The sequence below is a fragment of the Acinetobacter sp. ANC 5054 genome (genome assembly GCF_002135295.1).
Taxonomy (GTDB): domain Bacteria; phylum Pseudomonadota; class Gammaproteobacteria; order Pseudomonadales; family Moraxellaceae; genus Acinetobacter.
This window is the reverse complement of sequence record NZ_NEGG01000006.1, coordinates 1-57,671: the sequence shown is the minus strand read 5'-3', so window position 1 is coordinate 57,671 and position 57,671 is coordinate 1. Positions and strand designations below refer to the sequence as shown.

Genomic DNA, 57,671 nt, shown 5'->3' with positions numbered 1-57,671 from the left:
CGCAGCCATTGTTTGCGATTCAACAAAATCCACAGGTCTTAAAGCAACTTAAATTATTTACGCTTTATGACGACTTAAAAACAGAGCACACACTGCTCGTTAATGATTACCGCTATTTTAAAACGCAGGTAAGTCAACTTGATGTGAAAAAAAATCACGTTTTGTTGATTGGGTCGAACTTAGTTGAAACGTATTTAAAATCTGAAGCAGATTATTTAGAAATATTAACGCAGTTTAAACAACAGATGCCAAATTGCATTGTCTACTACGCACCGCATCGTTATTTGAATAAAAATACTTTAAATGCAATCGAGGCATTGGGTTATAAAATTTTAAAATATGAGACGATTTTAGAATTATTTCAGTACGAGCAGGGCTGGTGTTTTGAAGGATATTACTCGATACGTTCAACTGCGATTGATACTTTAGCGCAGCTTTATGCTATTCAAGGCTCATATATTCGGTTGCCAGAAACCTATTTTGTGAATCATCAAAAATGGCAAGAATGTAATGAAATTTGGAATACGGCAAAACAGGTCATTCAGTTGGCCCCGAGATGAGGCCAAACCTTATAAAATTACTCTTTGTTAAGATCCGCATTGCCCTTCAGGACCATATAAATCAGACCGACAAAAATCAGTAATGCACCAGCCAAACTACTCACGCAGAAGAAAACAATGCGGTTATAGGTGGTGAGGTTGAATAATTCGTTTGCCAAAATATAGCGCATGAACAACCACTGAACCACTGCAAAAACAATTAGAACGATTGCACGACGGCGAACTTCAGGACGCATAGCCATAGGGGAGATTCACAGCAAAGTGGAAAGTGATGGCTATTATGCCACTGTTGAAAACGCTTCTCAATTGAATCGAAGTAAGTCAAATAAATTCAACTATTTAGTTTCTATGAATCGAGGATTATTGCTAATTTGATGTGGTCACATTTATCTTTTTAGGCTTTCGATAGACATTAATTCCACCGTAGCAGTTTCTAAAACGCTTATACGACCAGATATATTGTTCAGGGGCTTGATTAATCATATCGCGCATGGCGCTATTCAAACTGTCAACAGAAAGCTGTAAATCCTTAGATGAGATGTCGTCTGAAAGTGGGATACACTGTAGGTCAAAACTGGATAAATCATCATTACGAATACAACTTAAACCAATCACATTACATTGGGTTTTTGCCGCAAGTTTCGATACCAAAGTTACCGTCAACGTATTTTGACCAAAAAATTTAGAATAGATTCCGCCTGAAGCTTTAGGAAGATGATCTGGCAAAATGACCGTTAAACCACCTTGTTTCAGATGTTTAAAGATGGCACGGATGCCAGTTTCATCTGTCGGGACGAGGGTTGCATTAAACTTTTGTCGCGCTTCAAGCATATAACGGTTAATGCCTTTGTTCTTGTTTGGCTTATACATAATCATGGGTTGAGTATAGACATTCAACCAAGCATTCAGTAGCTCCCAACAGCCAAAATGTGGCACCACTACGATGACACCTTTTTTATTGGCTAAAGCCTCAGTGAGTACAGATTCACCTTGAATATTTTTCAATAAATCTAAGCTATAACTGGGTGGCATACCCCAGCATTTAATAAATTCTACGTAGGTGAGAAACTGGCTTTGCATGCTTTTTTTGACAAGGTGTTGCTGTGCAGCGGGTGTTAAATCAGGATAAGCCAGTTGAATATTAATTGTGGTAATACGTTTAATCGAAGAATTAAAAACGTAAAGTACAAATGCGGCAAATAACGCAATAGATTGTAATAACCTTAAGGGAAGAACAGATAGAATTTTGAAAATGAAATACATTATAGCTGCGATTCTCGGTTATTTTATCAGAGGATGTGTTGAAAATTTTGCCAATGGATTTTGCACTTTAAGTGAAAATATAAAGAAAAAGATCAGAATCTATGCAACAAAAAAAATTAGAATAAATCAATATATATGGCAATATCGCTAAGCAAAATTGCGCGTTTAAGCCAAGTTAACTTGTATGCGCTACATCATAGCGTGCTTTGTATCTGAGTGATTAGCATAATTCATCAAAATTGGTTTGAACTATGACTTAAATTTAAAAAATTAGAGTTTAAAGCCATAACACATAAAAAAAAGCCCTGCACTTGCAGGGCTTTTTTATTCCCTCTTTATGTTCCTCCCAAAGGGAGAAAAAGAAGGAAGTAAAAAATTATTTAGCTTCTTCAGCTTTTGGTTTTTCGCGTAAACGAATACCAAGGTCACGCAATTGGTTCGCTTCAACTGGCGCAGGCGCTTGAGTTAAAGGACATTCCGCAGTTTTGGTTTTCGGGAATGCAATCACGTCACGGATTGAAGATGCACCAGTCATCAACATTACGAGACGGTCAAGACCGAATGCCAAACCACCGTGAGGAGGCGCACCGAATTTCAACGCGTTAAGCAAGAAGCTGAATTTCTCTTCTGCTTCTTCTTCGCCAATGCCAAGCGCTTCAAAGATCGCTTTTTGCATTTCTAGGTTGAAGATACGAAGTGAACCGCCACCAACTTCGGTACCGTTCAATACCATATCGTAAGCAACAGACAATGCAGCACCTGGGTTGTTTTTCACTTCTTCAACGCTTGATTTTGGAAGCGTGAATGGGTGGTGAACAGAGGTCCATTTGCCGTCGTCAGTTTCTTCGAACATTGGGAAGTCAACCACCCAAAGAGGCGCCCACTCGCAAGTTGCAAGCTTCATGTCATGACCGACTTTGATACGTAAAGCGCCCATTGCATCGTTTACAACTTTCGCTTTGTCCGCACCGAAGAATACGATGTCGCCATTTTCAGCGCCAACACGTTTCAATAGATCAAGTACGATTGGTTCGATGAATTTAACGATTGGAGATTGAAGACCTTCGATACCTTTTTCAAGTTCGTTGACTTTGATGTAAGCCAAGCCTTTCGCACCGTAGATACCTACGAATTTAGTGTATTCGTCGATTTGGCTACGTGGAAGTGCGCCAGCACCTGGTACGCGAAGCGCAACGATACGGCCTTTAGGATCTTTAGCAGGACCTGCGAATACTTTGAACTCAACGTCTTGCATCATGTCTGCAACGTCAACAAGTTTCAAAGGAATACGCATATCTGGTTTGTCAGATGCATAGTCACGCATTGCATCTGCATAAGTCATACGCGGGAATTTGTCGAATTCAACGTTAAGAAGTTCTTTGAACATCTTAACCGTTAAACGTTCCATTAAATCCATGATGTCATCGTCACTCATGAACGATGTTTCAACGTCGATTTGTGTGAATTCAGGCTGACGGTCAGCACGTAAGTCTTCATCACGGAAACATTTAGCAATTTGGTAGTAACGATCAATACCGCCAACCATCAACAACTGTTTGAATAGCTGTGGAGATTGTGGAAGTGCGTAGAAGCTACCGTTAGAAACACGACTTGGCACTAAATAGTCACGTGCGCCTTCAGGAGTTGCACGAGTCAAGATCGGAGTTTCAACGTCTAAGAAACCATTGTCTTCGAAGTAGTTACGAATCAGGTTAGTCAATTTAGAACGGAAACGTAAACGATCTAACATTTCTGGACGACGAATATCGAGGAAACGATATTTCAAACGTACTTCTTCAGAAATATTGGTATTTTCGTCATTCAATGGGAATGGAGGAGTCTCAGAAGCAGCAAGAACTTCAATTTCTTTGCCTAAAACTTCGATTTGACCACTCACGATATTCGCGTTTTCAGTACCTTCGTAACGACGACGTACACGGCCTGTAATTTTTAATACGAATTCTGAACGTGATTTGTCTGCAGTTGCGAAAGCTTCTGGAGTATCTGGGTCAATAACCACTTGAACAAGACCGTCACGGTCACGCATGTCAAGGAAGATTACACCACCGTGGTCACGGCGACGATGTACCCAACCGCATAATGTAACGGTTTGGTCAATTTGAGCTTCGGTTAAAGAACCGCAGTAATGAGTTCGCATCATAGCGTTAGAAATCCAACTATATGGGTTAAGGTCAGCGAATACGTAAACAGCGTACCGCTTTTATTCGAATGGGAGATTATGCCTCTTTTTGGGAATTTTGTCACAAGGACTTCGGACTAAAACAATAAAAATTACCTACTACTCAGACGGCTCAAGCCACTTATGTCGATGATTTTGAGAAAATATCCGTCATATATTTTAAGAGTAGGAAAAAAATACTACCCACTGTAAATGTCGCTAAAAATGCCCGAAAAAAATAATTAATCGCTTTACCTATATAGGCATATAAATCATGTACGAAGGCATCGGCATAAATGCTGTCCGCAAAATACATATAACTTGCAATGCCTGCCAGCAAGGACAAGACGAATAGCGCATAAACATAGCGTTTAATATTGCGATGGACTAGATCTGAGCCACGATAATGCAAATGATGACGATAGATCATCCAGCCCAGTACAGGCAAAGCTAATGCAGAGAGTCCAATTTGCAATACACGATGCAAAGGATAGCTGTGATCAAACAAACTGATAGGCTGCATTAAAATCTCTTTAAATGCAAAAGTTCGAAAGTCCACATGGGTCAGTCCATCCCAAACAATATGTGTGACCGTGCCGATAATCACAGAGGCAATGATCGCGATCACAAAACCGCAAAAACGATTGACGCTGCCAATATTGAGCGGTTTATTTAAGCCAAAAAATGCCAAGAGCATCGGTCGGTAAAGGCTGTACCACAGCAAACAGAAAATTATGCCTACCAGTAAGTTCGGGAAAATTAAACCGGACCATTGATGCGAACCATCGTAATTGGCATTGGTAAATAAACGGAATAGGTCAGGTACCATTGTCCCAATGGCAAGGGCGGCAATGGGCAAGCGATTTCCAGTCAATTTTGAAATCGGTGGGGCGAGGACAGCATGAGATAAAGTAAAAGGCATTGAAATAAAATAAATTTATCAATAAATACAAAGAAGTGAGTTCGAGTCTAAAGCATAAGACGATATAGAAATGTTTTTTATTGCAAAAATATTGAAATGTTATAATATAACATTATTCAAGATTAGCCAGATTTGAGCCTCTCCAAATGAACTTTCATAAGAATTTAATCACAATTTCAATTTTTGCAGTGATTGCACCCAGTATTTACGCAGATGACCCAGAACAACAGGTACAAACTTTAGATGCAATTAATGTTCAAGTGCATCCTTTAAACCAAAGTGCAGCGGACTTTGCTGTCGCAGACAATATTATGAAGCACAAAGATTTGGCACAAGGTGGTGTGACTATTGGCGATGCACTAGCTGGACAACCTGGAGTATATTCAAATCAGTTTGGTGCAGGTTCAAGTCGCCCTGTAATTCGCGGTCAAGATGGCCCGCGAGTTAAAGTGTTAGAACATGCTTCTGAAACCGCCGATGTTTCAACGCTGTCACCCGATCATGCCGTTACCGTTGATCCTATTTTAGCAAAGCAAGTTGAAGTGATTCGTGGCCCATCAACGTTACTGTATGCAGCAGGGACTGTGGGTGGATTGGTGAATGTCACCGATCAAAAAATTCCAACGCAGATGCCTGAAAATGGTTTAGAGGGACAGGTTGGGCTACGTTATAACTCAGGTAGCGACGAAAAATTAGCGAGTGCAGGTGTTACTGCTGCGTTAGGTAAAAACTTTGCACTGCGTGTTGAGGGCTCAAAGCGTAAAGCCAATGACTATATCGCACCCAACTATTTCCATGATCATGAGGGTGAGTTAGAAAAAGAACGTCGTGTGGGTAATACCTTCGCTGAAGGTCAAAATGTAAGTGTTGGTGCATCATGGATTCACGATCGTGGTTTTGCTGGGCTGTCTTATACCAACCGCCAAGATCAATATGGATTACCCGGTCATAGCCATGAATACGAAAGCTGCCATCCACATGATGATCATTTACATTGTGATGGCGGCGATAATCATGGGCATTCAGATGGTCATGATCATTCAGCACATGACGACCACGATCACGACCATGATGCTGCTGGTCCGTGGGTCGATTTAAAATCTGAACGTTATGATTTCCGTACCGAACTAGCTGAGCCGTTTGCTGGGTTCCAAAAATTACGTGCACATGCCAGTTATACCGATTACAAGCATGATGAAATTGAAGGCAATACCGCAGCAACGACCTTCAAAAGTCAAGGTTATGATGCACGCTTAGAATTGGTGCATAACCCGATTGCCAATTGGGAAGGAGTGATCGGAACACAGTACAATCAACAAAAGCTCAATATTAGTGGTGAAGAGTCATTGATGAATCCAAATAAAACGCAAAAATGGAGTGTTTTTGGTTTAGAGCATAAACAATTTGGCGATTTCCATATCGAGTTGGGTACCCGTGTCGATCAGCAAAAAATTGAGATTGATTCTGAACAAAAAGATTATGACGACTATGGTATTTCCTACTCAGGTGCCGTGAACTGGGAGTTCGCGCCAAACTATAAATTGTCACTCGTGGGGTCACATCAAGAGCGTTTGCCATTGGCGCAAGAGCTATATGCCAACGGAAAGCATTTTGCGACCAATACCTATGAGCGTGGAAATGAAAATCTGGATGTAGAAAAATCCAATAATCTAGAATTGGGCTTCCACTATGAAAAAGATCAGTTGGATTATCACGTTCATGTGTATCACAACTGGTATGACAACTACATTTATGCGGCAACCAAAGATAATTTTAAAAACTTCCGCTTAGTTGATTACACCCAAGACAAAGCCAAGTTTTATGGTGCTGAAGCACAAATGGGTTATGCCATCAATGACATGTATAAACTGAGTGTGTTTGGTGATTATGTCCGTGGCAAAATTGATGGTGAAAATGCACCACGTGTACCGGCAGGGCGTTTAGGCACAAAAGTCGATGTTGACTTTGCGGATGGTTGGTCAGGTCAGGCAGAATATGCACACGTCTTTAAGCAAGACAAAATCACCGCGTATGAACAACCAACTGACGGTTATAACATGGTCAACTTAGGTGTGGCATATAGCGGTCAGTTAAAAGATCGAAATAACTACCGTGTGTATTTCAAAGCCAATAATTTACTGGATGAAGAGGTCTATTCACACAGTTCATTCTTAGCGAATATTCCACAAGTGGGTCGTAATTTTACGGTCGGTCTTGAATTTGGTTTCTAATTGAAATTGCACAGACTTTACTGACTAAGTCTAGGTAAAGTCACAGAAATCCTCTTGAAAAATCAATGAATAGAACCTAGTCTGAGCGCATTAGACTAGGTTTTTTCTTATGCGCATCATTCAACGAATACATCAAAAGCTCAATTGGTCACGCCGTCGCTATGTCAGTGTGGTGATTGGGTTGTTGGCTTTAGGTTATTTAGCTTCGGCAACGTATCACACCTTGAAGCCATTACCAGAAGGGCTTGATTACACGGGGAAATTACGTCATACAGAAGTGAATTTTCTTGCGGATGAAACGTATATTGATGCACAAGGAAAACAGCAACAAGAGCATCGTATTTTTAAAGAAATGCTAAAAATGATTGAGGAAGCTCAATCCACCATTGTAATGGATATGTTCTTATTCAATCAGCAAGTCGGCGATTCTCAACTAGAACATGAGCAGTTTACGCAAGAATTGACAGATGCTTTGATTATGAAGCGCCGTCTATCCCCACAAGTCGAAATTTTTGTGATCACAGATCCGGTCAATTCAGTCTATGGTGGCATTCAGCCCGAACATTATCGTCAACTGCGTCAGGGTGGAATTGAGTTAATGGAAACCAATTTGGTGCCGCTTCGTGCGTCAAACCCTGTATGGTCGGGCTTTTGGTATATTTGCTGTCAGGACATTGGAAATAACCCACAAAAAGGCTGGTTACCCAATCCTTTAGGGACAGAAAAAGTCACGATCCGCAGTTATATGGATCTGTTTAACTTTAAAGCCAATCACCGTAAAACCTTAGTGGTTGATACTGTGGATGGCTGGAAAGGTCTCGTAACCTCAATGAACCCGCACGATGGCAGTTCACGACATTCCAATGTTGCACTGACGGTGAAGGGCAGGACTGCAATTGATCTACTCAAAACAGAACAAGCGGTTGGCATGATGTCGAAAGGCAATATTCCTTTTGTGGTGATTAAGGACGTGGAAGCCGCGAAAACTGAGCCTCAAGTACAAGTGCTGACTGAGAAAGCCATTTATGATGGCGTATTAGACATGATTAGCACGGCACAAAAAGCGGGTACAGAAATTGATATTGCGATGTTCTATTTGTCTGAACGCAAAATTATTAAAGAATTAATTGCTGCACATGAACGTGGTGTAAAAGTCCGTGTGCTGCTTGATCCGAATAAAGATGCTTTTGGACGTACTAAAAATGGAATTCCGAACCGTCCAGTGGCATCCGAATTACACGATGCTGGCATTGATGTGCGCTGGTGTAATACCAACGGTGAGCAGTGCCATAGCAAGATGATTTTAAAACGGACGGCTGATCAAGCGGATATGATTTTAGGTTCGGCAAACTTCACGGCGCGTAATTTAAAAAACTATAATTTAGAAACGGATTTACGTGTAATTGGCTTGAAAGATGCTCAAGTATTTAAAGATGCATCGCAGTATTTTAATACGGCTTGGTCAAATTTGGATACTAAGCAAATGAGTGTCGATTACAGCAAATACGCAGATGAATCGACATTGAAATATGCAATGTATCGCTTTATGGAATGGAGCGGGTTGTCGACTTTTTAGAATTGTTGTCTTAATCTCCCTAAATCCCTCTTTTTCAAAGAGGGACTTTCCTCTCTTTTAAAAAGGGAGGTTAGGGGGGATTTAATCAGTTTTAATTCTTCGGTTCAGGATTTGGTGGAACGATTTCGTCCAAGTCCTTATCCGTCATTTGATCTAATTCTTTAATATCAGTTTTGATTTTCCATTTTTCTGCATCATCGACAGGCTGTGGCAAACGTGCTTCTAGCCAATCACAAATTACGTCTGGCGGAAAGTCGGCATGGTTACACTGAATAACCCAAGACAAGAATTGTTTTGCTTCACCGTTCATATAAGGCGGAGGAGAAACAGGTAAAAATTGAGTCGGTAAGCGTTCATTTTTAGAAATGTAGTTGAGGACATGACCCAATTCTTGAACGGTTTGCCATGCTAAAGGATGATCAACATCAATTTGAAATTTGAACCACCAAGCTGTTTGACCATCGGTACCGTAAGAGTCGATGAGTTGTTCTTGAATACTTGGAACTTTAGAAAAAAATTGATGAAGTCGGTCAAAACTTAATTCAGACACAGCGTTTGATCCACTACGAAATAAAATCAATCTTAGCATATTCCAGTGAAAAACAGGGTGGTGTGAAATAGGGTTAAGCTTGGTCGGGAAATTAACAAATTATTGCATTTGATGGATTTTTATTCATTTTTTCTCCTAAAATGCTCTTTATACTGTGAGTATTGAATGTGGAGGATTGTCGAATGAAAGCGACACTATTTTATGCAATGGCAGGCATAGTACTAATGAGTGCTTCAGCTGGTGCTTTTGCGGAAAATAAATGGTCCAATTATCAAGGTGTCGATACCACTAAACGACCACCAGCGATGAACAGACCTGGCTATCCACAATATGGTCATAACTATCCGCAACATTACCCGAACTACCCACATCGTCCTCCAGTTTATCCTCAATATCCAAACCGACCTTATCCGCAGTACCCACAGGCTGGTATCAGTATTCAGTACAATGCTCCGACGACGATTACTCAAAATTCGCAGAGTTATACATGGGTGAATGGTGATCCTGCCAGCGCAAGCATATCGAGCTCAACCTATACCTTTATCAGCGATTGGCAACGTTTAGGACTTCCAGCACCACCAAGTGGGACCTATTGGATCTTTGAAAATGGGCGATATGTTTTGGTGCCGAATCGTTAAGTTTTATAACCTCTCCCTTGCGTAGCAGTGCTACTCATCTCCTAAAAGGAGAGGGAAAGATTTTTGGATTAAGCCAATTCGTCATCTTGCTGGCGTGGGGTTTTTCCTTCAGACATTGGTTTCTCTGAATGTTTATCGCGTCAGTCTCCCCCTTTAGTAAAGGGGGATTGAGGGGGATTTGTGTTTAATATTTAAGCCAATTCATCATCTTGCGGTCGTGGGGTTTTGCCTTCAGGCAGCGGTTTCTCTGAATGTTTATCGCGAATCACTGATGGATACGTCCAAGAGGCATAACGCACGATCAAAATGGCCACAGCTAAAATTAGAATCGACCCTGTGGTAATGATCAGTCCCATATCCGCTTTATGGTCATGTTGAATGTCTGCAATGAGCAAGCGGGTTAGGGCAGTAATCGCAATATAAATTAAAAACCGTACTGGCATATGATTGGTTTTGAAGTAAATACCAACCATTGCACCCAGTTCAAGATAGATAAATAACAGCAAAATATCGTCAATCGTTGCGAATTGCTTAATGGTGATAATTTCAAAAATCGTGTGACCTGCTGACCATAAGATCATGCAGCCAATCACAAATAGGGCAACATAGTGGAAACCTTCCACTGCAAGATTGCCAAAACGGTCTAGGAGGGCCTCAACTTTTTCTACTTTAGGATCGCGATGTGTCATTTTTCCTCCTGTACATATCTTTTATAAACTCATTAAATAACAAGCAAATTTCATGCACATGACGTGAGAATGACAAAAATATTTTATTTAGCTTTTCACGTATTTGATGTTAAGTTGAGGCAACTGATACTCCTCTAAATGATTAGAAAAACATGTATTTACCTACACATTTTCAGCATGAAAATTTAGCCGATTTAATTGAACTGATCCAGCAATATCCATTGGCAACAGTAGTGATAATTGATTCTGATGGGGCACTAGAGGTGAATCATTTGCCGCTTGAGTATGATGCTCAAGCAGGTGAATTTGGTGTTTTACGTGGTCATATTGCCAAAGCCAACCCAATGTTTGATCTTTTGAATGAGTCTGCTGAGGTCTATGTGATTTTTCAGGCAGCAGATGCTTATATTTCGCCAAATTGGTATGCAGGGAAGCAAGAACATCATCGTGTTGTACCGACTTGGAATTATCGTGTGGTACATGTCAAAGGCACAATTCGTAAAGTTGCAGATGAAAAATATTTAAGAGGAATCCTTGCCCGACTAACCCGTCAGCACGAAGCGACTCAGCCTGTACCATGGAAAATGGGGGATGCGCCTGAAGATTTTGTACAAGAACAACTAGGAAAAATTGCTGCTATCGAAATAAAAATTAGCTCAATGGTGGGAAAGTTTAAGGTAAGTCAAAACCGCAGCGCCACAGATGCTGATAATGTGGAAAAAGCTTTGGAGACTTCGAATGCTGAGATGGCGGAGTCGATAAAAAATTTTTATCCCATTAAATAATAGGCTGAATGACCATGCCCAATACGATTGAAATTGAACGTTTATGCCTTAGAAAGTATCAGCTAGGAGATGAAGTTTCATTATTCGAAACATATTTTTCGAATATAGAGGCAACTCGTTTTCTGCAGCGGTTGCCACATTTAACTATTCAACAGACTAGGAATGTACTAGAAAAGTGGGCAGATCATTATTGGACAATAAATAATCGTGATTTTGCATGGGTGATTAGTGATACAAATACGCAAGTAGCAATGGGCGTGCTGTATTTCATCAGTCAAGAAAATCATGGAGAAATTCATTTTGGGATTGGACGTAAGTTTCAAAAGCAAGGTTATATGGTTGAAGCTTTAATTGGGGTAATTGGGTACTTAAAGCAGAATCACGTCACTAAAGTTGTTTCATCCTTTTGTGCTGAGGAACATCTAGCGTCACAAAGTGTCTTAATTAAAGCAGGATTTAAACAAAATAAAGATAAAACGTATTGGGCTAAATTTCCAATGCTAGGTGATCAGCTCTATCCTTGTTTTACATATCGCATGGAATTGGGTGATTGCGAATAAGTAAGCGCGTTTATAAATTTTTTCTTGGAAAAAGAGCATTACTTAGTCGTTATACAATAAGACCTGTACAGAAATAAGTGAAAAAAAACGCCCGAATAATCGGGCGTTTTTTAAGACTTTAGAAATTAAGCCTGATTGGTAAAATAATCTTCAGAGAAGTTCATGATTACTTCAGAACCTGCTTTTACTTTCGCAATACGTACAGCCAATTCAGGAAGAACGCGTTGAGTGAAGTACATAGTTAATGCAAGTTTGTTTTGGTAGAAGTCGCCATCTTTGTCTTTCGCAGCATTGGCAATGCGCGCAAACATATAAGCGAAGCTTAACAAACCTACAGCATGTAGATAATCAACCGCAGCAGAGTTTGAGAATTCTGTATTTTCACGTGCTGCTTCAAGTACATACTGAGTCACTGATTCAATTTCTGCAGCTGCATCTAAAGTGGCATCTTTGATATAGTTCAAGTCAGAATCCATGTTGTTCGCGAAATCACGAATTTCTTGGATGTATTCTGCAATGAATTCACCATTGCACTTAATGGTTTTACGACCGATTAAGTCTTGAGATTGAACACCGTTCGTACCTTCGTAAATTTGAGCAATACGTAGGTCACGGATGCACTGTTCCATACCCCATTCACGGATAAAGCCGTGGCCGCCGAAACACATTTGCGCATCTAAAGTCGCTTGGAATGCGGTATCGGTTAAGTATGCTTTCGCAATTGGCGTTAATAGCGCAACACGGTTGTTGGCTGCTTTCACTGCTTCTGGGTCTGTAGAGAACTTAGTAATGTCGAGCTGTTGACCTACATATACGGCAAAAGCACGAGATGCTTCGTTGTTTGCACGTACATTTAACAACATACGACGTACATCACCATGAACTAAGATGCTGTCCGCTGGTTTGCTTGGTGATTGAACGCCAGATGCACTACGACCTTGTAAACGGTCAGTCGCATATTGCGCCGCATTTTGATAAGCGAATTCAGATGCGCCTAAACCTTGAATACCCATAGATAGACGTTCGTAGTTCATCATCACGAACATCGCAGCAAGGCCTTCATTTTCTTTACCAACGAGGTAACCTTTAGCACCATCAAAGTTCATGACACAAGTCGCAGACGCTTTAATACCCATCTTGTGTTCGATAGAACCCGGACCTGCGTGATTACGTTCGCCAAGTGAACCGTCTGCATTAACCAAGAATTTCGGTACGATGAACAATGAAATACCACGTGAGCCCGCAGGTGCATCAGGTGTTTTCGCTAATACCAAGTGAATGATGTTTTCAGACAGATCGTGGTCACCGCCAGTAATAAAGATTTTCGTACCTGTGATGTTGTAAGTACCGTCTTCATTGCGTTCAGCTTTGGTTTTGATAATGCCTAAATCTGTACCTGCATGTGGTTCAGTTAAGCACATGGTGCCTGACCATTCGCCAGTGTACATTTTTGGTAGGTAAGTTTCTTTTTGCTCTTGCGATGCATAGCTGTTCAACGCCATGCCAGCGCCTACAGAAAGAAGTGGGTAGAGCATGAATGATGGATTCGTCGCGAATAGCATTTCGTCTGCAAGCACAGTCAGCATTTTTGGCATGCCTTGACCGCCCCATTCTTCATCTGCTGCTAGACCAATCCAACCGCCTTCTGCATATTGCTTAAATGCTTCTTTAAAGCCAGCAGGAGTCGTAACATTGCCATTGCTATAGGTTGCGCCTTCTTCATCACCTGTACGGTTAAGAGGATGAGTCACGTTTTGCGCAAACTTCGCCATTTCTTCAAGAATGGCTTCAGCAGTCGCTGAATCAACGTGTGCAAGATTTTCGTTGTTTTGCCAGAATTGTTCTGCTTTAAACACATCATTTAAGATGAATTTCATATCAGCAAGAGGCGCATTATAAATTGGCATGTTCGTTCACCTGTTTATTTTTTGAATCTGAGGGCTTGGATCAATTTAAATCGACATCGAAGCGTGTGGATGATTGAGCCAAGTACAACTATGGGACTATTTATAAAGAAAAAGGACTGCCAAAGCTATGACCGTCCTTTCTCTATTTCTGTACTCAGGAGTACAATTTTTTGAATATCGTTTTAGATATTCACATTAGAATGCAAAGTGTTCTGCATCCAATGCCATCAATGGATCTAGGCCGCCAGCGATTACGTCAACATGTGAGCGAACGCGCGGTAAAACTTTCTTGAAGTAGAAACGGGCAGTCGTTACTTTTGCGTTGTAGAAATCAACGTCAGTTGTACCAGCAGCCAATGTTTCTTGAGCAACAAGCGCCATGCGAGCCCATAGGTAAGCAAGGGTTACATAACCAGAGAAGTATAGGTAGTCGACAGCTGCAGCGCCCACTTCTTCAGGGTTTTGCATTGCTTTCATACCAATCTGCATTGTCAAATCACCCCACTCTTTATTAAGAGCAGCAAGCGGTTCAACAAATTCTTTCAATGCAGCATTGTCTTTGTTTGCTTCTGTGAATTTGTGGATGATCTTAGTGAAGTCTTTCAACATTGCACCTTGAGTACCCAAAACTTTACGACCTAACAAGTCAATTGCTTGAATTTCAGTTGTACCTTCGTACAAGCAAGAGATACGTGTATCACGTACGATTTGTTCCATGCCGTGTTCAGAAATGAAGCCGTGACCACCGAAGACTTGAACGCCGTGTTTTGCAGACTCAGAACCTGTTTCAGTTAAGAATGCTTTTGCAATTGGAGTCAATAAAGACAAGATATTGTCAGAAGCTTTACGCTCTTCTTCAGTTGCACCTTGCTCAACCACGTCAGCGTGTAGAGACAATAAGTAAACCAATGCACGCGCACCTTCAGCAAATGATTTTTGTGTCATTAGCATGTTGCGAACAGCAGGGTGAACAATAATTGGATCGGCTTCTTTTTCAGGCGCTTTAGGGCCTGAAAGTGAACGCATTGCTAGACGATCTTTTGCGTATGCAAGAGCACCTTGGAACGAACCTTCAGAAGCTGAAAGACCTTGGATCGCTGTACCAATACGTGCAGTGTTCATGAATGTGAACATGCAGTTTAGACCGCGGTTTTCAGGGCCAATCAAGAAGCCTTTTGCGTTGTCAAAGTTGATGACACAAGTCGCGTTACCATGGATACCCATTTTGTGTTCAATCGAACCACAACGTACAGCATTACGTTCACCCACTGAACCGTCTGCATTCACATTGAATTTAGGTACGATGAATAATGAAATACCTTTAGTGCCTTTAGGCGCGCCAGGAAGACGAGCAAGTACGATATGGATGATGTTGTCAGCCATGTCGTGTTCACCAGCAGAGATAAAGATTTTCTCGCCAGAGATTGCGTAGCTACCATCTGCTTGTGGTTCAGCTTTAGAACGGATAATACCTAAGTCAGAACCTGCATGAGATTCTGTTAAGCACATGGTACCTGTCCATTCACCTGAAACAAGTTTAGGCAGGTACGTGTCTTTTTGTTCTTGTGAACCGTGATGTTCTAAAGTACGTACAGCACCGTGAGAAAGACCAGGGTACATACCCCAAGCCCAGTTTGATGTGCCGACCATTTCAGAAATGATGTTGCCTAAAGAAACTGGCAAGCCTTGACCGCCGTATTGTTCTTCAGCAGAAAGCGATGGGAAGCCGAGTTCGATATATTTTTGGTACGCTTCTTTAAAACCAGTTGGCGTAGTAACAACACCATCGTTCCAAGTACAACCTTCGCGGTCGCCCACTTGGTTTAGAGGAGAAAGTTCATTTTCACAGAAGTCAGCAGCAGCTTCTAGATATTGGTCAACCAACTCACGGCTTACGGTTTCTGAAAATGCAGGCAGTTTTGAATAATGCTCTTCTGCGTTTAAAAGTTCATGCAGAACAAATTGCATATCACGTAAGGGCGCTTTGTATTGTGGCATATCGTTTTCCTCAATACTGGTTTTTACCAGCGTTAATAATCCTAAATAAACATTGGAACGTATCTTCAATGACACGTCTTGGAATGGTTCTAATCGTGCAACATCTTGTTATTGGGTACAAGCATTTCAGGGGTATTTCTTGGTGACTGTAAAGTCAAAGAATTATCCCTTGCAAATGCTAAGTGCGTTGAGTGTAAACGGTTTTCACCTATTTTGAATGACACAAATAGTCAAAAAGCGTAAAAAGATATGTCCAACAAAAAAGGCACTCAAATGAGTGCCTTTTCGAACGCAATTGAATTGCGCAGTAACTAAAACTTATTTTACAGGGGCTGCTGTAGGCGCTACAGGGGCTTTCGGTTGGAAGCGCACTTCACATTTACCATTGATTTGTTGTTCGCCAACTTTAAATGCCACTGCTGTACCGTCAGTTTTGCCTTGACATGCTTTGGCAATGGCTTGCTGCTTCGCTTGGCGCTGTGCAAGACGTTGGTCAAACTGTTTGGTTAATTCAGCACGTTGGGCATCGGTCATTGGCTCGCCGCGTTGCATATGGCCTTGCATATCACCACGCATTGGACGATGTTCACCGCGCATTGGTTTGTGTTCACCACGCGCTTCTTTCATCGCTTTACGGTCGGCTTTGAAAGTCATGACACAAGTGCCATCAATCGCTTTATCGCCAGCTTTCACTTGCACAGCAGTACCAACGGTTTTGCTGTCACATGCTTTTTGCATTTCAGTGAATACTTGGCGTTGTTCCGCACGCATTTCTTTAAAATGTTCACGTTGCTCTGGTGACATTTTACGTTCGTGATCGCCATGATGTTGTTTCATCATACGACCATGATCCGCATCTTTCGGTGCAGTCGTAGATTGACAAGCTGTTAATGCGCCCATGCTCAATACACCAGCGCTGATTAAAGCCATTTTCGTCATATTATTCATAGTCTATTACCCCACCAAAGCAGATGATTATTTGATGGTTAAAGATTAAATAATAATGATGAAGAAACAATGGAGAGTTTTTTGGCTGAGTGTTCGTTACAATAATGAATATAGAAGAAAAATGAGAGTTCTCTTTTGAAAATACGCCGTATCCCGATTGCCTTGCGCCTATTTTTTACTGTGCTACTGACGACACTCGTCATTACGACAGTAAGTTTGGGGGTTTTGCATTGGAATATGCAACGTAATTTTACCAAATATGTGGCTGATGTTGAAATGCAAAAGCTCGATCATGTGATTGATAATTTAGCCGAAGTTTATGCTGTATATCATGATTGGGGCAATGCGATTCAAGCGCAAATTTTGCAGATTGAAGGGCAAGCTGCACCAGATGATTATGATCGATTGTCGCGTTGGTGGTTGCGTCGTCAATATGATATTGCATTACAGCAACGTTATTTTGAAGACCATAGCTTAGTCAACTCAAGCACGATGCTACAAAATCCACAGCAAACTACAGCGGAAAAAACGGAAGAATTAAATCTTTTAGAAAAGAATTTACCTTCAGAATTTCAGCCTTTTGAAGGATTGAAGTTTCCGCTGAGTTCCAATCAAAATATATTCCGCCCTAAAGATAAAAATTCAGAAAACCAAGAACAGCAATCTGCTCAGAACCAAGCAGAAAAGGGTAAAAAACAATTTATCTCGATGCCTGACCGTTTGGGTTTAAGTTCTCGCTTATCTTTATATGATGTGCATCGTCAATTTGTCGTGGGTGAACCGACAGATGAACAGATTTCGTATCGTCCGATTATGGTGAATAATCAAATCGTGGGGTACTTGGGGCTCAAACCTGTACTTGAGCAAGATGATGCGATCAGTATTAACTTCTTTAGTAAGCAAAAACGTTATTTATTATTGGTTTATGTGCTTACGTTTATTGCAAGTTTGATTGCTGCATTGTTATTGGCAACTTATTTTAAAAAGCCAATTCAACGCTTATTGATGGGTACGCGCGAATTGACCCAAGGTAATTATCAGCATCAAATTACCGTGAACCGTAATGATGAATTGGGCGATTTATCCAATGAATTAAACCAATTGGCAGTGATTTTAAATCAGCATGAAACCTCACGTCGTCAGTGGGTGGCAGATACATCCCATGAGTTAAAAACGCCATTGGCAGTATTGCAGGCGCAGATTGAAGCGATGCAAGATGGTATTCGCAAACCAACGCCTGAGCATTTTGCTTCGATGTTAAATCAGGTCAGCAGTTTGAAAAAATTGACCAAAGATTTGGCAGATTTAGCCCAAGCCGATGCACAACAGCTGAATTGTTATTTGACCTCGCTCAACCCGTGGGATGTGGTGATGCAAGAAGTTGAAAGCTTTAAGCCAAAGTTTGAGCAAGCAGATTTGAAAATTACCGCAACAGGCGAAGGCACAACATTACAATTAGATATAGACCGTTTTAAACAGATTATGGTCAACTTGTTGGGCAATAGTATTCGTTACACTGAGGCGGGTGGCGAAGTACATGTGCACACCGAACAAGATGATCAGAACTGGACAGTCTATGTTGATGATAGTCCATATGGATTAAGTGATGAGCAGATAGCACGTTTAGGTGAGCGTTTTTACCGTGTGGATGATTCACGGACTCGCGCAACGGGTGGTACAGGATTAGGATTGGCATTATCCGTAAAAATTGCTAGAGCATTGGGCGGAGAATTGAGCTTTGATCATTCTCCATTGGGTGGTTTGCGTTGCAAATTAACCTTCCCAAAACAGATGAAACCATAAAAGGAAGCATGCATGAAACATATCATGTTGGTTGAAGATGAAGTCGAACTTGCACAATTGGTGCGAGATTATCTAGAAGCTGCAGGCTTTGAAGTCAGCATGTTTCATGATGGTCAAGAAGCCTATGACAGTTTCACTCAACGTAAGCCAAGTCTGATGATTTTGGATTTGATGGTGCCACGTATGGATGGCTTAACCATTTGCCGTAAAGTACGTGAACAGTCTGATCTTCCAATTATTATGGTGACAGCACGTACCGAAGAAATTGACCGTGTATTGGGCTTAAATATGGGTGCAGATGATTATGTCTGTAAGCCATTTAGTCCGAAAGAACTGGTTGCACGTGTACAAGCCGTTTTACGTCGTTTAGAGCGTAAAGCTGAGCCTGAAGCCAATGATTTATTCCGTATGGATAAAGCACAGCAGCGAATTTGGTATCAACAAAAAGCATTGAGCTTAACTCCGACCGAATTCCGTTTGCTTGAGCTATTTTTAGAGCATGTCGGGCAAGTCTATTCACGTGCTCAATTGCTGGATCATATCAATCCGGATAGCTTTGAAGTGGCGGACCGTGTGATTGATAGTCATATCAAAAACTTACGCCGTAAAATTTCTGATGCAGCAGAAACGGGCAACCGTCATGAGTGGATTCAAGCGGTGTATGGTGTGGGTTACCGTTTTGAATATCCTGAAGAGTAAGTTATTTTTGATAAAAACAATGAAAGCGGATGAGTGCGAACTTATCCGCTTTTTTATTACTGAAAGTGAGAAATCTCAATGCAGATCAAGATTCGAAAAGAACAATCGGAAGATATTTTAGCGATTGAAAACGTCACCAAGGCGGCTTTTTTAAATGCAGAACATAGCAGTCATACTGAACATTTCATTGTGAATCAACTCAGAAAAGAGCAGCAATTAACGATTTCATTGGTTGCAGAAGAACAGCAGGAAATTGTGGGTCATGTGGCTGTCTCGCCCGTGAGTTTATCTACGGGTGAAACAGGGTGGTATGGTTTAGGTCCAATATCTGTTTTACCAAACAAGCAAGGTTTAGGGATTGGCACAAGACTGATGCAAGCGGCACTCCAAGAATTAAGAACGATGGATGCGGCAGGCTGTGTATTATTGGGTGACCCGAATTATTATGCTCGTTTTGGCTTTCAAGTTTTTCCTGATCTGCACTTAGCCAATGTGCCTAAAGAATATTTTCAAGCCATTAGCTTTAGAAATACGAACCCTCAAGGAGATGTAGAATATTCCAATGCATTTAATGCCACAAAATAGCCTTGGTCAGACTAAAATTTTCAGTCTGCTTTATTTCAAACGAAGTTATTTTTTGAGCGTATTTAATACTTATGCGTTGATTCAAAAAAGATAAAAGATTCGGAAAAAATAAACACGGTGCTAACTGTAAATATACAAGTTAGATAATTCGGTTGGAAGCTATTACAATTCCTTGCGTTATATACGATGAGAGTTTGTTTTGAATAGTGAAACGCCCAAACTGCAACGACGTTTAAAGAACCGTCATATTCAATTAATCGCCATGGGCGGTGCAATTGGCACAGGATTGTTTTTAGGTTCTGCTCAAATCATTGAGTCGGCAGGACCTTCAATCATTTTGGGCTATTTCATTGGCGGTATCATCGCATTTTTAATCATGCGCCAATTGGGGGAAATGATCGTACAGGAGCCTGTAACAGGTTCATTTAGTCATTTTGCTTTTCAATATTGGGGTAAGTTTCCCGGCTTCTTAACGGGTTGGAATTACTGGATTTTATATATTTTGGTCGTGATGACCGAGCTGACAGCCATTGGTAAATATGTCAATTATTGGTGGCCGCATGTCCCTGCGTGGATGTCGGTGCTGGTGTTTTTTGTAGTGATCAGTCTCGCTAATTTAGCCAACGTCAAATTGTATGCCGAATCTGAATTTTGGCTGTCGATGATCAAGGTCTTGGCGATTGTCGCGATGATTGTGTTTGGTGTGTATTTGCTGCTGACCGCAGATGCAAGTTCGACAGCCTCTATCAGTAATTTGTGGGCACATGGTGGTTTCTTTCCCCATGGGTTTGATGGCCTGTTTTATATGTTGGCGTTCATGATGTTTGCGTTTGGGGGCATTGAGTTGATCAGTATGGCAGCGGCAGAAACGGAAAATCCTGATCAAAATATTCCAAAAGCCGTCAATCAAACGGTAATTCGTGTTTTTCTATTTTATATCTGTTCTTTGGCCGTGCTGCTGTCTTTAGTGCCGTGGAATCAGTTGCAATTAGGTGGCTTAGAGCATAGTCCTTTTGTGTTGATTTTTAAGCAGATGGGCATTGATTGGGCAGCGCATTTGCTGAACTTTATTATTTTGACGGCGTCAGTTTCGGTCTGCAACAGCGGGATGTATGCCAACAGTCGTATGCTGTTGGGGCTGGCAGAGCAGGGAAATGCGCCAAAAGTTTTTAAACAGGTCAATAAACACGGTACACCGATTGCGGCGGTTTTATTTTCAGCTTTGTTGATTTTTGGCTGCGTGCTGCTGAATTATTTCTTGCCTGAAAAGGCATTGAGTTACTTGATTTACATCGTGGTGGCGGCTGCGGTACTCAACTGGATTTTGATTAGTCTGATTCATTTGAAATTTAGAAAAGCGATGCAACAGCAGGGCATTCAAACTAAGTTCCCCGCTTTATTTGCGCCATTTACAAACTATCTGGTTTTGGCATTTATGCTGATGATTTTATACATCATGTGGATGCAGGGTTTTATGTTGTCGGTGTTGATGTTGCCAGTGTGGATTGTATTGCTGTTTGTGTTGTTTAAAGTGATGCAGATGTAGAAGGTTTAATGTGCATAAGGTTCAGGGAAGAACCTTTTGACGTTTAGCCGTTTTAATTTCGTGCGCTAAATATCGCTTTTAAAAGTGTTTGAAAAATAGGCAGATTGTGTGGGTTTTCAAATGAAAACCGTTTCAGTGCGCTGAGTTCTAGGCGGCTTTATATGGGTTCTAACAAAAGCATTTCGTATAACGTGTATTATGTTAATTTTAGGAAAACTTTAAAATTATATTACTTATTATCCCAATTTATTTGGGGACCAGCAGATGAGTGCGCCAATAAAACCAATTGATGAGCCCCAGGAAATAAAGCAGTTTTCTTAGTTAAAATTATAACTATGCTATTAGCTACAAAGTTTCTAGCTTGTCCTGTCTCCCATATTTTACTTAGTTGGATATCAACATTATTAATATCTGGATTAGTATTAATTTTTTCAGCTTCATCTAATATTGAGAAAACAAAATTTGCTGGATTAAACCCTTTTGTTTTCATTAACTTTTTAAAATCTTGTTCATAAATATGACCTTGCTTAGCCAAGGTATGACATGCTTGATGTAAAATGCTCCATGACATCAACCGTTGCTGCCTTTTGCTAGAATTTGCAGCTATAACAAACCACTCACTCATAGGTCTTAAAGTTTTTTCATCTAAAAGCCTAGAATTCTTCTTATCTGAGTAAATAAAAAGAATAATCCCAACAACTAGCGCTATAAAAATCAACATTATATATACAAAACTTAATTTATTTTTTTATTGTAATTAAAATATTACAAAGATGCATCTTAGTTCGATAGGTTTATTTAACTTATGTTTACCAGAAATCCAGTTCATAACATCAATTTAATCGTAAGGGAAGAGTACTCAATCTAAACACTCCTCAGCAACTCAATCCTCTGCCGCTGTCCTTTATTTAACTTCGACACCACTAATTCATAAGAATTCAGCACCAAATCTTGTAGTAAATCTTGTTCCAATTCTTCATCTGCAAAAACTGAAATCCAATGCTGCTTATTCATATGCCAACCTGCACGAATAAAGGGATAAATATCCCTGAGCATCGTGCCATTGTCAGGCAGCACCTTTAAATTAACAGCTGCTTTGCCTTCCAAATGAAAACTCAGCATAAAGACCTTATCCATCACTTTAAACACATCGCAGCCTTCGCCAAAAGGCTGGCTACAGGTTGTTTCAGGCAAGTCTAAGGCTGTCTTTGCAGCTACAGCGTGTAATGAAATCATCTGGAAGAACCCAAAAAATAAAGACTGTATTTAATATTAAGGATGAATATGAATCGCCGTATCATTATTCACCAATTGCCAAATTTCATCCATATCAATATTGCGCACTGCAATACAGCCCCAAGTCCAATCTTTTTGTGGGAAATAGGTCATCAGTTGTGGTGCAGCTTTCATTTGTAAACTGGTCGCAGAACCATGAATCATAATGTCACCACCTGCAGAAACTCCTAAATTTTTAGCAGTTTGTTTATCGGTCGCATTGGGGTAAGAGATATGCAGTGATTTATAAAATGAACTTTGCGGATTGCGCCAATCAATCGTATATGTGCCTTCGGGCGTTTTTCCGTCACCTTCTTGAACTTTATGTCCAAGCGGTTGAAAACCCAGACGCATCGGGTAACGACGAATGACCTGATCTTGATGTTTCAACTCTAAATAACGCTGCGCTTTATGTACCTGAATATTATCAATTGGTGTTTCTGTGCGAATTTTTTGAATTTGTGCAACAGTTAATTCAGGTGGAAAAGCCAGTGCATTGGCAGGTGTAGGTAGATATTTTTCAAATTTTTGATAGCCCGCATAGCTTGCAACAAGGCAGATCAGGATGGCGAAACTAAAAATGGCGATACGTTTTCTTGTCATTATAATTTAGAGGATGAAGCGCTTTCGTAGCCCATCCATTTTTCAATTATGGATAATGTCTAAATTATCCACAATTTTGACCAGATTAATTGATGATTTTGTGGATAAATGTTTAAGACGAACAACTGACCATCACTTCAGGCACATCATTTGGCAATGGTGCTAAATCTTCTGGCACTTCCAGTTCAGGCTGTTTCAGATAAGGCTGGCTCAGCAATGTAAATAAACGCTCAACTTCAGAAAAATCATTGCGCTCTGCCTGCTCAATGGCCTTTTGCGCCATATGATTTCGCAAAATATACTGTGGATTGGCTTTTGCCATTTCCGCATCTAAAGTCGCAACATCCTGATGCTCACGAATCGCTTCATATTGTGCCAAAAAGCTTTCAAAAGCATGGCGGTCTAAGCAATCATCTTTAATCACTTCATATTGTTTATTTTGCAGTCGCAGGAAGCTTTGTGTGTAATCCAGTTGCTCAGCTTGCAATATGCGTAGGAAAGCCATGGCACAGTCGAAGCTGTCTTTATGAAAACTAGGCAATCCCATTTTTCGCGCCAAGCCCATTTTGTAATGTTCTAAAAATGTCGGCTCAAAATGTTCTAAACATTGGGCGAGTGCTTCTTTCCATTGCTCTTTGTCATAATCGGTAGGACACAGTGGCACTAGATTATTTAGCCATTGCCATAAATTCCAATGACCAATACTCGGCTGCTGCTGATAGGTATAGCGCCCTTGATAATCTGAGTGGTTGTTAATCCAATTGGGACGGAAGCGTTCCATAAAGCCATAAGGCCCAAAGTCGAGGGTCGAGCCAGTAATATTGAGGTTATCCGTATTCATCACGCCATGCGCAAAACCCACCAGTTGCCAATGTGAAATCATCACCGCAGTACGCTGAATCACTTGAGTGGCAAATGCTAAAATCGGCTGCTCAGCATCGAGGCATTCTGGATAATGCCATTCGATGCATTTTTGCGTGAATTCAGCTAGTAAATCACCTTGGTATTGATTGATCCATTCGAAATGCCCAAAACGAATATGACAGTCAGAAGTACGCAGCATCATTGCACCCAGTTCTAATTTTTCACGCTGCACGCCTTGCTCAGAGCTGGTAAAACCCACCGCATTGCTAGAGGGAATGCCTAAACTATTCAGCGCATGACCTGCGAGATATTCACGGATGGTCGAGCGCAGTACTGCACGGCCATCGCCCATACGTGAGTAGGGGGTAGAACCAGCACCTTTAAGATGCAGGTCAATGGTTTGCTGATGTCGATCTATAATTTGCGCAATCAATAGACCACGGCCATCACCCAATTGTCCCGCCCATTGCCCAAACTGGTGACCTGCATAAACCATCGCTAAAGGTTCAAATTCGGAAAAGGTTTTTTGACCGCTACAAATCTCCACCCATGCGGCTTGATCTTCTTCAGACCATTGCAGCTCATCAGCCAAGGCCTGATTAAAATGTCCAGCTTTCGCTCCTTTGAGCGGTACTGGCATTTGATGGTGATAGAGCTTGGCTGGAAGGGATGGGTAGCGTGGATTGAATTGCATAAGATGAAGGCAAAAACTGAGTATGCTGAAACTATAGCAAAGTTGCAGAAGGTGATGTACGCCAAATCTGCAGTAAATCGTTAATGGTTTAGTTGTTGCTGTTGAAGTCGATCGTCAGTGATCCCTGAGAATATCTGCAGGGATTAAACTTGAAAACTTGCTAGCAATGAATCTGTGATGATTAGTCCACAATAAATAAGCGTGCGCCAATGTCAGAATAGGAGCGATGCGGATCTACCATATCTGCCACTTGATAGCTCATACCTGCTTTTAGCGTGAATACCCGTCCATCTTGTAGCTCTGTATGAAGCTCGCCTTCTAAACAAAACAGAATATGACCTTTGGAACACCAATGGTCAGCGATATAGCCCGGTGAATATTCCACCATTCTGACACGGATTGCGTCAAAAGTTTGTGTACGCCATAGGGCATAGCCTTGTTCACCTTCAAAGCGCTCCGTTTCAATTTCATCCCAGTTGGTTAGTCCAAAAGGGATATTTTTCATTTCCATAATGCTACGCTGTCTTATCTCTTGATCTTCATATGTATCCTGAATTACAAATAAAAAAAAGCCCCCATAGGGAGCTTTTTTTCTTAAAACCAAAATCTTAAAAATTGGATTAGTTCGCCGCTTTCTTTTTCAAATTGCTGAGCGCTAGATTGAGTGCCTGACGGTGCTCCGCTAAACGTTTTTCAACTTGCTGGAATTCGCCTTTCAGCTTGTCATCCATTTGATGAATTTTTTCAGCGACAGCAGTTTTCTTGGCTTGAATTTCTTGTTCTTTCAATTTTGCCCAATCATTCAAAGTTTGTGAAAACGCATCGTATTCTTGAGAAATACGCTGTTTAGCAGTTGCGATATCATCAGTCATGTTGAGACCATAAATCGCAAGATCTTGCTCAGCATATTTGAACTTCATTGCCAATTCGGCTTTCTTAATATTAAAGCTTGGAATACGGCGCAAGTTTTTTGCTAAACCAAGTTTAGAGCAAGACCAAATCAACCATTTTGTTGGATCATACTGCCACCATTTCACACCGTTACGATAGTCGTATTGGAAGATGTGATGGTAGTTATGATAACCCTCACCCCAAGTTGCAATCGCTAATACGAAGTTGTCACGCGCAGTGTTTTCGTCAGTGTACGGACGTTTGCCCCACATGTGGCACAATGAGTTAATAAAGAAAGTTACGTGATGGCTCAAAATTAAACGAACCAAACCACCCAATAACAATACACCCCAAACATCACCTACAGCCCAACCGATGGGTAGCAAAATAGCTGCATGGACTGCAATGACTAGTGGAACATAGTATTTGTCTTGGAACAAAACGACTTTATCTTTCAATAAGTCTGGTGCATTTTTATAGTTAGGTGCTGCTGCTGGATAATCACGAAGCATCCAACCAATGTGTGCATACCAAAAACCACGATTAATTGAATACGGATCTTGCTCTACATCATCAACATGACGGTGATGTGTACGGTGACCAGAAGCCCAGAACAAAATACTATTCTGAACAGCAAAAGTACCCATCAACATTAAAATAATTTTTAATGGTAAAGTTGCTTCATAAGCACGATGTGCCCATAAGCGGTGATAGCCTGCCGTGATCCCAAGACTGCTGACACCCAGTAATACAAACATACTGATCCATGCAGCGGCACTAAAATCATGATTAATGGCATATAACGGAATTGCGATAACTGCAACAATAGGTAGAAACACCAAGGCAAAAATCGCAACCCAGTTCATTGGGGCTTTGGGTAGGGGAGCATTCATCTCCAACAGCACTCCTGAAACCTTTGGGAGGTATTAGTAGGATTGAATCCCATTTATTTTTTATGGGATTGTAAACGTACAGCATAGTAGCACGGGAAAACCCGAATTAACCACTGTTATTGTACAGTTGTATTGTACCAAACAGTAACATAATACGACTGAAGTTATATGACTTTTTGTAGGGTGAACAAGATGCTTAAAAATCACAAAAATTGTCAAAATAATAAGCAAAATATAGTCAAAAAATATGCATTTAGCAGTTTGTTGCTGGGTGTAACTATCCTTGTAGGATGTCAAAGTTCACCAAACAGCACAGTGACTACAAAGTCATCTATAGCCACGACAGAGCGTCCACTTGTGGTGAAGCGAGTGTCAGATGGGGTACAGGATATTCAATGGGACATTGTTCAAATTGAAGGAAAAAAAGCTCAGTTTTTTCACAGTACACCTTACCTAATGTTGAACTCACAATTTCAACAAATCCAAGGCAATACAGGTTGCAATAGCATAGGTGGAAATTATGTTATTGATACCGTAAAACATCGGCTAGATTTAAATGCAAGATCAGGCTATTTCAGTTGCGATTCGGCCTTAGCTCAGGAAGCTGAATTGTCAGATGCCTTACAAGCGATCACCCAATTTCAAATCAATGGAAAGACCATGAGTTTGCTGAATAGTCGTGGTCAAATGTTAATTCAACTACAAAGAAAATAAGTTCATTCATCCCAGAGCTGAAAAAGTAAAAAGATTCAGATGCAGTATTACAAATGCTGCATCATCAATTTTGGAAAGTCAGTTATGAGGCCGTTAATGCCAAGGTCACGCAGTTGCTTGGCACGATCAATATCATTGACCGTCCATACGCTAATGCCTAATTTTGCTTGTTGAGTCACTTGAATCATTTCATGGCTGGCTAACTGGTTCATCCAGCCGATTTGCACACAGCCTAATTCAAGTGCTTGCTCAATTGCTTTAAATTTCATGTCGGTTTCAACCAACAGTCCGCGTTTAAAGTCAGATTTTTTCTGCTGCAAAGCCAAATGTATTTTGGGGTCAAAACTGGTAATGACGGCCGTTTTTTCAAAACCTTTAAGCTGTTGTTCTAAGCTTTCAGTCAGTTTTTCCGCATCGTCTTGGGTTTTAACCGTTTTAACTTCAACTTCAATATGATCAAAGTTGTGAATAATTTTTAAGGTCTGTTCAAGCAGTGGGGTGGGTTCAACCTTATTCCATTCTGACCAAGTGACAGCGTGGTTATAAGGTTCGAGTTCTTCAGAACTACATTCATACAGATGCTTATCTTGACCCGCGGTACGGATGAATTGGTCATCATGCATCACCACGAGGGCACGGTCTTTGAGTTGTCGAACGTCAAATTCAACCGCACGAATACCTAAATCTTGAATATATTGAAAACCACCTAGTGTGTTTTCGGGTGCTTCGCCACGAGCGCCACGATGTCCGATTATGCGCATACAAGGCCTGTAACTGTAGAAGATAAAAACATGATGTCCTGTAATAATGACAGGGGGATGACACTTATATTTTGAGCCGATCATTCTGAAATACAAGAATGATCGGACGAAATGTTTCGATTTATTTCAATGTAAAATCGACTTTTTATTGGTCAAAACTGTCGCCGTGAATAGCGGCTTGCTATTGAGTTGTTATTGATCAATCGTGTCATTAATATTCTTTTGCCAAAGCACTTCAGAGCCACCTTCCGCACGTTGTAAGGTGCGTGAAGCGACAAACAACCAGTCCGAAAGTCTGTTTAAAAGTTGTAGTGACGGTGCTTGAATATTTTGATCACGGCTATGGACAGACATCAAACTACGTTCGGCACGTCGGCAAACAGCACGTGCTTGATGAGCGAAACTGCAGGCCAACGTACCTGCTGGCAAAATGAAGTCTTTGAGCATTGGTAATGTTTCGTTCATACGATCAATGTCATTTTCCAGAAACTCAATCGACACAGGTTGAACTAAGTTAAAATTTGGAATGCAGACTTCACCGCCTAAATCGAAGAGCCAATGTTGAATCAGGCTGAGCGATTTATCCCAAACGGCTTTGTCTTCAATGGCGCTGACAGCTATTTGTGAACGTAATATGCCGATACTTGAATTCAGCTCATCGACATCGCCTAAAGCGCCAATACGTAAATCATCTTTGGCAACGCGTGAACCATCACCTAAACCTGTGGTGCCTGAGTCGCCAGTGCGAGTGTAAATTTTGCTGAGTCTGTGGCCCATATTTAAACTTCCATTTTATCAATGATTGAATTGCTGATTTGAACTTAATATTTAACAGTTATACCGACCGATGCTAAACGTCCACCATTCATATAATACAAACCGGAACCATAAGATGAAGTTTTATATTCAACATCCCCAATATTTTGCAGATTGCTAAAGAGTTTTAAATTGGGATGGATATTCCAAAATGCACTCATATCGATGGTGGTATAACCTGGATTTCTCGCTTGGTAATCAGGTGTATCGGACTTGGCATTGACGGTGGCATTCATGCCATAAATACCATTGCTCCAACCTGTGGTGAAAGTTAAATTTTGTCGTGGTCTACGTTGTAGATCTTGTTTTTTCTCATCATCTTGAGCTTTGACATAATGATAGCTAAGTTTGCTCGACCAAGGTCCATTTTCCCATTGTAGAAAGGTTTCGACACCTTGATACAGTGCTGCATTTAAATTTTCTAAGGTGTAACTCGGACCATTTACAATCAAATGATCGACCTTAGTTCGGTAAAGGGACAGTCCTGTGCTTAGGCCATGATTCAGCTTTTGATCGACCCCAATTTCATAGGAAATACTTTCTTCTGGTTTTAAGTTGGGGCTACCTGACCAACTGTTATAACGCTCATCTAAAGTCGGTGATTTAAATGCCGTACCAATATTGGCATATACGCTGGTTAATGGTGTTGCTTGTAGGCGAATGGCGGCTTGACCAATCGTATGGCTGCCGTATTTGGCATCGTCTTCAAGACGAATCCCTAGTTGGGTATTTAAACCATCCCGATGATATTGGTACTGTACATAATAGCCCGTGCTACGGTTATCATCTTCATATGCAGTGCCATAAGAAACAATGTCACCACTGATTTTTCGATGCGTTATACCAGTTAATAAGTTTTGCCGTGGTGTAAGTTGAAACTTGGAATAAACTTCAGTTTCTTGGGTTTTATTGTGAGTAAAGTCAACGTTATTGATTTGATTCAGTTCATCTTTGAATTGAGATAAACGTGCGTGCAGTTCCCAAGCGGGCAGAAGTTGGATTTCACCGCGCAAGTTTAGCATTTCATTGCTAAAGTCTTGTGCTGCATTGCTGTAGTTCAGGCAATTATAGTCTTTGTCTTCATTACTACAGCTGACATAAAAATTACGTCCTTTGTTATAACTATAATCGAGTGAATAAGTGTGCCGATCTTGCTTCGAACCTACTTTTGCACTCCAGCCTTTTTGATCATAGCTAGCAGGTTTGAGCTCATCTAAATCGAATACTTTGGTGGCGTCAGATTCAAGGCGTTGTCCACGGATTTGAGCGTAATAGCCATTTTCAAATAAATCTGCGCCTAAAATACTTTTATAAGTTTGGTGTTCACCGAGTTCTGCTGATGCAAAAGCACTATTTCGAGTGGGCGTTTTGGAAATAATTTGTACCACGCCACCAATCGCATCAGAACCATACAATACAGAAGCAGAGCCTTTCAAAACTTCAATTTGTTGAATGTCTGTGGTGTCCAAAAACTGCAGGGGTGCCATACCCGAAGTTGCTGAATTTAAGCGTACGCCATCACGAAGAACCAAGGTGTGATCCGATTCTGTGCCTCGTAAAAAAATCGAAGCCACTTGTCCTAAGCCACCATTTTGTACCATGTTGATTGAGGCATCATTACGTAATAAATCACTCATTTGTAAAATAGGTGATTGAGCAATGGTCGCTGGTTCAATAATGGAAATCCGTGCAGGAACATTTTCTATTTTTTCAGCCGAACGTGTGGCGGTTACCACAATGGTTTCCATTTGAGGTTGTGAAATGGCTTCGGTCGCAGCATAAGCATGGTTTGAAATAATCAAAAATGCAGAAATGCCCGCTGCAAGCGCAGTAGATTGAAAAGAAATCGGCATACATGCTCCTGCATTCACCCCACGTGAATGATTGAGTGGCAGAACACAGTGGTCGGTATCGGACTGACAAGTATTGCTTGTACACCGTTGCGGGGGCAGTGTGATTTAAAACTTCCCAGACCCATTGTTGTGATGGCTTAAGTATAGTGAAGTATGGAAATTGCGACAATCCAAACCCGTAGTAGATTGATTTAGCCCGGTCATTGTTTGGTGATATTCAACTTGACTTACTGTGGTACAGAATTTAATCTGCCCACGCTTCAGGTGCTTCCATTTTGAGAAGTGAAACTGGGAAGTTAGTCAAAGCGCTGTAAAAGTGATTTGAATCTGACACTGCCCCCGCAACGGTGAATAGGCTTTATTTAGATAAATCCTTAAGTCCGGAGACCGGCCTGATGCAGACCTATACCTAATGCGGCGGGCATTATATCGGGATTGCACCATTGCGCCTAAATTTGGTTAAGCATTGTTGCCCCTAAATCCGCCTGCGTTATCCATTTTATTATGCGCACGGGCGGTGCGATTGGGGAATACAGCATGCATTCTTTTTCTAAGACTCTTATCGGGTCGATCTTTGTTTTAACTCCACTTTCTGCTGCGATGGCAGAAGACCAAGTTCAACAGCTTCCAGTCATTACCAATACAGTGGCTAGCATTATTGAGCAAGACTCACAAAAAACCTTAGCTGCAGTGACTGTAATTGACCGTGAAGAAATTGAACGTAAGCAATTTAATTCATTACAAGAGTTGTTGCGTACTGTACCGGGTGTGACATATACCAACTCTGGCGGTTTAGGGCAGCCAACCAGTCTTTCAATTCGCGGTACAGGTTCTACAGCGGTTTTGGTATTGGTTGATGGTCAAAAACTTGGTTCAGCAACTTCAGGGCAAACTTCTTTTGAACATTTGCCGATTGATCAAATTGAACGTGTTGAAGTGGTGAAAGGTCCGCGCTCAAGCTTATATGGTTCAGAAGCTGTGGGCGGTGTGATTCAAATCTTTACCCGAAAAGGTACGCAAAATGGTGTAAAACCATTTGCTTCTCTTAAGTATGGTTCACATGAAACTTACGATGCGAATGTCGGTGTGAATATTCGTCAGGATAATTCATGGGCGACCGTCAGCTTGGCCGGCTTAAAAACACAAGGAATGGATGTAACAACCTTGCCGACTGAAACAGATAAGGACGGCTATGAAAACTATTCTGCGTCAATCAAAGCGGGTCATCAGTTTAATGATCAATTTGCAGCTGACTTCAATGTCCTCTATGTAAATGGTGAAACCAATTACGACAGCCCATACAATGTAAATCCTTATAATAAGGTTGAACAAAATGTGTATGGCGTAGGTTTTACCTATTCTCCAGTAGATCTTTGGAAAACACAGTTGAAATTCGGCCGCTCCGAAGATAAATACGAAACCTTTAGTGCAGATAAATCGACAGGTGTATTTGATACCACGAAAGATAGCATCAGCTGGTTAAACACATTATCTTTCAATGCCAATAACACATTGCTTGTCGGTGTGGACTATTTAAATGATCAAGTAGACAGCACTACCAATTATGACGAAAAAGAGCGGGATAATGTGGGCTATTATGCACAGTATCTTGGCGATTTTGGTCGACTCAATTTGCAAGCTGCCATTCGCTTAGATGACAACGAACAGTTTGGCGATCATACGACGGGTAATGCGGCAGTTGGCTATTCATTCAATGACAACTACAGTACTTATGTTTCATATGGTACTGCTTTCCGTTCACCGACATTTAATGACCTGTATTATCCGGGTTGGTCAAATCCAAACCTTGTCCCAGAAGAATCTGAAAACATTGAAATTGGCTTTAAAGGTTCACAATGGTTAAATTGGTCCGTTTCTGCATTCCATAATGAAATTGATAATATGATTTCTGGTGGCACCAATATTGCGAAAGCCAAAATTAAGGGTGTGGAAGCAGAGTTGGGTCAGTCACTGGACAACTTCACGTGGAACTTAAACTATACCTATCAAGAGCCTGAATATAATTCGGGGGCAACAAAGGGCAATCAAATTGCAGGTCGTGCAGGTCAAATATTAAATTTATCTGCGGATTATAATATGGATAAATGGACACTTGGCGGTTCAGTACATGCAGAAGACCAACGCTATAAAGATGCAGCGAATACTTCAGCGTTTGGTAGTTTTGCGACAGCAGATGTACGTTTAACTTATCAAGCGACACCTGAGTTTTCAGTTCAAGCGAAATTAGCCAATATGTTTGATAAAGAATATTACACCGTGTATGACTCATTTGATGATTATTACTACCGTCAAGACGGCCGTACCGCTTGGGTAACATTGCGTTATGCAATGAAATAATCGATGAAAATGTGAAAAAAGCCCTGATCATTCAGGGCTTTTTATTTTTGCTGCGGAAACATGCTGAAAATCCACGCAATACATGAAAATTGCATTACAATGATTCGCCCATTATTTATAGACTGGCTATGAATAGGGCGGAGTTAGAGCCACAATAATATGCGAACCCGTGCCAAAATTTGCGGTATCACACGTATTCAAGATATACAGTCTGTAGTACAAGCTGGCGCAGATGCCATAGGATTTGTCTTCTTTGCGCCTAGTCCGCGCAGTGTAACGGCAGTGCAGGCCGCTGAATTGGTTCAGCATGTTCCTGCATATGTGCAAACTGTGGGTTTATTTGTGAATGCATCGCAGGATGAAATTGCTGACATTTTAAAACAAGCGCCTGTCGATATTTTGCAGTTTCATGGTGATGAAACGCCTGAACTATGCAAACAGATCTCGCAGCAGGTTGGCCGCCGCTGGTATAAAGCCATTCAGATGAAACCTGATATGGATGTGATTGCTGAAATACAGCAGTATCAGCAAGCAGGGGCTAGCGCAGTGCTTTTGGATGCATGGCATCCTGAACTCAAAGGTGGGACAGGGCACAGTTTTGACTGGACTCAATTCCCCAAACTCGATATTCCATTAATCTTGGCAGGCGGTTTAAAGCCTGACAATATTGAAGACGCTATAAAGACGACCAATGCTTATGCAGTTGATGTCAGCGGAGGCGTAGAGTCCGCTAAAGGTATCAAAGACAAGAAACTCATTGAACAGTTTATGCAAGGAGTCCAACGTGGATCAGCAAAATAAGATTGACTATACCCAATTCCCAGATGAACGCGGGCATTTCGGTATCCATGGCGGACGTTTTGTGTCAGAAACTCTAATGGCAGCATTAGAAGACTTAGAAAAACTTTATTTTCGTATGAAGGATGATCCTAAGTTTCTGGCAGAATTCGACCGTGATCTCGCCTATTATGTAGGTCGTCCTAGTCCTCTTTATTATGCTGAACGATGGTCAAAAGAACTTGGCGGTGCGCAAATTTACTTAAAACGTGAAGACCTGAACCATACAGGCTCGCATAAAGTAAATAACACGATTGGTCAGGCGCTTTTAGCGAAACTGTCAGGCAAAAAACGTATTATTGCAGAAACAGGCGCAGGTCAGCACGGTGTAGCAACAGCAACGATTGCAGCGCGTTTAGGTCTTGAGTGTGTGGTGTTTATGGGCGCTGAAGACGTTAAACGTCAGGCCATGAACGTGTACCGTATGCGTTTGCTAGGTGCGACTGTTGTACCTGTCGAAAGCGGTTCAAAAACATTGAAAGATGCCATGAACGAAGCGATGCGTGACTGGGTAACAAACGTTGATTCGACCTATTACGTGATTGGTACTGTGGCTGGCCCGCATCCATACCCGCAATTGGTTCGTGATTTTCAATCGATCATTGGCCGTGAAGCGCGCAAGCAAATTCAAGAACAGGCAGGCCGTCTGCCAGATGCCTTGGTGGCATGTGTGGGCGGCGGTTCAAATGCGATGGGCTTATTCTATCCATTCTTGAACGATGAAGATGTGAAAATGTACGGTGTTGAAGCGGCAGGCTACGGCATTGAAACAGGCAAACACTCTGCACCATTGAATGCAGGACATGTTGGTGTGCTTCATGGCAACCGTACCTATTTAATGTCTGATGAACAAGGTCAGATTATTGAAACGCACTCAATTTCTGCAGGTCTGGATTATCCAGGTGTTGGTCCTGAACATAGTTTCTTAAAAGATATGCACCGCGTAAACTATGTGCCAATCAATGACAATGAAGCATTGCAAGGCTTCCGTGATTTAACCCAAATTGAAGGTATTATCCCTGCGCTAGAAAGCTCACATGCAATGGCGTATGTGACAAAACTTGCACCAACTATGGATAAAGACCAAATCATCATTGCGACTGTTTCTGGCCGTGGTGATAAAGACTTAATGACCGTTGCCCGCATTGATGGCGTGGAAATGGTTGAGATGTAAAATCTCCCCCAGCCCCTCTTTGATAAAGAGGGGAGATAAGCCCTCCTTTGTTAAAGGTGAGGATTTCAGAATGTATTCTGAATCCGCAAAGGGGAGGATTTAAAAAATCGCGCAGAAATTTTTCCGCGCGATTTTTTTATTGCTTTTGAATTTGGTTTTTGAAAGAGCCTACAAAAACTCAGCAGAATAAAAGTGTTAAATACATCACAATATTGGTGAAATTTAACGGCTTAAGAAAAACTTTATAACAATGAATTTTACGCAATTGGTTCGTGCTGAATCCTTTCCTCAACACATTTCTTGGCAATGGCGCGATACTTTTACGCTGTGTATTGTCCCGCTCATCTTTATGAATAGCTGGCTGATGGATAAATTCTTTGGCCTCTCTGTCAATGCGGGTATTGGCGATTCGGTATTTCGCGGCATTTTATTTTTTACGGTATGTTGGCTGTATAAAACCATGCTGTTCGAGCATTGGCAAAAATATAAACAGGCCTTTTGGCGTTCGACACTTTTAGTGATCGCTGGTGCAGTACTGCTGCAAGTGGTCATTTCTCTGACGCGCAGTGCCTTACCTCTTGGGCAGGCGGCTGAACAAAAAGAATCTATGGATCCTAACAGCATTGCTTTTATCAGTCTGCTGATCATGAGCCTAGGTCCATTGTTTACTGCGCTGCTGGAAGATATTATTTTCCGCTATACCTTGCTGCAAAAGCTGTTTGTTTCTCCTTGGATTTGGCGTGTGCTATTGGTGCTGTTGAACTCGATCTTATTTGGCTTGATTCATTTTCATAATTTTGATGGGAACCTTGTCGCGACTATCAGTTTTATGGTTGCGGGCCTATTTTTAAATGTGATTTATTTATGGACGCGTAATATCTGGCATGTGCTGCTCATCCATTTCTTCAATAATGCGCTATTATCTTTGGGTGGTTTAATTTTATTGAAAATATTACAGACAGCTGGCGCTGTTTGATATTGCGGGGAAAGATTGTGTCGAGTTTATTTGTAGTGATGTTGGGCGGCCGTCATGCGCGAGCAAATGTTGAAGTGCATGATGTCATTCTTACAGTAGGCGATACATTAACTGAGGTCTATCCACAGCTCAGAAATGCGTGGTTTGGTGAGCAAAAAGGCCTGCATATCGATGCATGGGCACAAATTCAAACAGTCGGCACCGAAGGTCAACATTATCAAATTCAATTTACCGATGCAGCACCCAATGCCAGCGATGAAAAACTGTGGCTGATTAATTTAGGCGGCTATGATCCACGTGATTTTGGTGAGCTACATCGTTATATTTTGGTCACTGGGCAAAATGCCATGGTGGCAAAACAACGTGGCAAAGCTTATTTTGCAAGCCAATGGCAAAAGCAACATACTGATCGTGTACTCGATGTGGATGATTGTATTGCAATTGATCATGTGCACGGGCGCTATGTTCAACTTGTTGCAACAGAAACCGTTGTACAAAATCGTTGGGAAAATGATTATTTATTAATAAATGAACAGCTAAGATAATTAAGAGCTGAAAAGTTAAACATTATATTTTTTTGTGATTTTTGCCTGAAATCGGATGGATTCACTTTTCAGGTTCAAAATAATAGGCATAATAAACATCAGGATTTAAAATTAAACCTAAAGGGAATGGCGTATATGGATTTAATACGGCCGAATGGACAGCCGCATTATGGGCGTTTTAGTGAACTTCCCAATCGCATAGATTTAAGTCAATATGAATATAAAACACCTTATGGAAAGTCGCTGAATGGCTGGCGTAAGCGTTTAAAATATAAAAAATTTAAATTTTGTTGTATTCAACATGAACACTATACTATTGGTCTGGCAATTGCAGATATTGCATGGGCGGGGCATGGTTTCGTCTATGTGTACGATCATTTAACCAATGATGTGTTGGAATGGAACTCCATTAATTTTCTGTCAAGAAATACTGTTTTGGATGAACAGCCTTTATTTAATCAAAGCCATTTTATGAAGTCGGGTGTGCAATTGGATATTCAACATGCCAATGGTGTGCGTTATATCCAAATGTCGAAACATGGCGAATTAAAACTCAGTGCTCGAGTGTTCTGTGCAGGTACTGATCCGCTCAGTATGTGTAGTCCAAATGGTATCAATGGTTGGACCTATACGCAGAAATTGACAACTTTGGGCTGTGAAGGTTTTTTCATTAATAAACAGGGAAAAACTATTCAATTTCATGATCGAACTTTTGTTTCATTGGATGATACATGTGGTTTCTTACGTCCAGAAACGGCATGGTTTTGGTTGTCGTGTAATTTTTGGGACAGTGAAAATCGTCGTATCGGGATTAACCTCGCTTCGGGTGTGAATGAAAGCTTCGGTAATGAAAATTGTTTATGGATCAATGGTCATATGTATCCGCTTGCGGATGTGTTGTTTCAACAAGCAGGTGATAACCAGTGGACGATTAGCTCTTTAGATAACACCTTAAATTTGACGGTCAGTACAGGTTGGCGTCGTTATGAAAATCTCAATCTTCGCTTAGTCGGCAGTCAATTTAGCCAGTGGCAGGCGAAAATTAGCGGAACGATTCAACGTGATGGTGATGAAATCATCTTCTTAAATGAATATGGTTTGCTAGAACAACACTATGCCAAATGGTAAGTCATCGACCTTGTACTAAAAAAGCCGTATTCAATACGGCTTTTTTTATGCTGATGTTGATTTATTTTGCGGCTTGCCAGAACGCTTCACCTGCGGCAATCGGATCACCCGTTTCTTCAAGCGTTTTGACCCAAACATCATATTGGGCAATCACAGGATGCTGACTCGGATGGAAGTTTGGATCAAACCAATCTGAATATTGTTGACGCATACGAGACAACATCCCTTTACGACCAAAAAACCACGGTAAACCTTTGACAAGCATTTGAAGGCGTTCAACTCGATTAAAACCATCATATTTCAACATGACATCGGCACGGTAAGTGGTAAAACCAAACATCAGAACTGTCGTAAATGCTAAGGCAAATTTTCGAGTTGCTTCAGGTACTTTCCCCACCTGTTTCATTACATCAAAGGCCACATCACGATGTTCCATTTCTTCAATAGCATGCCATGCAAATAAAGCACGGACATGGGGATGGGCGTCTTGTAGGGTTCGCTTTTGACTAAAAAATGTTTCTGCCATTAATGCTGTTAAGTGTTCGGCAGCAGCAGTCATGGCAATGTTGTATTGCGGAGAGCGTTTGGTTAGTTCAAATTTAAAAATTTTATTTAATCGCTGAATAAAAGCATCGACGGGCATCCCTTGATCGCGCATGACCTGATTCATTTTGTCATGTGCCATGCCATGCTGGGCTTCTTGCTTAATAAAGCCTGCAACTCGCTGTTGTAGGTCTGGGTCTTGAATTTGATCACGAAACAGACGTACACATTGAATAAAATAACGTTCACCATCAGGGAAGGTCAGGCTCAATGCATCAAACATACGAGTGCGAAATGGGTCGCCCCCAAACCAATAACGTGGAGCTTCATTTAGCCTAAAATTGAGTTTAGTGCGAACGACAGGTTCGACTTGATATTGGACGATTGCATTCATGATATTTTTTCTTTGCTAGTCGTATTAAATGCAGTATGTCGGAGAATATACGGTTTGTTTTGACACTAGTTGCCATTTTTCATACATTTTACGCCATGATGAAAATGGTTAATGTCATAAAATAACAATGAGCCGAGAGGTGAAACATGCCAGACATACATATCCCAAATGGATATTTTCAGTTGTGGAATATGGTCTTACGCGAGCGTGAGTTGGACTTTATGCAATTGGACTTTTTGGAGCCATATCAAGCTCAACTCCAGCATGTTTTAAGCTTGCCCATAGACTCACAGTCTGCCTATTCATTTTTTAAAACCATTATGCAGTTGACGCAAAACGCTTTGGACTGCCCACAACTGGTCTTTGAAATGGCGAAGTATATTCGTGCTGAACATTTCGGGGTGTTGGGATATATGGCAACACGGAGCGATAGCGTGGCCGAAGCTCTACATAATGTCGTACGTTTTAGTCGCTTGGTGATTGATGGCGAGCAAATCGTACCGATGGATATCTCACATCAAGATAAGCAGATCATTCTCTCTTGGCCACTGCATGATGATGGATATTTGTTTCTGAATGAATTAACCACGGCGTGTATGGCCCATTTGGCTAAACAAATTTTTCCAGCATCACTGAAATTACTCAGTATTCACTTTGCACATAGTGTGCAAATGGCACGCTTCCATTATGAAAAGTTTTTTGGCTGTCCAGTTACATTTTCAGAGCCACATTATTCCTTTGTGATTCATGCAGATAGTTTAGATTTAAAATCTGAGTTGGCAGATCCCTCATTAATGCAATTGCTTTTACGCCAAGCTGAGGAGGCAATTGCAGCTCGACCACAGCATTTTCAACCCTTACAGCAAATGCAGCAATATATTGCTGACTATCTCAAGACCCACCAACAGGCACCGAAAATTCAATACTTAGCAGATGAGTTACATCTTTCTGTACGTACTTTACAAAGGCAATTGCAACAGCAGGAGACCTCATTTAAAACCTTGCTTGAAACTGAGCGGATGAAGCGTTGTGAACATTTTTTATTGCAGCAGATGAACTTGACTGATATTGCAATGGCACTCGGCTATTCAGATCAATCCGCTTTAGCGCGTGCATATAAAGCCTATAGTGGGCAAACTTTGTTGGAGCGTAAGAAGGCGTTAAAGCCCTAAATTTTCCAAATAAAAAGCGGTCAATAGACCGCTTTAGAATTTGTAGAAATTATGCTGTAGTTTTGAATTTTGGAAATCTGAATAAGATCGCCAAAATGGCAAAGATCGCCAGTACCCAACAATAATAAATGCTGCCAATCAGCTCGATCGGAGAAAGTTTGGCAATCGAACATGCCAACAATAACTGCGCGCCATAAGGAATTAAACCCTGAACCACACAAGAAAAAATATCTAAAAAGGCCGCAGCACGTTTAGGGTCGACACCATATTCTTTTGCGACTTCGCGAGCCATATCACCAGATAAAATAATTGCTACGGTGTTATTGGCCACAAAAAGGTTAGCGAAAATCACCAAGCAGCTAATCCCCAATTCGCCAGCGCGTTGTGCACCAATTTTAAATAAACGGGTAAAACTGTAGATGCGTTGAATTAACCATTCCAAACCACCTTCTTTTTGCATAATGGCTGAGATGCCACCTAAGAACATGGACAGCAGGGCAACTTCAAACATGCTAGTAAAGCCGTCATAAATTGCATTGTTGAGTCCAAGAAGATTAAAGTCTGGTTGTTCAACCAAACCAATCACTCCTGACAACAGCACGCCAATGGTTAAAACCGCAAGGACATGCAATCGGGAGAAAGCCAAAATAAACACTGCCAAATAAGGCAAAATCAACCAAAGATCATAGGCTTTATGTTCAATTGCTTGCGAACCGCTCGCGATGAATAAGTAGATCAGAATGCTGATGATAGACGCAGGTACCGCAATCCAAACATTGACTTTAAATTTGTCACGAAGCTGCACTTTTTGGCTGCTGGTTGCGGCAATCGTGGTGTCTGAAATCATCGACAAATTATCACCAAACATGGCGCCACCGACTACCGCACCAATGGTGTAGATCGCATCAAGCTCGGTCACTTGGGTAAATCCAAAGGCAATTGGTGCACACGCAGCAATGGTTCCCATTGAGGTTCCCATCGCGGTCGCAATGAATGCAGCAATGATAAAGAGCATGGGTAGCACAAATTCGGGCGGAATGATGGATAAACCGAGTTGTACTGTGGCATCGACACTACCAATGGTGCTGCTGACGCTGGCAAAGGCACCTGCCAACATAAAGATCATGAACATCAAGATCAAATTTGGGTGGCTCGCGCCCTTCATAAAGGTATCAATGGCATCATTTATCTTGCCGCGATAGAGCAATATTGCCAATACAATTGCAGGTAATGCAGCGACCGGCGCTTTAACTTGATAGAAGGCGAACTCAGTTCCAATTGCGGTATGGTACAAGCCACTGCCCAAAAAAATGGCCAGAAAAACAATAAGGGGGAGCAGCGCAAATGCCCGAGCAGGCACTTTCACTTGTGAATCGGAGGACATAGGAGATAAAAAAATAAAAGTATGCGGCTAGTATAATGCAGGTTATGCAATTTACGAAAATTTTAAATGTAAAAGCTAAGCCTGTTATTTATAACATTTTTTTGATGATAAAATTAAGTTAATCTAAAACCTTATGATTTTATCGGAAGACAAAATTAGGCATCTTTGATCATTGTTAAAAAAACCGAAATATCGGTAAATGATGCTTTCGGGTTGTTCTGGAAAATTATGTTTGCATGAGAAATGCTAGCTAAGGATTGTATGCCCTGTTCAATGGGTAAAAAATAGCGTTACAATGCGATGGCTTGTATTTTGAAATTACCCATATCATAGTTTTGATTCATTCAAGGAAAGTATAACCCTATGTCACGTTTAGCCACTCGATTTGGAACGCTTAAATCTCAACAGCGTAAGGCCTTGGTTTCTTATGTTATGGCTGGTGACCCTCATCCACAAGTAACAGTACCTTTGTTACATCAAATGGTTGAGGCTGGTGTTGATGTCATTGAGCTAGGTCTTCCGTTTTCAGACCCAATGGCAGATGGTCCAGTGATTGCACTTGCAGCAGAACGCGCACTTGCAGCAGGGACAAATACTCTTGATGCTTTGAATATGGTGAAAGAGTTCCGTAAAAACGATACTGAAACACCTGTTGTACTCATGGGGTATTTAAACCCTGTAGAAGTCATTGGTTATGAAAAATTTGTAGCCTATGCAAATGAGTGTGGTGTGGATGGCGTATTACTTGTGGACTTACCACCCGAAGAAGCCAAAGACCTTGACGAAGTATTGAAAAAATACGACATGGATCAAATCTTCCTGCTTGCGCCAACATCAACCGATGAGCGTATTCAGCATGTGGTGAAACAGGCAACTGGTTTTATTTACTATGTTTCTCTGAAAGGTGTAACGGGCGCTGCGACACTTGATGTTGCTGAAGCTGCTGCACGTATTCAGAAAATCAAATCGTATACCGATGTCCCAGTAGGTGTGGGTTTTGGTATTAGTGATGCTGCATCTGCGAAAGCAATGGGTGTAGCTGCTGATGCGGTGATTGTAGGTAGTGCCTTCGTCAAACAATTTGCAAACTTAGCACCAGAACAAGCTGTAATCGAAACAGTGAATAAAGTGAAGGAGCTTCGAGCTGCGCTCGATGAGTTAGTATGAGTCAAGACGTAAAAACAGGCAAAATCCTAAGCGCATCTACGCCATGGACGGAGCGCGTTGTACCGGGTATTCATACGCCCGATGAACAATTAGCCCTAAAGGCGACATTTACTGAGCCAACGATTGAATGCCCTGAGTGTCATGCACTTGTGACACGTACTGCGATGTCGTTCAATGCTTATGTTTGTCCACAATGTGATGAACATTTGCGTATGAAAGCACGTGACCGTTTGAACTGGTTCTTCGATCAAGTACAAAAAGAATTGGGTCAAGAGTTTAAAGCTAAAGATCCTTTAAAATTTGTCGATAGCAAAGCATATCCTGACCGTATGAGCGAAGCTCAGAAGAAAACGGGTGAAACTGAAGCGCTTGTTGTCATGCAAGGTTCGCTCAAAGGTATACCGATGATTGCAGCTGCATTTGAATTTGATTTCATGGGCGGCTCAATGGGTACAGTTGTAGGTGACCGTTTTGTTCAAGCCGCTGAGCTTGCGATCAAAAACAAACAACCGATGATTTGCTTTGCTGCATCTGGTGGTGCGCGTATGCAAGAAGGCATGTTGTCACTCATGCAAATGGCACGTACTTCAGCTGCAATTCAAAAGATGAAAGATGCAGGTTTACCGTATTTAGTGGTACTGACTCATCCAGTTTATGGTGGTGTGACTGCATCACTAGCAATGTTGGGTGATGTACATTTGGCTGAACCAAAGGCGATGATTGGTTTTGCTGGTAAACGTGTAATTGAGCAAACAGTACGTGAAAAATTGGATGAACCATTCCAACGTGCTGAATACTTGCTTGATCATGGTGTAATCGATCAAATTGTCCACCGTCATGCATTACGTGATACAGTTTATCGTATTGTAGCGAAGTTGATGAATTTGCCTTGAACACAGCACCACTTGCATCTGATTCTTTAAACACATGGCTCGATTATTGGAGCCATGTTCATGTTACGGGTATTGATTTAGGTCTGGAACGGGTGATACCTGTTGCAGAACGATTGGGTGTGACCCAGCCGAATGCCAAAGTTTTGACAGTCGCGGGTACCAATGGAAAGGGCTCAACTACCACAACCTTAGCTGCAATTTTAAATGCGCAAGGTTACAAAGTTGGTTTGTACCAATCCCCACACATCTATCGTTTCAATGAGCGTGTAAAGCTTCAAGGTGTAGAAGTGGACGACCAAAGCTTGATTGATGCTTTTGTGGCTGTCGATCAAGCACGTCGTGAATGTGATCTAAGTTTGTCATTTTTTGAAGCGACCACTTTGGCCGCTTTTGTCATTTTTAAAATCAAACAATGTGATGTTTGGGTACTCGAAGTTGGCCTAGGTGGTCGACTCGACGTGGTCAATGTCATTGATCCTGATGTAGCGGTGATCACCAATATTGGGCTCGATCATACCGATTGGCTCGGTGATACCATCGAAAAAATTGCCTTTGAAAAAGCAGGCATCATTCGGCCAAATATTCCTGTGGTTTTTGGCGGTGAGCAAATACTACCTGAAGCCATTCGTCAAAAAGCTGAAGATTGTCAGGCCAATCTGCATATTTTAAATCGTGATTATTTCTATCAATATAGTGAAGATGGTCAGTCGTGGATGCTTGCATCTTCGGGGACGACCTTAAAACTTCCTGTTGGTTCTTTGGCGCTAGAAAATATCTCGACTGCAGTTGCGGCAATCTTACTGAGTGGGTTAAACGTGACTCAGCAGGCGATTGCAAAGGGCATCGTCAATGCTAAATTACAAGGCCGTTTTGAAGTACGTGAAATTGCTGGAAAAACTGTCATTTTTGATGCGGGGCACAATCCGCATGGTGTTGAATTTTTGTTAAAGCAATTGCGAAATTTCCTCCAGTACAATAAACAGTACACAGAAGTGATTAGCGTTTTTTCAATGCTGGCGGATAAAGATATAAATTCTGTCGTTAACTTATTGAAAGATACCGTGAGATTGTGGAAAATTGCACAGTTAACAGTGCCGCGTGCGGCAGGTGTCACACAATTGGATGACGCGTTACAGAATCAAGTCGTAGAACATTACGACAATATAAAATTAGCTTTTAAGTCAGCGCTGGAAGAAACAAAAAATAATCAGCTGATTCTGGTATGTGGTTCGTTTCATACCTTAGAAGCGGTATGGGAGTATCTGGAAGAATGTCAATGAATAACAAACAACGCTGGATGGGTGGCGTTGTTTTATTAGGTGGTGGTGTGCTTTTGGCTGCGCTACTCCTCAAAGGTAAAGAAGAAATACATCAAAACCAAAATCCAACACCTGAAACGGCTCAAGTTGAACAGCAAGGCCAAGGTGCGGGGAAAATGTCTTCATTGACAGTTGATGTCGAAACTGAAAAACGTCTGCTTGAAGAGCAACGTCGTACCCGTGAGAAGTCAGTTGCAGAGCAAGAAGCACGTGCGGCAGAGTTTTTAGCGATGCAACAACAAGCCGAAGCCGATGCAGCACGTAAAGCGGCTGAAGAATATGCGGCGTTAAATGCACACCGTACGGCACAGCAAAGTTCAGACAACATTCCTCCAGAACTCATTGAAGACGAAAAAGCCAAACAAAAACGTGCGGCTGAGGATAAGCTGGCGGCTCAAAAAAAGTTAGATCAACAAACGGCACAACAAAAGTCTGATCACGCCAAGCAAGACCAAGCGCGTTTAGCTGCTGAGAAGAAAGCCGTTGAAGACAAACGTAAAGCCGAGGCTCAAAAAGAAGCTGAACGCAAAGCTCAAGCTGATGCCAATAAAAAAGCTGCTGAAAAGAAAGCTGCTGATGAAAAACATAAACTAGAAGAGAAGCGTAAAGCTGAAGAGAAGCTAAAGGCTGAAGAAAAACGCAAAGTCGAAGCCAAGAAAAAAGCGGAAGCGGATAAAGCACGTGATTTATTGGAAAATGGCGATAAGCAATGGATGGTTCAAGTGGCGCTTGCTGCAAATGAAGCCAATGCTGATGCGGTTGCTGCAAAACTTCGTGCCAAAGGCTATAAAGTCACCAAGAGTCCTACTTCTAAAGGTATCCGCATCATGGTTGGTCCATCCAAAGACCGTGATACAGCAGATAACACACGTAAAAAGATTAATTCAGATGCAAGTTTGAATATGAAATCGGCTTGGGTGATTGACTGGGTGCCTTTGGATAAACGCTAAGTTTATTTTGGGTGCTTGCCATTTAATGAGATGGGTTCAGTAGTTGCTGCTGAACCCATTTTACATTTTCAGGGTCCAATAGGCGGTCAATATTTTTCCAAATCGGGTGATAACCATAGCCACCGTGTTTCATTTCCTGTTTGGCAGCATCGATTGTCCATCCTTGAAAAATGATGCGATACATTGCCACATTCACCCCAGTACGATCTGAACCGTGATAGCAATGAATCAATACTTTTTGATCTTGCTGTTCGGCACGTTGAATTGTACGCATGACTTGCAGCAAATCATCTCGATTAATTTCCCATGTATTCATTGGAATATGCACATATTCAATTTCAGGATCTTGAACGACTTGAGGGTCTTCATGTCGAGCACGTAAATTAATGATTACATCAATGTTTTGAGCTTTTAGGTGTGGTGTTAATTCTTTAGAAGGTTGTTCGCTACGGTAAAGTGTAGGGCTGATCTGATAAAAATTGCTCTCACGTTGAATTAACGCAGCCCAATTTTTAGGGCGTTCTTGTGGTGGAAGAGTGGGGCTGGTGATACAAGCACTGAGGCTGATACAGCAAACTAAAGTGAGGATCGGCGATTTCATGCTTGAATGTCCTGATAACGAGCCAATTCAACTGGATCATGTGCACAAATGATTTCAATTTGAGGTTCAGCTTGAGCAAGATGTTGAATATTCGCTAAATTTTTTAAGCGTAGAGTGTTATCTGTCGCCAATAAATGTTCCACTTGGTTTAAGCTGGCTGAAGCAAAGTGCGGATCTAACTGTCGATGTGAATAATAGGCATCGCCACAATACAATAACCAACAGTCTGCATTCTTTATCGCAATCCCACTGTGCCCCTGAGTATGACCTAAGAGTGGGATCATCAAAATTTCATCTTGAAACAGATCTAAGCCATGCGCTCGCGTTAAATTAAACCAAGTATCCGTTGCATTTGGCTCAATAAAGTTCCAATAGCGGTGTTGTTGAAATTGTTGTGGTCGATAACGCATTCGTGCATTGAGTGACTTGAGGTTTTGACTGGCATTGAATTCACTGGCAAGTACATGCACTGTCGCCTGCGGGAAATCCGAAATACCGCCAGCATGATCAAAATCCAAATGTGATAGCAAAATATGTTGCACATCTTTGGGATTAAAACCTAACTGCTGAATTTGGCTATAAGCGCTGAGTTTTATATCGTATTGGATATTGGCAAAGCGGGGAATAATTCGACCTAAACGTGCTTGAGGATGCAAATAATCTTGTAGCCCTAAACCTGTATCAACCAGTACCAATCCGCGGTCAGTTTCGACGAGTAGACAATGGCAGACTAAATTTGCTCTGAGACCTGATTGAGCGAAAAGTGGCGCACAGAGTGGGCAAAAGCTACCACAATGTAAATGATGAATTTGATGGATCACGGTTTATTATTTTCAGATTTTTTACTTTTATAGCTGAAGGTCATGTATTCCCCAAGCGTTTTTTTACTCAGTTTGTAACCGTAATAGAATCTAAATATTAAAAACTCAAATGCCCATCCGAAGATAGGCGATTTGATTAGTAGTGGAACGGCTCGTCATTCGTTCCGTATAAGAACATCAAAAGAATTGAGATGGGCTGAGCATTGCTTAATCCGCTAACTCTGCCTATATTGCATAAAAAAGTTTGGCTTAATTTATCTACTACGCGCTGCGTTTGTCTTACTTAAAGTCGTGCTTTTAATTTTTAACTCGAAGCATGGCTTCTCATCTTGCGCTCGGACGGAGCAGTGCTCCTTGTTGATAACTACGCACTTCGTTTGTCTTGCGAATACTTAAAGCAGTGCTTTAATTTTTCCACTCGAAGCATAGCTTCTCGTCTTGCGCTCGGACAGCGCAATGCACCGTTTTATCTTCACTCAGGTTGAGGCGTTAAACGAAGGTAAGGCGTAACTGCGTTATACCCTTGAGGAAAGCGTTGCTTAATTTCGTCTTCATCTTTTAATGACGGCACAATCACCACATCTTCACCTTGTTGCCAGTTGGCAGGGGTTGCCACTTTATGATTATCTGTCAGTTGCAGTGAATCAATCACGCGTAAAATCTCATGGAAATTACGACCTGTCGAAGCAGGATAGGTAATAATCAAACGTACTTTTTTGTTCGGATCAATGATCACCAGTGAACGAACCGTCAGTGTTTCGCTGGCATTCGGGTGAATAAAATCATAAAGCGTTGATACCTTGCGATCATGGTCGGCAATGATCGGAAAATTCACCGTGGTATTTTGCGTATTATTGATGTCATTGATCCAGCCTTTATGTGACTCAACATCATCAACCGAAAGAGCAATGGCTTTAACACCACGTTGGCTAAATTCATCTTTGAGTTTTGCGGTAAAACCGAGTTCAGTGGTGCAGACGGGTGTGTAATCGGCAGGATGGGAAAATAAAATACCCCAACTATCACCTAGAAAGTCATAAAAATTAATTGTACCTTCGCTTGAGTCTTGTGTGAAATCTGGTGCGATATCGCCTAAACGAATAGTCATGGTTTTGTTCCTATATTTATTGAATCTATTGAGCTTGAGATCCAATATGAAGGATTTTTATTATGATGAAAAATAGTGTTTTTTTATTTCTTTATGAATTTATTTCATAACAGGTTGCATAGATGATCGAAATTTATCAACCCTCACTCGTCTGAGTCACTATGTTGTATGTTTAAAATTTGCTACATTAGCTTGCCTTAAGTCTTCGGGGCTAGAGCCCGAGCGCAGAAAATTTAAAGGGATTTTGTGCAAAACCCTTGTACTTCGAATTTCTAGCACCATAATAACGACTAAGAAAATATATTCATTTGACAAGCAAGATTTAGAGAGTCTATTCATGTTGGCAAGTCTGATCGGAGGAATCTTCGGTACCAAAAATGAGCGCGAACTCAAACGCATGCGTAAAATCGTAGAGAAGATTAATGCGCTCGAGCCGACGATATCTGTTCTAAGCGATGCAGACTTATCTGCAAAAACTGAAGAATTCAAAGAACGTTATAAAAAAGGCGAAAGCCTCGATAAATTATTACCAGAATCGTTTGCTGTTTGTCGTGAAGCTGCGAAGCGTGTGATGGGTATGCGTCATTATGATGTACAGCTCATTGGTGGTATTACTTTGCACGAAGGTAAAATTGCTGAAATGCGTACCGGTGAAGGTAAAACCCTCATGGGAACGCTTGCTTGTTACCTCAATGCAATTAGCGGAGAAGGTGTTCACGTGATTACCGTGAACGACTACTTGGCACAACGTGATGCTGAGTTGAACCGTCCATTATTCGAATTTTTAGGTTTAAGCATTGGTATTATTTACTCAATGCAAGATCCAACGGAAAAAGCACAGGCTTATCGCGCAGACATTACTTACGGTACCAACAACGAATTTGGTTTCGATTACTTGCGTGACAACATGGTGTTCTCTGCTGCTGAGAAAAAACAGCGTAGTCTCGTTTATGCCATCATCGATGAGGTCGATTCGATCCTGATTGATGAAGCACGTACACCATTGATCATTTCTGGTCAAAGTGAAGACTCATCTCAGTTGTATGCTGCTATTAATAGCATTCCACCAAAATTACATGCGCAAAAAGAAGAGAAAGTGCCAGATGGCGGTCACTTCTGGATTGATGAAAAACAGCGTTCAGTTGAAATGACTGAAGTCGGTTATGAAACCGTCGAAGCTGAATTGATTCAAATGGGCTTGCTTGCTGAAGGCGAAAGTCTGTATTCATCTGCAAATTTAAACTTGGTTCATCACGTTTCTGCGGCTATTCGTGCGCATTACCTGTATCAACGCAACGTGCATTACATCATCCATGAAGGTGAAGTGATCATTGTTGATGAAAACACCGGTCGTACTATGCCGGGTCGTCGTTGGTCTGAAGGTTTGCATCAAGCCGTTGAAGCGAAAGAAGGTTTGGAAATTCAACCCGAAAACCAAACTTTGGCGACCACAACATTCCAGAACTATTTCCGTCTTTACAAAAAACTTTCAGGTATGACCGGTACTGCTGATACTGAAGCTGCGGAAATGAAAGAAATTTACGGTTTAGACGTCGTGTTGATTCCAACACACCGCCCAATGATTCGTAATGACCAAAACGATTTAATCTATTTAAATCGTGACGGTAAATACAATGCAATTATTCAAGAAATTCAGCGTGTACATGAGGCGGGTGTAGCACCAATTTTGATTGGTACAGCAACCATTGAAGCTTCTGAAATCCTATCAGATAAGTTGAAAGAAGCGGGCATCACACACGAAGTCTTGAACGCAAAACAACACGAACGTGAAGCCGATATTATTGCACAAGCAGGTTCACCACGTGCTGTAACCATTGCGACGAACATGGCAGGTCGTGGTACCGATATTCTGTTGGGCGGTAACTGGAAAGCATTGCTTGCCAAAATTGAAGAACCAACTAGCGATGATGAAGCACGTTTAAAAGCAGAGTGGGAACAAAGCCACGAAATGGTTTTGGCTTCTGGTGGTTTACACATTATTGGTTCAGAGCGTCACGAATCACGTCGTATTGATAATCAGCTTCGTGGTCGTGCGGGTCGTCAAGGTGACCCAGGTGTATCACGTTTCTACTTGTCGCTTGAAGATGACTTGATGCGTATTTTCGCAGGCGACCGCGTAGTTGCGATGATGCGTGCGATGGGTCTCAAAGAAGACGAAGCCATTGAACATAAAATGGTATCACGTTCGATTGAAAATGCACAACGTAAAGTTGAAGCACGTAACTTCGATATTCGTAAAAATCTATTGAAATACGATGACGTGAATAACGAACAACGTAAGATTATTTACTCTCAACGTGATGAAATTCTTGAAGAAGCATCATTGCAAGATTATATCGAAGCTATGATTCACGATGTGACCAAAGGCATGATTGAAGTTTATATTCCACCTGAGTCGATCCACGATCAATGGGATATTCCAGGCTTGGAAAATGCGCTTCGTGAAGATTTGTCTATTGATTTACCAATCTCACAATGGTTAGAACAAGACCGTCGTTTAGATGAAGAAGCTTTGGTTGAGCGTATTAGTGATGAAGTGATTGCACGTTACCTTTCTCGCCGCACACAAATGGGCGATGAATCTGCAGCGATGCTTGAACGTCATTTCATGCTGAATTCGTTAGACCGTCATTGGAAAGAGCATTTGGCGGCCATGGACTACCTACGTCAAGGTATTCATTTACGTGGTTATGCGCAGAAAAACCCAGAGCAAGAATACAAAAAAGAAGCATTTAACTTATTTGTAAACATGCTTGCGGTTATTAAATCTGATGTTGTAACAGATTTATCACGCATTCACGTGCCAACGCCTGAAGAGCTAGCTGAAATGGAAGCTCAAAAACAGGCGCAAGCTGAATCGATGAATCTTCAATTGTCACACAATGACTTTGATAACTTGTTGGCGGAAGCCAATGGTGAAGAAGTGTTTGATGCGCAATATACGCCAGCTGAGCAAGTGATTATTCCGCCAGAAAGTCGTAATTCACCTTGTCCATGTGGCTCTGGGTTGAAATATAAACAATGTCACGGAAAAATCTAAGTACTTGAAAAGTCAGAGTCGTAAGGCTCTGACTTTTTATGTTGCTCTGTTGCTGTGACCCAATAGTGTTTGCAGTTCAGCAGATTAAATGTTATTTAGTTTCTATCAATAACCGTAAAACGGAACAGACAATGAAAAAAGTACTAAAACCGTTCATGATTGCTGCTTTGGCTTTGCCTACTTTTGCATTTGCAAACGCTCCTCAGACAACTTCTGTGGAGAAGGTTCAACAAGCAATTGGCCCAACAACAACTCAACTACAGGTTGGTACTGATGGTCAAGTGACTGTAGCAAGCCCGCGTACAGGCATTCGCTATACCTTTGCTAATCCAAACCGTCCGATCGTGATACAAACAGCAAAAATTGCTGCGGCAAATGCAGCGAATGCGGATCGTATTGTTGCTGAAAACCCAGCGCTTTCGGCTTCAAGCCAACAACAAGCAAAACAAGCTTTACTCAATGAAGCGACTCAAACGGCTGCACGTAACTAAGTTGCTGTTGAGGATCGCCTAAAAAACCAGTCTTTTGACTGGTTTTTTTCTGCACGTTCTTTTAGTCGAAGAAAAATAGTTGAAAAAGACGCTAGATCTCGATTTTTTGTACATTTTCCTCTAAGCTGTATTTTTCTATTACCCAAATATTGGACGTTTAAAAATGGCAGTTGGTGACGTATCTATGCCACAGATGCATGTGGTGAAAGGTGTAAAAATTGGTTCGGCAGAAGCGTATGTGCGCTATCAGAACCGACGTGACCTTGTTATTTTTGAATTTTCTGAAGGTTCGAATGTTGCGGGTGTATTCACGCAAAATGCATTTTGTGCAGCACCAGTTCATGTGTCTAAGGCACATTTGCAGGTTGGCAATCCACGTTATTTAGTGATTAATACGGGTAATGCCAATGCAGGCACAGGCAAAATTGGTATGGCAAATGCAGAAGCGACATGTGCCAAGCTTGCAGAACTCGCAGGTATTAAAAATACGGAAGTATTGCCGTTTTCAACAGGTGTGATTGGTGAGCAATTACCGATTGACCGTTTAATGAGTGGCTTACAACCTGCTTTGGATTCTCTAACAGAAGATGCGTGGTTGGATGCTGCAACGGGCATTATGACGACCGATACTACACCAAAAGGTGCATCGGAACAGTTTGAGCTTGACGGCGTAGTTTATACCATGACTGGTATTTCGAAAGGCGCAGGCATGATTCGACCAAATATGGCGACTATGTTGAGTTATGTTGCTACTGATGCGCCTATTAGTCGTGTGTTGGTTCAGCAGTTATTAAAAACGACAGTGAACCTATCGTTTAACCGTATTACGGTTGATGGCGATACCTCGACCAATGATTCATGTATTTTCATCGCCACTGGTCAAGCAGGTGGTACTAAGATTACGACTGAGTCAGATACTCGATATGCAGCTGTGCTTGAAGTGCTGACGCGTATTATGAAACGATTGGCACAGCTCATTGTTCGTGATGGTGAAGGTGCGACTAAATTTATCACTGTTGCGGTAGAAGGCGGCGCTAATACACAGGAATGCTGTGATGTTGCATACAGCATTGCGCATTCGCCATTGGTGAAAACGGCAATCTTTGCATCTGATCCAAACTGGGGTCGTATTTTGGCTGCCATTGGCTACGCAGGTGTACCAGAACTGAACGTCGAAAATATTCAAGTTTGGTTGGGCGATGTGCAGATCTGTAAAGATGGTGGTGCCGCAGCAGACTATACAGAAGAAGCGGGCGCTGCAGAAATGTCAAAGTCAGAGATAACCATCCGTGTCGATCTGGGACGTGGCAGTGCGAAGGATACGGTCTATACCTGTGATCTCTCATATGACTATGTGAAGATCAATGCAGACTACCGTTCATAAGTAATTTGATATTTTTGAAAGCCTCCTTTGTGAGGCTTTTTTATAAGTAAGACTTTTTAATAACTGGTAAAAAATAGCCAAAGCCATATTTGCCAGTCAGTTGTAAAGCACCTGTAAATTTGCAGGGATTAAGGATAGAGAAGACGTTGTTATGAATGATGCAAGCAACTTAATTGCAAATGAAGCTAAATCCATTGTACAAGCGCATTTGGATCGTTTGGGTGATACGCAAGAACATCATCTTAGCGAAGCTGAAAAGTTAGAGAAATTTGAATTAATTAAGGCAGAACTCAAAAAACGTAATGCTGTCCTTGTTGCACATTACTATTGCGATCCTGAAGTGCAAGAGCTGGCTGAACTCACAGGTGGCTGTGTATCTGACTCACTCGAAATGGCGCGATTTGGACGTGATCATGAGGCGACCACACTTGTAGTTGCTGGCGTGAAATTCATGGGCGAAACTTCTAAAATTTTGTCACCTGAAAAAACAGTGTTGATGCCAACATTAGAAGCGACATGCTCATTAGATTTAGGCTGTCCTGTTGATGAGTTCACGCAATTTTGTGATGCACATCCTGAGCATACTGTTGTGGTTTATGCCAATACATCTGCGGCAGTAAAAGCGCGTGCGGATTGGGTTGTTACCTCAAGTTGTGCGGTTGAAATCATTGAACATTTAGATGGTTTGGGTGAAAAAATTATTTGGGCACCTGATCAGCATCTCGGTCGTTATATTCAAAAGAAAACTGGCGCAGACATGTTGCTATGGGATGGTGCTTGCATCGTGCATGAAGAGTTCCGTGCACGTGGCATTGCCAATATGAAAGCCTTGTATCCAGATGCAGCGGTATTGGTACATCCAGAGTCTCCAGAATCAGTCGTGGATATTGCAGATGCAGTAGGCAGTACTTCACAATTGATTAAAGCCGCACAAACATTGCCGCATCAACACTTAATTGTGGCAACAGACCGTGGTATTTTTTACAAGATGCAGCAAGCTGTACCAAATAAAATATTAATCGAAGCTCCTACGGCAGGTGAGGGTGCAACGTGTCGTTCATGTGCACATTGCCCATGGATGGCGATGAATGAACTCGATGGAATTTTGCAAGTTTTACAAAAGGGTGATCAGGAAATATTTGTTGATCCAGCACTTGCTGAACGAGCTAAATTGCCATTAGATCGGATGTTGAATTTCAGTGCCAGTTTAAAACGCTGAAATTTGTATGAAAAATGATTAAAGTGCTTGATAAATAGTCGCTTGAAATGATTTTTTATATTTTTTTTAAGATAGGTGTTGACGTTATTCGACGTCACGCCTAGAATGCACACCGTACCGCATGATATGCGATACAGCGAAAGCTGAGATGAAACGGAGCATAGCACAGCCTGGTAGTGCACCTGGTTTGGGACCAGGGGGTCGTAGGTTCGAATCCTACTGCTCCGACCAATTTCTCAAGGCAAAAATCGCGTGATAGTCTATGTCATCGGTAATGCGCCTGTAGCTCAGTTGGATAGAGCATCCGCCTTCTAAGCGGATGGTCACAGGTTCGAATCCTGTCAGGCGCGCCATTTATGGTGTTCTGATACTAGAACTTGAAAACTTGTTGTGACGGTGGATGTAGCTCAGTTGGTAGAGCCCCGGATTGTGATTCCGGTTGTCGTGGGTTCGAATCCCATCATTCACCCCAATTCGGAGCATAGCACAGCCTGGTAGTGCACCTGGTTTGGGACCAGGGGGTCGTAGGTTCGAATCCTACTGCTCCGACCATTTTCTTAAAGAAAACGGTCGATAAAAGATACCGCATCAAGCGGTTTTTTTATGTCTGTAATTTAAAATGGTTTATATTGGTTGTTCATAGATAAGTATGTAATGGTGGATGTAGCTCAGTTGGTAGAGCCCCGGATTGTGATTCCGGTTGTCGTGGGTTCGAATCCCATCATTCACCCCAACTTTTTTAAGTTGAAAACGGAGCATAGCACAGCCTGGTAGTGCACCTGGTTTGGGACCAGGGGGTCGTAGGTTCGAATCCTACTGCTCCGACCATTTTCTAGAAGATAATGGTCAATAAGAGATACCGCGAAAGCGGTTTTTTTATGCCTGAAATTTGTTTGAATTAGAATAAAAGTAATAAAAAAGCCTCATAAAGAGGCTTAATTAGATGGAAAATAATTAAGGAATAATCGTAACGTTTACACGACGATTTGTAGCTCTGTGGGCTTCTGTATCGTTTGAAACAAGAGGTTGGTCAGCACCGCGGCCAATAATTTGAATATTTGAAGATTTATAGCCTTGTTCTAAAAATATACTCGCAACGCTTTGTGCACGCTTTTCAGAAAGAACCTGATTGTAGGTCGCTTGTCCGACATTGTCGGTATGACCAATAAATTTAATTTTCTCTAAATTGTATTTATGCAATTGAGTTGCGAGTTGATCTAGTTTGGTTTTTTGCTGTGGTTGAATTTTATAATCATCAAAACCAAATAGTAGTCTTTCTGGTAAGGCAAGTGACCAACCATCATCAGTTAATACAAAACCTTCTTTTTTTAACATGCGAGCTTGTTTATAACTTAAATTACCTAAACTCATACAGGCGGTGACGGATGCTGTGAATGCAAGAATGAAAATAACTTTAAATAGGTTTTTTAACATGACTTATCCTATGCATTATGGCGTTGTGGCGCGATGCACCAGTGAGCAGGGGTATTTTTTGCGTCATACATGGCACGATCTGCATCAGCAATAAGATCTTCTGGTGATTTTGCATTTTGTGCCAAGGCGACGCCAATATTGGCTTTTAGTGAAATATGGTGTTGCTCAAAGATAAATGTTGAGCTGTAACAGTCTTGGATTTTATGACAAAATTCTTCAAGTTCACTTTGTGAATTAATTTGATGAATAATAATGGCAAACTCATCACCGCCCAAACGAGCAACAAATGAATTATCAGGTAAAGCCTGTTTTACACAATGCGAAGATGCTCGCAAGATGGCATCTCCTGCAAGATGTCCATATTGATCATTCACGTTTTTGAAGTGATCTATGTCAACAAAAAATACGGCTGCATATTGTTGGGTTTCAAAAAGCTTAAAAAGTTGTTCGTAAAAATAATGACGATTTGGCAATTGTGTTAAAGCATCGTGGCGTGACAAATGTTGAAGCTTGTCATTTTCAATAATTAAGTTGTGATTGGATTGTTCAATTTCACTCAATAAACCGTTAAAAGCAGTACTTAATGCTTGTAACTCTTGAATATCTGAACTGGAAACACGTAAGTTATAATTTTTTTTGATGCTAATTGTTTGTGCGGATTCAACAATAGAACGAAGTGACTGCATTAAATATTGGTAAACAGAGTTGACTGACCAAAACACAGTGGCAAGTAATAAAATAAAACCCAGTGATAAGCCTAATAATATTTTATGGAAAAAGCTGACAAGATCTGAAGAATTACCGTAGACAATCAGCTCTCCATAGTGCTTATGGTCGTGTTGAATGTCTAAACGAAGTGGCTGACTAAAAAAGAAAAAATCTAAAATCATCTGACTTGAAAAGGTTTTAACATTGGCTTGCTCAGCATGTGCCAATTGGACAGCTTTATTATTGATAATTTCAAGTGAACGAATCGGGTATTGCTGTGCATATTCATTCAAAATTTGATTCATTGTGCTTTGATCGTTAAATACCACGGCAGGTTGAATCCGCTCATTAATTGCATTTGAAAGGATACTTAAACTATTTTTTGCATAGGTATGCATGGTGTAAGTTGAGATGACCAGAAAAATGGCAGAACAAATTGTGAAAGTAAGAACAAAAATAGTGAGCTGAGAGCGCGTAAATAATTGGTGTAATGTAATTGGGTTATAAAGTTGTTTCATTCAGCTGACTCCGATGCCTTCGCCAGTAATAAAACACGAGGATCAATATGGACTTGAGATTGGGTTAGGCTTTCCATATTTATTTTAAACGCAAAATTTTGTTTTTTTCGATACAGGCAAAATGCGCTTCCATTTTCACATTCACTATTATTGCTACTAATCGATAATGCTGGAAATGATACATGGCTATTTAAAATGTTTTGCTCTTCTTTCGCAGAAAGGTTGGAGAAAAACAAAATTTGGCAGTGGTTGGATTTAATGTTAGCGACTTGAATTGATGAAATTATATAGTTGCTATGAGCGGGAGCATATTTTTTAAAGTCTTTTACTGAGTTTGCGTTATTTACAATACAAAATTTAGGCGTGTCAGTTTCCCACTTTGCATAACTTAAGATGGAAAATGTTGTACTGAATATATTTGAGGCTGGATTTGCATATATAACAGGTGTTAAAGCCAATCCACCAATTATCCAGGCAATTTTTTTTAAATAGGCCATATTGAATTGTAAATAATAAGATATACGAGGTGATATAGGTTTAATTATAAAAAAATAATCGGTATATCGGGTGATAATAATACAAAAAAGCATGCAGGTGTCTAAAAAAACAGCACATGAAGAAAATATTTAAAAATAGGTGTTGCAACGGTACTGAAATGCTGTAGAATGCACATCCATCGGCGG

The 57,671-nt window shown here is 41.2% G+C and carries 52 protein-coding genes, 6 tRNA genes and 1 riboswitch (1 of these 59 running past the window's edge); of the genes, 32 read left to right on the top strand and 26 right to left on the bottom strand.

Going from position 1 to position 57,671, the window contains the following annotated elements; translation table 11 throughout:
• Positions 1-560: the 3' portion of a hypothetical protein gene (locus B9T33_RS07770; protein WP_143224003.1), read on the top strand. 409 nt of this gene lie to the left of the window's left edge; 560 of the gene's 969 nt are visible here — the last part of the coding sequence; its start codon lies off the left edge, out of view; its stop codon occupies positions 558-560.
• A 17-nt stretch (positions 561-577) separates the two neighbouring features.
• On the opposite strand, the gene B9T33_RS07765 is transcribed toward B9T33_RS07770, so the two are convergent.
• The 4 genes from B9T33_RS07765 to B9T33_RS07750 form a co-directional block, all read right to left on the bottom strand.
• Complete coding sequence (locus B9T33_RS07765) at positions 578-802, bottom strand: hypothetical protein (protein ID WP_086178367.1); 225 nt, start codon at positions 800-802, stop codon at positions 578-580.
• A gap of 124 nt (positions 803-926) precedes the next feature.
• Positions 927-1,823: a lysophospholipid acyltransferase family protein gene (locus tag B9T33_RS07760; protein WP_086178366.1), complete on the bottom strand. Its 897-nt coding sequence runs from the start codon at positions 1,821-1,823 to the stop codon at positions 927-929.
• 376 nt (positions 1,824-2,199) lie between these two features.
• Positions 2,200-3,984 (bottom strand): aspartate--tRNA ligase, encoded by a 1,785-nt coding sequence (gene aspS / locus B9T33_RS07755; protein WP_086178365.1) that lies wholly within the window; start codon positions 3,982-3,984, stop codon positions 2,200-2,202.
• 160 nt (positions 3,985-4,144) lie between these two features.
• Positions 4,145-4,924, bottom strand: coding sequence for a DUF4184 family protein (locus B9T33_RS07750; protein ID WP_086178364.1), 780 nt, complete (start codon positions 4,922-4,924; stop codon positions 4,145-4,147).
• 146 nt (positions 4,925-5,070) lie between these two features.
• Between B9T33_RS07750 and znuD the strand changes: the two genes are divergently transcribed.
• Positions 5,071-7,155, top strand: a complete 2,085-nt coding sequence (gene znuD, locus B9T33_RS07745; protein WP_086178363.1) for a zinc piracy TonB-dependent receptor ZnuD — start codon at positions 5,071-5,073, stop codon at positions 7,153-7,155.
• Positions 7,156-7,264: 109 nt separating this feature from the next.
• Positions 7,265-8,731, top strand: coding sequence for a phospholipase D family protein (locus B9T33_RS07740; RefSeq protein ID WP_086178362.1), 1,467 nt, complete (start codon positions 7,265-7,267; stop codon positions 8,729-8,731).
• 91 nt (positions 8,732-8,822) lie between these two features.
• On the opposite strand, the gene B9T33_RS07735 is transcribed toward B9T33_RS07740, so the two are convergent.
• The gene (locus tag B9T33_RS07735; protein ID WP_086178479.1) at positions 8,823-9,281 is read right to left on the bottom strand and encodes a hypothetical protein; all 459 of its coding nucleotides are present in this window, start codon (positions 9,279-9,281) and stop codon (positions 8,823-8,825) included.
• A gap of 182 nt (positions 9,282-9,463) precedes the next feature.
• Here B9T33_RS07735 and B9T33_RS07730 point away from each other — a divergent pair, with 182 nt between their 5' ends.
• A complete protein-coding gene (locus tag B9T33_RS07730) occupies positions 9,464-9,919 on the top strand; it encodes an RcnB family protein (protein ID WP_086178361.1) in 456 nt (151 codons plus the stop codon).
• Positions 9,920-10,110: 191 nt separating this feature from the next.
• Here B9T33_RS07730 and B9T33_RS07725 read toward each other — a convergent pair whose 3' ends face one another.
• Positions 10,111-10,608: a phosphate-starvation-inducible protein PsiE gene (locus B9T33_RS07725; RefSeq protein WP_086178360.1), complete on the bottom strand. Its 498-nt coding sequence runs from the start codon at positions 10,606-10,608 to the stop codon at positions 10,111-10,113.
• 152 nt (positions 10,609-10,760) lie between these two features.
• Here B9T33_RS07725 and B9T33_RS07720 point away from each other — a divergent pair, with 152 nt between their 5' ends.
• Positions 10,761-11,393 carry an FMN-binding negative transcriptional regulator gene (locus B9T33_RS07720; protein WP_086178359.1) on the top strand — a complete coding sequence of 211 codons (633 nt, stop codon included), beginning with the start codon at positions 10,761-10,763 and terminating at the stop codon, positions 11,391-11,393.
• 14 nt (positions 11,394-11,407) lie between these two features.
• On the top strand, positions 11,408-11,953 hold the full coding sequence (locus tag B9T33_RS07715; protein ID WP_171263604.1) for a GNAT family N-acetyltransferase: 546 nt from the start codon (positions 11,408-11,410) through the stop codon (positions 11,951-11,953).
• Between the two features lie 125 nt (positions 11,954-12,078).
• On the opposite strand, the gene B9T33_RS07710 is transcribed toward B9T33_RS07715, so the two are convergent.
• The 3 genes from B9T33_RS07710 to B9T33_RS07700 all read right to left on the bottom strand — a co-directional run bounded on the left by B9T33_RS07710 (position 12,079) and on the right by B9T33_RS07700 (position 16,806).
• A complete protein-coding gene (locus tag B9T33_RS07710; protein WP_086178357.1) occupies positions 12,079-13,860 on the bottom strand; it encodes an acyl-CoA dehydrogenase C-terminal domain-containing protein in 1,782 nt (593 codons plus the stop codon).
• Positions 13,861-14,055: 195 nt separating this feature from the next.
• Entirely contained in the window at positions 14,056-15,858 is a 1,803-nt protein-coding gene (locus B9T33_RS07705; RefSeq protein WP_086178356.1) for an acyl-CoA dehydrogenase C-terminal domain-containing protein, read from the bottom strand.
• A 318-nt stretch (positions 15,859-16,176) separates the two neighbouring features.
• Positions 16,177-16,806: a hypothetical protein gene (locus B9T33_RS07700; protein ID WP_086178355.1), complete on the bottom strand. Its 630-nt coding sequence runs from the start codon at positions 16,804-16,806 to the stop codon at positions 16,177-16,179.
• A 135-nt stretch (positions 16,807-16,941) separates the two neighbouring features.
• Between B9T33_RS07700 and baeS the strand changes: the two genes are divergently transcribed.
• The 4 genes from baeS (at position 16,942) to B9T33_RS07680 (ending at position 21,439) form a co-directional block, all read left to right on the top strand.
• Complete coding sequence (gene baeS / locus B9T33_RS07695) at positions 16,942-18,609, top strand: sensor histidine kinase efflux regulator BaeS (RefSeq protein WP_086178354.1); 1,668 nt, start codon at positions 16,942-16,944, stop codon at positions 18,607-18,609.
• 12 nt (positions 18,610-18,621) lie between these two features.
• Positions 18,622-19,308 (top strand): response regulator, encoded by a 687-nt coding sequence (locus tag B9T33_RS07690; protein WP_086178353.1) that lies wholly within the window; start codon positions 18,622-18,624, stop codon positions 19,306-19,308.
• A gap of 78 nt (positions 19,309-19,386) precedes the next feature.
• A complete protein-coding gene (locus B9T33_RS07685) occupies positions 19,387-19,893 on the top strand; it encodes a GNAT family N-acetyltransferase (protein WP_086178352.1) in 507 nt (168 codons plus the stop codon).
• Positions 19,894-20,092: 199 nt separating this feature from the next.
• On the top strand, positions 20,093-21,439 hold the full coding sequence (locus B9T33_RS07680) for an amino acid permease (protein WP_086178351.1): 1,347 nt from the start codon (positions 20,093-20,095) through the stop codon (positions 21,437-21,439).
• A 229-nt stretch (positions 21,440-21,668) separates the two neighbouring features.
• Here the strand turns inward: B9T33_RS07680 and B9T33_RS07675 are convergent, their stop codons facing one another.
• The 6 genes from B9T33_RS07675 to B9T33_RS07650 form a co-directional block, all read right to left on the bottom strand.
• Positions 21,669-22,160, bottom strand: a complete 492-nt coding sequence (locus B9T33_RS07675) for a hypothetical protein (protein WP_086178350.1) — start codon at positions 22,158-22,160, stop codon at positions 21,669-21,671.
• A 143-nt stretch (positions 22,161-22,303) separates the two neighbouring features.
• On the bottom strand, positions 22,304-22,672 hold the full coding sequence (locus tag B9T33_RS07670; protein ID WP_171263609.1) for an MmcQ/YjbR family DNA-binding protein: 369 nt from the start codon (positions 22,670-22,672) through the stop codon (positions 22,304-22,306).
• A 39-nt stretch (positions 22,673-22,711) separates the two neighbouring features.
• On the bottom strand, positions 22,712-23,317 hold the full coding sequence (locus tag B9T33_RS07665; protein WP_086178348.1) for a L,D-transpeptidase family protein: 606 nt from the start codon (positions 23,315-23,317) through the stop codon (positions 22,712-22,714).
• A 112-nt stretch (positions 23,318-23,429) separates the two neighbouring features.
• Positions 23,430-24,875, bottom strand: coding sequence for a protein adenylyltransferase SelO (locus tag B9T33_RS07660; RefSeq protein ID WP_086178347.1), 1,446 nt, complete (start codon positions 24,873-24,875; stop codon positions 23,430-23,432).
• Between the two features lie 181 nt (positions 24,876-25,056).
• A complete protein-coding gene (locus tag B9T33_RS07655) occupies positions 25,057-25,386 on the bottom strand; it encodes a DHCW motif cupin fold protein (RefSeq protein ID WP_086178346.1) in 330 nt (109 codons plus the stop codon).
• Between the two features lie 109 nt (positions 25,387-25,495).
• The gene (locus tag B9T33_RS07650) at positions 25,496-26,659 is read right to left on the bottom strand and encodes an acyl-CoA desaturase (protein WP_086178345.1); all 1,164 of its coding nucleotides are present in this window, start codon (positions 26,657-26,659) and stop codon (positions 25,496-25,498) included.
• A gap of 192 nt (positions 26,660-26,851) precedes the next feature.
• Here B9T33_RS07650 and B9T33_RS07645 point away from each other — a divergent pair, with 192 nt between their 5' ends.
• The gene (locus B9T33_RS07645; RefSeq protein WP_086178344.1) at positions 26,852-27,373 is read left to right on the top strand and encodes an META domain-containing protein; all 522 of its coding nucleotides are present in this window, start codon (positions 26,852-26,854) and stop codon (positions 27,371-27,373) included.
• Between the two features lie 47 nt (positions 27,374-27,420).
• Here B9T33_RS07645 and B9T33_RS07640 read toward each other — a convergent pair whose 3' ends face one another.
• The 3 genes from B9T33_RS07640 to B9T33_RS07630 all read right to left on the bottom strand — a co-directional run bounded on the left by B9T33_RS07640 (position 27,421) and on the right by B9T33_RS07630 (position 30,803).
• Positions 27,421-28,134: a glycerophosphodiester phosphodiesterase gene (locus B9T33_RS07640; protein WP_086178343.1), complete on the bottom strand. Its 714-nt coding sequence runs from the start codon at positions 28,132-28,134 to the stop codon at positions 27,421-27,423.
• Between the two features lie 192 nt (positions 28,135-28,326).
• Positions 28,327-28,911, bottom strand: coding sequence for a cob(I)yrinic acid a,c-diamide adenosyltransferase (locus B9T33_RS07635; protein ID WP_086178342.1), 585 nt, complete (start codon positions 28,909-28,911; stop codon positions 28,327-28,329).
• A 44-nt stretch (positions 28,912-28,955) separates the two neighbouring features.
• A complete protein-coding gene (locus B9T33_RS07630; RefSeq protein ID WP_086178341.1) occupies positions 28,956-30,803 on the bottom strand; it encodes a TonB-dependent receptor plug domain-containing protein in 1,848 nt (615 codons plus the stop codon).
• Between the two features lie 245 nt (positions 30,804-31,048).
• A riboswitch (cobalamin riboswitch) is annotated at positions 31,049-31,214 on the top strand.
• 126 nt (positions 31,215-31,340) lie between these two features.
• On the opposite strand from B9T33_RS07630, the gene B9T33_RS07625 reads away from it, so the two are divergent.
• The 6 genes from B9T33_RS07625 to B9T33_RS07600 all read left to right on the top strand — a co-directional run bounded on the left by B9T33_RS07625 (position 31,341) and on the right by B9T33_RS07600 (position 37,821).
• Positions 31,341-33,161 carry a TonB-dependent receptor domain-containing protein gene (locus B9T33_RS07625; RefSeq protein ID WP_086178478.1) on the top strand — a complete coding sequence of 607 codons (1,821 nt, stop codon included), beginning with the start codon at positions 31,341-31,343 and terminating at the stop codon, positions 33,159-33,161.
• A gap of 159 nt (positions 33,162-33,320) precedes the next feature.
• Positions 33,321-33,962: a phosphoribosylanthranilate isomerase gene (locus tag B9T33_RS07620; RefSeq protein ID WP_086178340.1), complete on the top strand. Its 642-nt coding sequence runs from the start codon at positions 33,321-33,323 to the stop codon at positions 33,960-33,962.
• A complete protein-coding gene (gene trpB, locus B9T33_RS07615; protein WP_067767692.1) occupies positions 33,946-35,172 on the top strand; it encodes a tryptophan synthase subunit beta in 1,227 nt (408 codons plus the stop codon). The genes B9T33_RS07620 and trpB overlap by 17 nt, the downstream gene beginning before the upstream one ends.
• Before the next feature lie 250 nt (positions 35,173-35,422).
• Positions 35,423-36,148, top strand: a complete 726-nt coding sequence (locus B9T33_RS07610) for a CPBP family intramembrane glutamic endopeptidase (protein WP_086178339.1) — start codon at positions 35,423-35,425, stop codon at positions 36,146-36,148.
• 17 nt (positions 36,149-36,165) lie between these two features.
• Positions 36,166-36,693: a DUF1543 domain-containing protein gene (locus B9T33_RS07605; protein ID WP_086178338.1), complete on the top strand. Its 528-nt coding sequence runs from the start codon at positions 36,166-36,168 to the stop codon at positions 36,691-36,693.
• A gap of 135 nt (positions 36,694-36,828) precedes the next feature.
• Positions 36,829-37,821 carry a DUF2804 domain-containing protein gene (locus B9T33_RS07600; RefSeq protein ID WP_086178337.1) on the top strand — a complete coding sequence of 331 codons (993 nt, stop codon included), beginning with the start codon at positions 36,829-36,831 and terminating at the stop codon, positions 37,819-37,821.
• A gap of 61 nt (positions 37,822-37,882) precedes the next feature.
• Here B9T33_RS07600 and B9T33_RS07595 read toward each other — a convergent pair whose 3' ends face one another.
• Positions 37,883-38,758, bottom strand: a complete 876-nt coding sequence (locus B9T33_RS07595; RefSeq protein ID WP_086178336.1) for a metal-dependent hydrolase — start codon at positions 38,756-38,758, stop codon at positions 37,883-37,885.
• Between the two features lie 146 nt (positions 38,759-38,904).
• Here B9T33_RS07595 and B9T33_RS07590 point away from each other — a divergent pair, with 146 nt between their 5' ends.
• Positions 38,905-39,930 carry an AraC family transcriptional regulator ligand-binding domain-containing protein gene (locus tag B9T33_RS07590; protein ID WP_086178335.1) on the top strand — a complete coding sequence of 342 codons (1,026 nt, stop codon included), beginning with the start codon at positions 38,905-38,907 and terminating at the stop codon, positions 39,928-39,930.
• A gap of 49 nt (positions 39,931-39,979) precedes the next feature.
• Here the strand turns inward: B9T33_RS07590 and B9T33_RS07585 are convergent, their stop codons facing one another.
• Positions 39,980-41,314: a Na+/H+ antiporter NhaC family protein gene (locus B9T33_RS07585; protein WP_086178334.1), complete on the bottom strand. Its 1,335-nt coding sequence runs from the start codon at positions 41,312-41,314 to the stop codon at positions 39,980-39,982.
• Between the two features lie 363 nt (positions 41,315-41,677).
• Between B9T33_RS07585 and trpA the strand changes: the two genes are divergently transcribed.
• Genes trpA through B9T33_RS07565 form a run of 4 tightly spaced genes read left to right on the top strand, consistent with a single transcriptional unit; the run spans position 41,678 to position 45,643 of the window.
• The gene (trpA, locus tag B9T33_RS07580) at positions 41,678-42,481 is read left to right on the top strand and encodes a tryptophan synthase subunit alpha (RefSeq protein WP_086178333.1); all 804 of its coding nucleotides are present in this window, start codon (positions 41,678-41,680) and stop codon (positions 42,479-42,481) included.
• Entirely contained in the window at positions 42,478-43,374 is an 897-nt protein-coding gene (gene accD / locus B9T33_RS07575) for an acetyl-CoA carboxylase, carboxyltransferase subunit beta (RefSeq protein WP_086178332.1), read from the top strand. The genes trpA and accD overlap by 4 nt, the downstream gene beginning before the upstream one ends.
• A complete protein-coding gene (folC, locus tag B9T33_RS07570; protein ID WP_086178331.1) occupies positions 43,371-44,654 on the top strand; it encodes a bifunctional tetrahydrofolate synthase/dihydrofolate synthase in 1,284 nt (427 codons plus the stop codon). Before accD ends, folC begins: the two co-directional genes overlap by 4 nt.
• On the top strand, positions 44,651-45,643 hold the full coding sequence (locus tag B9T33_RS07565) for an SPOR domain-containing protein (RefSeq protein WP_086178330.1): 993 nt from the start codon (positions 44,651-44,653) through the stop codon (positions 45,641-45,643). The genes folC and B9T33_RS07565 overlap by 4 nt, the downstream gene beginning before the upstream one ends.
• Positions 45,644-45,665: 22 nt before the next feature.
• On the opposite strand, the gene B9T33_RS07560 is transcribed toward B9T33_RS07565, so the two are convergent.
• The 3 genes from B9T33_RS07560 to B9T33_RS07550 all read right to left on the bottom strand — a co-directional run bounded on the left by B9T33_RS07560 (position 45,666) and on the right by B9T33_RS07550 (position 48,173).
• Positions 45,666-46,244 carry a dual specificity protein phosphatase family protein gene (locus tag B9T33_RS07560; RefSeq protein ID WP_086178329.1) on the bottom strand — a complete coding sequence of 193 codons (579 nt, stop codon included), beginning with the start codon at positions 46,242-46,244 and terminating at the stop codon, positions 45,666-45,668.
• Entirely contained in the window at positions 46,241-47,065 is an 825-nt protein-coding gene (locus B9T33_RS07555) for an MBL fold metallo-hydrolase (RefSeq protein WP_086178328.1), read from the bottom strand. Before B9T33_RS07555 ends, B9T33_RS07560 begins: the two co-directional genes overlap by 4 nt.
• A gap of 472 nt (positions 47,066-47,537) precedes the next feature.
• A complete protein-coding gene (locus tag B9T33_RS07550) occupies positions 47,538-48,173 on the bottom strand; it encodes a peroxiredoxin (RefSeq protein ID WP_086178327.1) in 636 nt (211 codons plus the stop codon).
• 337 nt (positions 48,174-48,510) lie between these two features.
• Between B9T33_RS07550 and secA the strand changes: the two genes are divergently transcribed.
• The 10 genes from secA to B9T33_RS07500 all read left to right on the top strand — a co-directional run bounded on the left by secA (position 48,511) and on the right by B9T33_RS07500 (position 55,156).
• A complete protein-coding gene (gene secA / locus B9T33_RS07545; protein WP_086178326.1) occupies positions 48,511-51,234 on the top strand; it encodes a preprotein translocase subunit SecA in 2,724 nt (907 codons plus the stop codon).
• 131 nt (positions 51,235-51,365) lie between these two features.
• Positions 51,366-51,725, top strand: a complete 360-nt coding sequence (locus B9T33_RS07540; RefSeq protein WP_086178325.1) for a hypothetical protein — start codon at positions 51,366-51,368, stop codon at positions 51,723-51,725.
• A gap of 163 nt (positions 51,726-51,888) precedes the next feature.
• A complete protein-coding gene (gene argJ, locus B9T33_RS07535) occupies positions 51,889-53,109 on the top strand; it encodes a bifunctional glutamate N-acetyltransferase/amino-acid acetyltransferase ArgJ (protein ID WP_086178324.1) in 1,221 nt (406 codons plus the stop codon).
• Positions 53,110-53,260: 151 nt separating this feature from the next.
• Complete coding sequence (gene nadA, locus B9T33_RS07530; RefSeq protein ID WP_086178323.1) at positions 53,261-54,328, top strand: quinolinate synthase NadA; 1,068 nt, start codon at positions 53,261-53,263, stop codon at positions 54,326-54,328.
• 154 nt (positions 54,329-54,482) lie between these two features.
• Positions 54,483-54,559: transfer RNA gene (locus B9T33_RS07525), tRNA-Pro, on the top strand.
• Between the two features lie 45 nt (positions 54,560-54,604).
• Positions 54,605-54,681, top strand: a tRNA-Arg gene (locus B9T33_RS07520).
• A 43-nt stretch (positions 54,682-54,724) separates the two neighbouring features.
• Positions 54,725-54,800, top strand: a tRNA-His gene (locus tag B9T33_RS07515).
• 3 nt (positions 54,801-54,803) lie between these two features.
• Positions 54,804-54,880: transfer RNA gene (locus tag B9T33_RS07510), tRNA-Pro, on the top strand.
• 105 nt (positions 54,881-54,985) lie between these two features.
• Positions 54,986-55,061: transfer RNA gene (locus tag B9T33_RS07505), tRNA-His, on the top strand.
• An 18-nt stretch (positions 55,062-55,079) separates the two neighbouring features.
• Positions 55,080-55,156, top strand: a tRNA-Pro gene (locus tag B9T33_RS07500).
• A gap of 126 nt (positions 55,157-55,282) precedes the next feature.
• Here B9T33_RS07500 and B9T33_RS07495 read toward each other — a convergent pair.
• From B9T33_RS07495 to B9T33_RS07485, 3 genes are read right to left on the bottom strand one after another with little or no spacing between them, the layout of a single operon-like run.
• On the bottom strand, positions 55,283-55,762 hold the full coding sequence (locus B9T33_RS07495; RefSeq protein WP_086178322.1) for an OmpA family protein: 480 nt from the start codon (positions 55,760-55,762) through the stop codon (positions 55,283-55,285).
• Between the two features lie 8 nt (positions 55,763-55,770).
• The gene (locus B9T33_RS07490) at positions 55,771-56,988 is read right to left on the bottom strand and encodes a sensor domain-containing diguanylate cyclase (RefSeq protein WP_086178321.1); all 1,218 of its coding nucleotides are present in this window, start codon (positions 56,986-56,988) and stop codon (positions 55,771-55,773) included.
• Positions 56,985-57,485, bottom strand: coding sequence for a YfiR family protein (locus tag B9T33_RS07485; protein WP_086178320.1), 501 nt, complete (start codon positions 57,483-57,485; stop codon positions 56,985-56,987). Before B9T33_RS07485 ends, B9T33_RS07490 begins: the two co-directional genes overlap by 4 nt.
• Between the last annotated feature and the right edge of the window lie 186 nt (positions 57,486-57,671).

Coding starts and splice junctions, on each gene's coding strand:
- B9T33_RS07765 (WP_086178367.1), bottom strand. CDS start 802: ATGGCTATGCGTCCTGAAGTTCGCCGTCGTGCAATCGTTCTAATTGTT.
- B9T33_RS07730 (WP_086178361.1), top strand. CDS start 9,464: ATGAAAGCGACACTATTTTATGCAATGGCAGGCATAGTACTAATGAGT.
- B9T33_RS07625 (WP_086178478.1), top strand. CDS start 31,341: ATGCATTCTTTTTCTAAGACTCTTATCGGGTCGATCTTTGTTTTAACT.
- B9T33_RS07565 (WP_086178330.1), top strand. CDS start 44,651: ATGAATAACAAACAACGCTGGATGGGTGGCGTTGTTTTATTAGGTGGT.
- nadA (WP_086178323.1), top strand. CDS start 53,261: ATGAATGATGCAAGCAACTTAATTGCAAATGAAGCTAAATCCATTGTA.
- B9T33_RS07495 (WP_086178322.1), bottom strand. CDS start 55,762: ATGTTAAAAAACCTATTTAAAGTTATTTTCATTCTTGCATTCACAGCA.
- B9T33_RS07600 (WP_086178337.1), top strand. CDS start 36,829: ATGGATTTAATACGGCCGAATGGACAGCCGCATTATGGGCGTTTTAGT.
- B9T33_RS07760 (WP_086178366.1), bottom strand. CDS start 1,823: ATGTATTTCATTTTCAAAATTCTATCTGTTCTTCCCTTAAGGTTATTA.
- B9T33_RS07650 (WP_086178345.1), bottom strand. CDS start 26,659: ATGAATGCTCCCCTACCCAAAGCCCCAATGAACTGGGTTGCGATTTTT.
- B9T33_RS07740 (WP_086178362.1), top strand. CDS start 7,265: ATGCGCATCATTCAACGAATACATCAAAAGCTCAATTGGTCACGCCGT.
- B9T33_RS07750 (WP_086178364.1), bottom strand. CDS start 4,924: ATGCCTTTTACTTTATCTCATGCTGTCCTCGCCCCACCGATTTCAAAA.
- B9T33_RS07585 (WP_086178334.1), bottom strand. CDS start 41,314: ATGTCCTCCGATTCACAAGTGAAAGTGCCTGCTCGGGCATTTGCGCTG.
- argJ (WP_086178324.1), top strand. CDS start 51,889: ATGGCAGTTGGTGACGTATCTATGCCACAGATGCATGTGGTGAAAGGT.
- B9T33_RS07490 (WP_086178321.1), bottom strand. CDS start 56,988: ATGAAACAACTTTATAACCCAATTACATTACACCAATTATTTACGCGC.
- B9T33_RS07610 (WP_086178339.1), top strand. CDS start 35,423: ATGAATTTTACGCAATTGGTTCGTGCTGAATCCTTTCCTCAACACATT.
- B9T33_RS07710 (WP_086178357.1), bottom strand. CDS start 13,860: ATGCCAATTTATAATGCGCCTCTTGCTGATATGAAATTCATCTTAAAT.
- B9T33_RS07540 (WP_086178325.1), top strand. CDS start 51,366: ATGAAAAAAGTACTAAAACCGTTCATGATTGCTGCTTTGGCTTTGCCT.
- B9T33_RS07630 (WP_086178341.1), bottom strand. CDS start 30,803: ATGCCGATTTCTTTTCAATCTACTGCGCTTGCAGCGGGCATTTCTGCA.
- B9T33_RS07550 (WP_086178327.1), bottom strand. CDS start 48,173: ATGACTATTCGTTTAGGCGATATCGCACCAGATTTCACACAAGACTCA.
- B9T33_RS07645 (WP_086178344.1), top strand. CDS start 26,852: ATGCTTAAAAATCACAAAAATTGTCAAAATAATAAGCAAAATATAGTC.
- aspS (WP_086178365.1), bottom strand. CDS start 3,984: ATGATGCGAACTCATTACTGCGGTTCTTTAACCGAAGCTCAAATTGAC.
- B9T33_RS07640 (WP_086178343.1), bottom strand. CDS start 28,134: ATGCGCATAATCGGACATCGTGGCGCTCGTGGCGAAGCACCCGAAAAC.
- B9T33_RS07660 (WP_086178347.1), bottom strand. CDS start 24,875: ATGCAATTCAATCCACGCTACCCATCCCTTCCAGCCAAGCTCTATCAC.
- B9T33_RS07690 (WP_086178353.1), top strand. CDS start 18,622: ATGAAACATATCATGTTGGTTGAAGATGAAGTCGAACTTGCACAATTG.
- B9T33_RS07705 (WP_086178356.1), bottom strand. CDS start 15,858: ATGCCACAATACAAAGCGCCCTTACGTGATATGCAATTTGTTCTGCAT.
- B9T33_RS07700 (WP_086178355.1), bottom strand. CDS start 16,806: ATGAATAATATGACGAAAATGGCTTTAATCAGCGCTGGTGTATTGAGC.
- B9T33_RS07675 (WP_086178350.1), bottom strand. CDS start 22,160: ATGTTGATTTTTATAGCGCTAGTTGTTGGGATTATTCTTTTTATTTAC.
- secA (WP_086178326.1), top strand. CDS start 48,511: ATGTTGGCAAGTCTGATCGGAGGAATCTTCGGTACCAAAAATGAGCGC.
- B9T33_RS07665 (WP_086178348.1), bottom strand. CDS start 23,317: ATGACAAGAAAACGTATCGCCATTTTTAGTTTCGCCATCCTGATCTGC.
- B9T33_RS07635 (WP_086178342.1), bottom strand. CDS start 28,911: ATGGGCCACAGACTCAGCAAAATTTACACTCGCACTGGCGACTCAGGC.
- B9T33_RS07655 (WP_086178346.1), bottom strand. CDS start 25,386: ATGGAAATGAAAAATATCCCTTTTGGACTAACCAACTGGGATGAAATT.
- B9T33_RS07715 (WP_171263604.1), top strand. CDS start 11,408: ATGCCCAATACGATTGAAATTGAACGTTTATGCCTTAGAAAGTATCAG.
- trpA (WP_086178333.1), top strand. CDS start 41,678: ATGTCACGTTTAGCCACTCGATTTGGAACGCTTAAATCTCAACAGCGT.
- B9T33_RS07685 (WP_086178352.1), top strand. CDS start 19,387: ATGCAGATCAAGATTCGAAAAGAACAATCGGAAGATATTTTAGCGATT.
- accD (WP_086178332.1), top strand. CDS start 42,478: ATGAGTCAAGACGTAAAAACAGGCAAAATCCTAAGCGCATCTACGCCA.
- B9T33_RS07560 (WP_086178329.1), bottom strand. CDS start 46,244: ATGAAATCGCCGATCCTCACTTTAGTTTGCTGTATCAGCCTCAGTGCT.
- B9T33_RS07620 (WP_086178340.1), top strand. CDS start 33,321: ATGCGAACCCGTGCCAAAATTTGCGGTATCACACGTATTCAAGATATA.
- B9T33_RS07595 (WP_086178336.1), bottom strand. CDS start 38,758: ATGAATGCAATCGTCCAATATCAAGTCGAACCTGTCGTTCGCACTAAA.
- B9T33_RS07590 (WP_086178335.1), top strand. CDS start 38,905: ATGCCAGACATACATATCCCAAATGGATATTTTCAGTTGTGGAATATG.
- B9T33_RS07725 (WP_086178360.1), bottom strand. CDS start 10,608: ATGACACATCGCGATCCTAAAGTAGAAAAAGTTGAGGCCCTCCTAGAC.
- B9T33_RS07485 (WP_086178320.1), bottom strand. CDS start 57,485: ATGGCCTATTTAAAAAAAATTGCCTGGATAATTGGTGGATTGGCTTTA.
- B9T33_RS07720 (WP_086178359.1), top strand. CDS start 10,761: ATGTATTTACCTACACATTTTCAGCATGAAAATTTAGCCGATTTAATT.
- znuD (WP_086178363.1), top strand. CDS start 5,071: ATGAACTTTCATAAGAATTTAATCACAATTTCAATTTTTGCAGTGATT.